Origin of the sequence: Microbacterium aurugineum, assembly GCF_023101205.1 — a bacterium.
GTDB lineage: Bacteria > Actinomycetota > Actinomycetes > Actinomycetales > Microbacteriaceae > Microbacterium > Microbacterium aurugineum.
On record NZ_CP078078.1, the window covers coordinates 2292903 to 2349863 of the forward strand.

At 69.3% G+C, this 56961-nt stretch carries 55 protein-coding genes, 1 tRNA gene and 1 riboswitch (2 of these 57 running past the window's edge); of the genes, 23 read left to right on the forward strand and 33 right to left on the reverse strand.

The features are described 5' to 3' along the window. Both KV397_RS11105 and KV397_RS11110 read right to left on the reverse strand, forming a co-directional pair. Positions 1 to 248 carry the beginning of an IclR family transcriptional regulator gene (locus KV397_RS11105; RefSeq protein WP_131491861.1) on the reverse strand. Its footprint begins 541 nt before the window's first position, so only the first 248 of its 789 coding nucleotides appear in the window; the start codon lies at positions 246 to 248; the stop codon falls past the left edge of the window. A 2-nt stretch (positions 249 to 250) separates the two neighbouring features. After that, positions 251 to 1303 (reverse strand): 4-hydroxy-3-methylbut-2-enyl diphosphate reductase, encoded by a 1053-nt coding sequence (locus tag KV397_RS11110; protein WP_315972142.1) that lies wholly within the window; start codon positions 1301 to 1303, stop codon positions 251 to 253. 91 nt (positions 1304 to 1394) lie between these two features. Here KV397_RS11110 and xseA point away from each other — a divergent pair, with 91 nt between their 5' ends. Genes xseA through KV397_RS11135 form a run of 5 tightly spaced genes read left to right on the forward strand, consistent with a single transcriptional unit; the run spans position 1395 to position 5690 of the window. Then, the gene (xseA, locus tag KV397_RS11115; RefSeq protein WP_131491860.1) at positions 1395 to 2672 is read left to right on the forward strand and encodes an exodeoxyribonuclease VII large subunit; all 1278 of its coding nucleotides are present in this window, start codon (positions 1395 to 1397) and stop codon (positions 2670 to 2672) included. A 36-nt stretch (positions 2673 to 2708) separates the two neighbouring features. Then, positions 2709 to 2951: an exodeoxyribonuclease VII small subunit gene (locus KV397_RS11120; protein ID WP_047523214.1), complete on the forward strand. Its 243-nt coding sequence runs from the start codon at positions 2709 to 2711 to the stop codon at positions 2949 to 2951. After that, positions 2948 to 3601 carry a DUF4245 domain-containing protein gene (locus KV397_RS11125; protein ID WP_261811282.1) on the forward strand — a complete coding sequence of 218 codons (654 nt, stop codon included), beginning with the start codon at positions 2948 to 2950 and terminating at the stop codon, positions 3599 to 3601. The genes KV397_RS11120 and KV397_RS11125 overlap by 4 nt, the downstream gene beginning before the upstream one ends. Further along, positions 3598 to 4272, forward strand: coding sequence for a carbonic anhydrase (locus KV397_RS11130; protein WP_047523212.1), 675 nt, complete (start codon positions 3598 to 3600; stop codon positions 4270 to 4272). Before KV397_RS11125 ends, KV397_RS11130 begins: the two co-directional genes overlap by 4 nt. Beyond that, entirely contained in the window at positions 4269 to 5690 is a 1422-nt protein-coding gene (locus KV397_RS11135; protein ID WP_047523211.1) for a class II fumarate hydratase, read from the forward strand. The genes KV397_RS11130 and KV397_RS11135 overlap by 4 nt, the downstream gene beginning before the upstream one ends. 198 nt (positions 5691 to 5888) lie before the next feature. On the opposite strand, the gene KV397_RS11140 is transcribed toward KV397_RS11135, so the two are convergent. From KV397_RS11140 to KV397_RS11155, 4 genes are all read right to left on the reverse strand, one after another. Then, a complete protein-coding gene (locus tag KV397_RS11140; RefSeq protein ID WP_261811283.1) occupies positions 5889 to 6719 on the reverse strand; it encodes an endonuclease domain-containing protein in 831 nt (276 codons plus the stop codon). Positions 6720 to 7005: 286 nt separating this feature from the next. Then, complete coding sequence (locus KV397_RS11145; protein ID WP_131493506.1) at positions 7006 to 8388, reverse strand: PhoH family protein; 1383 nt, start codon at positions 8386 to 8388, stop codon at positions 7006 to 7008. 158 nt (positions 8389 to 8546) lie between these two features. Further along, a complete protein-coding gene (locus tag KV397_RS11150; protein ID WP_261811284.1) occupies positions 8547 to 9677 on the reverse strand; it encodes an aminotransferase class V-fold PLP-dependent enzyme in 1131 nt (376 codons plus the stop codon). A 39-nt stretch (positions 9678 to 9716) separates the two neighbouring features. Continuing rightward, complete coding sequence (locus KV397_RS11155) at positions 9717 to 10496, reverse strand: isoprenyl transferase (RefSeq protein ID WP_131493514.1); 780 nt, start codon at positions 10494 to 10496, stop codon at positions 9717 to 9719. A 97-nt stretch (positions 10497 to 10593) separates the two neighbouring features. On the opposite strand from KV397_RS11155, the gene trhA reads away from it, so the two are divergent. Next, positions 10594 to 11325, forward strand: coding sequence for a PAQR family membrane homeostasis protein TrhA (gene trhA, locus KV397_RS11160; RefSeq protein ID WP_052193639.1), 732 nt, complete (start codon positions 10594 to 10596; stop codon positions 11323 to 11325). A 41-nt stretch (positions 11326 to 11366) separates the two neighbouring features. Here trhA and KV397_RS11165 read toward each other — a convergent pair whose 3' ends face one another. Further along, on the reverse strand, positions 11367 to 11672 hold the full coding sequence (locus KV397_RS11165) for a hypothetical protein (RefSeq protein WP_131493500.1): 306 nt from the start codon (positions 11670 to 11672) through the stop codon (positions 11367 to 11369). Positions 11673 to 11740: 68 nt separating this feature from the next. On the opposite strand from KV397_RS11165, the gene KV397_RS11170 reads away from it, so the two are divergent. Both KV397_RS11170 and greA read left to right on the forward strand, forming a co-directional pair. Beyond that, positions 11741 to 12127 (forward strand): DUF4307 domain-containing protein, encoded by a 387-nt coding sequence (locus KV397_RS11170; RefSeq protein ID WP_047523207.1) that lies wholly within the window; start codon positions 11741 to 11743, stop codon positions 12125 to 12127. A gap of 97 nt (positions 12128 to 12224) precedes the next feature. Further along, a complete protein-coding gene (greA, locus tag KV397_RS11175; protein WP_047523206.1) occupies positions 12225 to 12713 on the forward strand; it encodes a transcription elongation factor GreA in 489 nt (162 codons plus the stop codon). A gap of 87 nt (positions 12714 to 12800) precedes the next feature. Here the strand turns inward: greA and ilvA are convergent, their stop codons facing one another. Together ilvA and KV397_RS11185 are read right to left on the reverse strand one after the other, a co-directional pair. Further along, positions 12801 to 14030: a threonine ammonia-lyase gene (ilvA, locus tag KV397_RS11180; RefSeq protein ID WP_047523205.1), complete on the reverse strand. Its 1230-nt coding sequence runs from the start codon at positions 14028 to 14030 to the stop codon at positions 12801 to 12803. Further along, entirely contained in the window at positions 14027 to 15223 is a 1197-nt protein-coding gene (locus KV397_RS11185; RefSeq protein WP_131493498.1) for an AI-2E family transporter, read from the reverse strand. Before KV397_RS11185 ends, ilvA begins: the two co-directional genes overlap by 4 nt. Positions 15224 to 15312: 89 nt before the next feature. Between KV397_RS11185 and KV397_RS11190 the strand changes: the two genes are divergently transcribed. After that, positions 15313 to 16569 (forward strand): winged helix-turn-helix domain-containing protein, encoded by a 1257-nt coding sequence (locus tag KV397_RS11190; RefSeq protein ID WP_131493496.1) that lies wholly within the window; start codon positions 15313 to 15315, stop codon positions 16567 to 16569. Beyond that, a complete protein-coding gene (locus tag KV397_RS11195) occupies positions 16566 to 17480 on the forward strand; it encodes a hypothetical protein (protein ID WP_131493494.1) in 915 nt (304 codons plus the stop codon). Before KV397_RS11190 ends, KV397_RS11195 begins: the two co-directional genes overlap by 4 nt. Before the next feature lie 30 nt (positions 17481 to 17510). On the opposite strand, the gene KV397_RS11200 is transcribed toward KV397_RS11195, so the two are convergent. The 3 genes from KV397_RS11200 to KV397_RS11210 all read right to left on the reverse strand — a co-directional run bounded on the left by KV397_RS11200 (position 17511) and on the right by KV397_RS11210 (position 20725). Then, positions 17511 to 18077: a LemA family protein gene (locus KV397_RS11200; protein ID WP_029262976.1), complete on the reverse strand. Its 567-nt coding sequence runs from the start codon at positions 18075 to 18077 to the stop codon at positions 17511 to 17513. A 90-nt stretch (positions 18078 to 18167) separates the two neighbouring features. Continuing rightward, a complete protein-coding gene (locus KV397_RS11205) occupies positions 18168 to 19481 on the reverse strand; it encodes a D-arabinono-1,4-lactone oxidase (RefSeq protein ID WP_131493493.1) in 1314 nt (437 codons plus the stop codon). Next, complete coding sequence (locus KV397_RS11210; protein ID WP_261811285.1) at positions 19478 to 20725, reverse strand: type III PLP-dependent enzyme domain-containing protein; 1248 nt, start codon at positions 20723 to 20725, stop codon at positions 19478 to 19480. Before KV397_RS11210 ends, KV397_RS11205 begins: the two co-directional genes overlap by 4 nt. An 86-nt stretch (positions 20726 to 20811) precedes the next feature. Here KV397_RS11210 and KV397_RS11215 point away from each other — a divergent pair. Beyond that, a tRNA-Leu gene (locus tag KV397_RS11215) sits at positions 20812 to 20884 on the forward strand. Positions 20885 to 20890: 6 nt separating this feature from the next. Here the strand turns inward: KV397_RS11215 and KV397_RS11220 are convergent. The 10 genes from KV397_RS11220 to KV397_RS11265 all read right to left on the reverse strand — a co-directional run bounded on the left by KV397_RS11220 (position 20891) and on the right by KV397_RS11265 (position 30425). Beyond that, a complete protein-coding gene (locus KV397_RS11220; RefSeq protein WP_131493489.1) occupies positions 20891 to 21556 on the reverse strand; it encodes a DedA family protein in 666 nt (221 codons plus the stop codon). 321 nt (positions 21557 to 21877) lie between these two features. Beyond that, entirely contained in the window at positions 21878 to 23389 is a 1512-nt protein-coding gene (locus KV397_RS11225; RefSeq protein ID WP_261811286.1) for an NAD(P)/FAD-dependent oxidoreductase, read from the reverse strand. A gap of 25 nt (positions 23390 to 23414) precedes the next feature. Continuing rightward, positions 23415 to 24722 (reverse strand): S8 family serine peptidase, encoded by a 1308-nt coding sequence (locus KV397_RS11230; RefSeq protein ID WP_261811287.1) that lies wholly within the window; start codon positions 24720 to 24722, stop codon positions 23415 to 23417. Next, positions 24719 to 25261: a DUF501 domain-containing protein gene (locus tag KV397_RS11235; RefSeq protein WP_131493483.1), complete on the reverse strand. Its 543-nt coding sequence runs from the start codon at positions 25259 to 25261 to the stop codon at positions 24719 to 24721. Before KV397_RS11235 ends, KV397_RS11230 begins: the two co-directional genes overlap by 4 nt. A gap of 47 nt (positions 25262 to 25308) precedes the next feature. Then, entirely contained in the window at positions 25309 to 25863 is a 555-nt protein-coding gene (locus tag KV397_RS11240) for an FtsB family cell division protein (RefSeq protein WP_261811288.1), read from the reverse strand. Between the two features lie 80 nt (positions 25864 to 25943). Next, positions 25944 to 27224, reverse strand: a complete 1281-nt coding sequence (eno, locus tag KV397_RS11245; RefSeq protein ID WP_232762254.1) for a phosphopyruvate hydratase — start codon at positions 27222 to 27224, stop codon at positions 25944 to 25946. Positions 27225 to 27336: 112 nt separating this feature from the next. Next, positions 27337 to 27996: an O-methyltransferase gene (locus KV397_RS11250; protein WP_131493478.1), complete on the reverse strand. Its 660-nt coding sequence runs from the start codon at positions 27994 to 27996 to the stop codon at positions 27337 to 27339. Between the two features lie 31 nt (positions 27997 to 28027). Further along, positions 28028 to 28975 (reverse strand): CPBP family intramembrane glutamic endopeptidase, encoded by a 948-nt coding sequence (locus KV397_RS11255; protein ID WP_131493476.1) that lies wholly within the window; start codon positions 28973 to 28975, stop codon positions 28028 to 28030. Next, positions 28972 to 30030: a DUF1648 domain-containing protein gene (locus KV397_RS11260; RefSeq protein WP_261811289.1), complete on the reverse strand. Its 1059-nt coding sequence runs from the start codon at positions 30028 to 30030 to the stop codon at positions 28972 to 28974. Before KV397_RS11260 ends, KV397_RS11255 begins: the two co-directional genes overlap by 4 nt. Further along, complete coding sequence (locus tag KV397_RS11265) at positions 30027 to 30425, reverse strand: GntR family transcriptional regulator (RefSeq protein WP_047523193.1); 399 nt, start codon at positions 30423 to 30425, stop codon at positions 30027 to 30029. Before KV397_RS11265 ends, KV397_RS11260 begins: the two co-directional genes overlap by 4 nt. A 107-nt stretch (positions 30426 to 30532) precedes the next feature. Here KV397_RS11265 and KV397_RS11270 point away from each other — a divergent pair, with 107 nt between their 5' ends. Both KV397_RS11270 and KV397_RS11275 read left to right on the forward strand, forming a co-directional pair. After that, positions 30533 to 31003, forward strand: a complete 471-nt coding sequence (locus KV397_RS11270; protein WP_261811290.1) for a PaaI family thioesterase — start codon at positions 30533 to 30535, stop codon at positions 31001 to 31003. Between the two features lie 43 nt (positions 31004 to 31046). Beyond that, positions 31047 to 32270, forward strand: coding sequence for an APC family permease (locus KV397_RS11275; protein WP_261811291.1), 1224 nt, complete (start codon positions 31047 to 31049; stop codon positions 32268 to 32270). A gap of 8 nt (positions 32271 to 32278) precedes the next feature. On the opposite strand, the gene KV397_RS11280 is transcribed toward KV397_RS11275, so the two are convergent. Then, the gene (locus tag KV397_RS11280; protein ID WP_261811292.1) at positions 32279 to 33073 is read right to left on the reverse strand and encodes an AraC family transcriptional regulator; all 795 of its coding nucleotides are present in this window, start codon (positions 33071 to 33073) and stop codon (positions 32279 to 32281) included. 87 nt (positions 33074 to 33160) lie between these two features. Here KV397_RS11280 and KV397_RS11285 point away from each other — a divergent pair, with 87 nt between their 5' ends. Further along, the gene (locus KV397_RS11285) at positions 33161 to 33700 is read left to right on the forward strand and encodes a VOC family protein (protein ID WP_131493468.1); all 540 of its coding nucleotides are present in this window, start codon (positions 33161 to 33163) and stop codon (positions 33698 to 33700) included. Here the strand turns inward: KV397_RS11285 and KV397_RS11290 are convergent. The 4 genes from KV397_RS11290 to nhaA form a co-directional block, all read right to left on the reverse strand. Beyond that, positions 33672 to 34475: an SGNH/GDSL hydrolase family protein gene (locus KV397_RS11290; protein WP_261811293.1), complete on the reverse strand. Its 804-nt coding sequence runs from the start codon at positions 34473 to 34475 to the stop codon at positions 33672 to 33674. The genes KV397_RS11285 and KV397_RS11290 overlap by 29 nt on opposite strands. Before the next feature lie 72 nt (positions 34476 to 34547). Then, entirely contained in the window at positions 34548 to 35798 is a 1251-nt protein-coding gene (gene hisS / locus KV397_RS11295; RefSeq protein WP_261812671.1) for a histidine--tRNA ligase, read from the reverse strand. Positions 35799 to 35871: 73 nt separating this feature from the next. Beyond that, a complete protein-coding gene (locus KV397_RS11300) occupies positions 35872 to 36540 on the reverse strand; it encodes a MazG family protein (RefSeq protein ID WP_261811294.1) in 669 nt (222 codons plus the stop codon). A gap of 37 nt (positions 36541 to 36577) precedes the next feature. Further along, positions 36578 to 37747, reverse strand: a complete 1170-nt coding sequence (gene nhaA, locus KV397_RS11305; protein WP_261811295.1) for a Na+/H+ antiporter NhaA — start codon at positions 37745 to 37747, stop codon at positions 36578 to 36580. Positions 37748 to 37879: 132 nt separating this feature from the next. Here nhaA and KV397_RS11310 point away from each other — a divergent pair, with 132 nt between their 5' ends. After that, on the forward strand, positions 37880 to 40573 hold the full coding sequence (locus KV397_RS11310) for a phosphoenolpyruvate carboxylase (protein WP_261811296.1): 2694 nt from the start codon (positions 37880 to 37882) through the stop codon (positions 40571 to 40573). A gap of 132 nt (positions 40574 to 40705) precedes the next feature. Then, positions 40706 to 42076, forward strand: a complete 1371-nt coding sequence (gene gdhA / locus KV397_RS11315) for an NADP-specific glutamate dehydrogenase (protein WP_261811297.1) — start codon at positions 40706 to 40708, stop codon at positions 42074 to 42076. 100 nt (positions 42077 to 42176) lie between these two features. Here gdhA and KV397_RS11320 read toward each other — a convergent pair whose 3' ends face one another. Continuing rightward, a complete protein-coding gene (locus tag KV397_RS11320; protein ID WP_047523184.1) occupies positions 42177 to 42803 on the reverse strand; it encodes a gamma carbonic anhydrase family protein in 627 nt (208 codons plus the stop codon). Positions 42804 to 42838: 35 nt separating this feature from the next. Continuing rightward, complete coding sequence (mfd, locus tag KV397_RS11325; protein ID WP_261811298.1) at positions 42839 to 46414, reverse strand: transcription-repair coupling factor; 3576 nt, start codon at positions 46412 to 46414, stop codon at positions 42839 to 42841. A 76-nt stretch (positions 46415 to 46490) separates the two neighbouring features. Here mfd and KV397_RS11330 point away from each other — a divergent pair, with 76 nt between their 5' ends. From KV397_RS11330 to KV397_RS11360, 7 genes are all read left to right on the forward strand, one after another. Beyond that, positions 46491 to 47054: a GNAT family N-acetyltransferase gene (locus tag KV397_RS11330; protein WP_131493457.1), complete on the forward strand. Its 564-nt coding sequence runs from the start codon at positions 46491 to 46493 to the stop codon at positions 47052 to 47054. Positions 47055 to 47103: 49 nt separating this feature from the next. Further along, positions 47104 to 47967 (forward strand): Fpg/Nei family DNA glycosylase, encoded by an 864-nt coding sequence (locus KV397_RS11335; protein WP_261811299.1) that lies wholly within the window; start codon positions 47104 to 47106, stop codon positions 47965 to 47967. Positions 47968 to 48069: 102 nt separating this feature from the next. Beyond that, positions 48070 to 48214, forward strand: a riboswitch (FMN riboswitch). A gap of 62 nt (positions 48215 to 48276) precedes the next feature. After that, a complete protein-coding gene (gene ribD / locus KV397_RS11340; protein WP_261811300.1) occupies positions 48277 to 49320 on the forward strand; it encodes a bifunctional diaminohydroxyphosphoribosylaminopyrimidine deaminase/5-amino-6-(5-phosphoribosylamino)uracil reductase RibD in 1044 nt (347 codons plus the stop codon). Next, a complete protein-coding gene (locus KV397_RS11345) occupies positions 49320 to 49949 on the forward strand; it encodes a riboflavin synthase (RefSeq protein ID WP_131493452.1) in 630 nt (209 codons plus the stop codon). The genes ribD and KV397_RS11345 overlap by 1 nt, the downstream gene beginning before the upstream one ends. Next, positions 49946 to 51214, forward strand: coding sequence for a GTP cyclohydrolase II (gene ribA, locus KV397_RS11350; RefSeq protein WP_153243784.1), 1269 nt, complete (start codon positions 49946 to 49948; stop codon positions 51212 to 51214). The genes KV397_RS11345 and ribA overlap by 4 nt, the downstream gene beginning before the upstream one ends. Continuing rightward, positions 51211 to 51684, forward strand: a complete 474-nt coding sequence (gene ribH, locus KV397_RS11355; protein WP_134353270.1) for a 6,7-dimethyl-8-ribityllumazine synthase — start codon at positions 51211 to 51213, stop codon at positions 51682 to 51684. The genes ribA and ribH overlap by 4 nt, the downstream gene beginning before the upstream one ends. Before the next feature lie 175 nt (positions 51685 to 51859). Beyond that, positions 51860 to 52213 (forward strand): hypothetical protein, encoded by a 354-nt coding sequence (locus KV397_RS11360; RefSeq protein ID WP_047523176.1) that lies wholly within the window; start codon positions 51860 to 51862, stop codon positions 52211 to 52213. On the opposite strand, the gene KV397_RS11365 is transcribed toward KV397_RS11360, so the two are convergent. The 4 genes in view from KV397_RS11365 to KV397_RS11380 are tightly spaced (at most 39 nt apart) and all read right to left on the reverse strand, a layout consistent with a single transcriptional unit that may run on beyond the window. After that, on the reverse strand, positions 52200 to 53624 hold the full coding sequence (locus KV397_RS11365) for an FGGY family carbohydrate kinase (protein ID WP_248569613.1): 1425 nt from the start codon (positions 53622 to 53624) through the stop codon (positions 52200 to 52202). The two genes, KV397_RS11360 and KV397_RS11365, sit on opposite strands and share 14 nt — an antisense overlap. Further along, a complete protein-coding gene (locus tag KV397_RS11370) occupies positions 53621 to 55105 on the reverse strand; it encodes an FAD-binding oxidoreductase (protein ID WP_131493446.1) in 1485 nt (494 codons plus the stop codon). Before KV397_RS11370 ends, KV397_RS11365 begins: the two co-directional genes overlap by 4 nt. 39 nt (positions 55106 to 55144) lie before the next feature. Next, entirely contained in the window at positions 55145 to 55921 is a 777-nt protein-coding gene (locus KV397_RS11375) for an SDR family oxidoreductase (RefSeq protein WP_131493444.1), read from the reverse strand. A gap of 26 nt (positions 55922 to 55947) precedes the next feature. Continuing rightward, positions 55948 to 56961 carry the 3' portion of an NAD-dependent succinate-semialdehyde dehydrogenase gene (locus tag KV397_RS11380; protein WP_131493442.1) on the reverse strand. 459 nt of this gene lie beyond the right edge of the window, so only the last 1014 of its 1473 coding nucleotides appear in the window; the start codon falls outside the window, past its right edge; its stop codon occupies positions 55948 to 55950.

The following is a 56961-nucleotide window of genomic DNA, read 5'->3' on the forward strand; positions in this document are numbered from 1 at the left end:
CGCGAATCGACCTGCTGCTGGAAGGCGGGGAATCGCGCACCGAGCACGAGCCCGTCCGGTTCGGCGTTCAGATAGCCCTCATGGACCAGGGTGCGCACGAGGTTGTAGGTCGTGCCCGGCGTCAGCCCCGTGATCGCCGCGAGCATCTTGGCAGGCAGCGGACGGGGAGAGTTCGCGACGATGTCGATCAACCGCAGAGCGCGCTGCACCGACCCGATGAGGGTGGGCTCCGCCTCCGCGGCGCTCAACGCTACGCGCCTCCTCCAGCTGCGCGACCGCCGAGCGCCCGCTCGTCGCGTTTCCCCGCGGCATCCTGACGCAGCTCCTTGGGGAGGGAGAACATCAGATCCTCTTCGGCCGTCTTCACCTCTTCGACGTCACGGTAGCCGGCGTCGCCGATCGCGTCGAGGACTTCGCGCACGAGCACCTCGGGGACGGACGCCCCGCTGGTCACCCCGATGGTCTCGACACCGTCGAGCCACTCCTGCTGGATCTCCTCGGCGTAGTCCACCCGGTACGCGGCCTTGGCACCGTATTCGAGGGCCACCTCGACCAGGCGCACGCTGTTGGACGAGTTGGACGACCCGACGACGATCACCAGGTCGGCGCCCGCAGCGACCTTCTTGATGGCCACCTGGCGGTTCTGCGTGGCGTAGCAGATGTCATCGGACGGCGGATTGTGCAGTTCGGGGAAGCGCGTGCGCAGACGGTTGACCGTCTCCATGGTCTCGTCGACCGAGAGAGTGGTCTGCGAGAGCCAGACGACCTTGTTCGGATCCTTCACGACAACCGTGTCGGCCTCTTCGGGAGAGTTCACGACCGTGACGTGCTCGGGAGCCTCTCCCGCCGTACCTTCGACCTCTTCGTGCCCGTCGTGGCCGATGAGCAGGATCTCGAAATCGTCCCGCGCGAAGCGCACGGCCTCCCGGTGCACCTTGGTGACCAGGGGGCAGGTGGCGTCGATCGCGTGCAGGCCGCGGTCGGATGCTGCGTTCACGACCGCCGGGGAGACACCGTGGGCGCTGAACACGACGTGTGCGCCCTCGGGGACCTCGTCGACCTCTTCGACGAAGATCGCACCCTTCTCCTCGAGTTCCGTCACCACGTGGATGTTGTGCACGATCTGCTTGCGCACGTACACAGGCGCTCCGTAGCGCTCCAGCGCCTTCTCGACGGCCACCACGGCGCGGTCGACACCGGCGCAATAGCCGCGCGGTGCGGCGAGCAGGACCCGCTTGCGTCCGACCACCGGGTTATCCTGAAGCCGCCCGGCCGCCGCCCGCGCTCGAGGGAGACGGGGAATGGGAAGATGAACGGCAGTCGAAGTCACCCCTGAATTCTACCGCCGCACAGCTGTGCGGGGCCGGGGAGACTCCAGACGGGAGCGGGAGCGGATGACAGTCTTCGAAGCGACGACGGGACAGGGAGAGACTCCGCCCGCCGACTCCGTCGCCCCGCGCGACTCCACGGCCGACGCCCCCACCTCGGTCACCCGCCTCAACTCGACCATCCGCGACTTCATCGCGCGCTGGAACACGGTCTGGGTCGAAGGGGAGATCACCTCCTGGAATGTGCGTGCCGGCAACGTCTTCGCACGCCTGAAGGACACCCGATCCGACGCCCAGATCTCGATCCGCGTGTGGTCGAGCGTTCGCGGGCGCATCCCTTCCGACCTCGGCATCGGCGATCACGTCGTGGCTGCGGTGAAAGCCGACTACTTCGTCAAGGCAGGAGACTTCAGCTTCACGGTCTCGGCGATGAAGCACGTGGGCCTGGGCGATCAGCTCGAACGCCTCGAGAAGCTCCGTGTCCAGCTGCGCCAGGAGGGCCTGTTCGACCCCGCCCGCAAGCAGCGCCTGCCCTTCCTCCCCCACGTCATCGGGCTGATCACGGGTGAGCGGTCGGACGCCGAGAAGGACGTGCACCGCAACGCCGAGCTCCGCTGGCCCCAGGTCCGGTTCCGGACCGAGTACGCCGCGGTCCAGGGCGACCGATGCGTGCCGGACACCCTCGCCGCGCTCGCACGGCTCGACGCCGACCCGGACGTCGACGTGATCATCATCGCCCGGGGCGGCGGCGACCCGCAGACCCTCCTCGGCTTCAGCGACGAGCGACTCATCCGCGCCGTCGCCGCTGCGTCCACCCCGGTCGTCAGCGCGATCGGACACGAGAACGACCATCCCCTGCTCGACGACGTCGCCGACCTGCGCGCATCGACGCCGACCGATGCGGCGAAACGCGTCGTGCCGGACGTGGGTGAACAACGTGCCCTCATCGCCCAGCTGCGCTCGCGCGCGACGACGCGCCTCACCCAGCGCCTCTCGCACGACATCGCGCAGCTGGAGCAGCTCCGCTCGCGCCCTGTCCTGCGCTCCCCCGATCCGATCATCGACGCCCGCTCCCAAGAGCTGTGGCTGCTGCTCTCGCGCGGGCGCGACACCGTGACCCGGGAGATCGATTCCGCCGGTCGGCGGACCGGGGAGCTGCGTGCCTCCCTCCGCGCGCTCTCCCCCGCGGCCACGCTCGCGCGCGGCTACGCGATCGCGCACCTGGACGGCGGCGTGATTCTGCGCGACGCCGCCGATGCCCCGGCAGGCAGCGCCCTCACGATCACCGTCGATCGCGGCTCCGTCGCTGCGCGTTCGGAGGGCGAGATCCCGGAGTCCCCCTGAGCCGGAGCGCCACGCCGCACGACGTAGGATGGAGGAGTGAGCGCCCTCAACGACACCCCCGTGGACACGCTGTCGTTCGAGGCAGCCCGTGACGAGCTCGTCAAGGTCGTCGCCGAACTCGAACAGGGGTCGCCGACCCTCGAGCACTCGCTCGCGCTCTGGGAGCGTGGCGAGGCGCTGGCCGCCCGGTGCGAGGAATGGCTCCTGGGCGCGAAGCGCCGTCTGGAAGAAGCCAGGGCCGCATCATCCACCACCGAGACCTCGGGCGCGGAGTCATGAGCAAGCAGACCAAGCAGCCGCCCATCATCGCGGAGCTGGGTCGTCCGGAGACGCCGGACGAGACCGCAGCGCGCAAGGCCGCCTCCAGCAAGGCGTATCGCTCGAGTCAGACGTTCCGGAACCTCATCGCAGCTCTCCTCGTGACGGTCGCCGTGGTCGCCGTGATCATCTTCGCCGTCCCCCGCGGGGAGCCGGTCGAGCCCGAGCCGATCGACGTCGCCGGCATCGCCGCGGGTGTGGAATCCACGATGGACAGCCCCGTGCTGGTTCCCGAGCTGGGCGACTTCTGGCGGGCGAACAGCGCGAAGCTGCTCGGCGGCGCCACCGTCGTCTGGGAGGTCACGCTGGCCCCGTCCGCCGATGACGAACGCGGGTTCATCAAGGTCGCTCAGGCCTTCGACGCCGATGCGTCCTGGGCTCCGCAGCGCCTGAACGGCATCGCCCCCACGGACACGGTCCGCATCGGCGGCCTCGAGTGGGACGTCTACGAGCCGGGCAACGCCGATTCGAACGCCAACGTCACCTACGCGATCGGCACCCAGGCCGGCGACGACTACATCCTGCTCTACGGCTCGCGCTCGCCCGATTCCACGGCAGAGCTCGCGGAGTCGCTGATCCCACAGATCCGTTCACTCTCGGAGGCCTCATGACGCACCCCTTGACTCCTTCCGCAGCCTGGCAGCAGATGCTGGACGGCAACCGTCGATTCGTCGCGGACGAGCCCCGGCACCCGAACCAGGACGTGGTACGGCGCAAGGATCTCGCCGCGGCGCAGCACCCCGTGGCGACCCTCTTCGGCTGCTCGGATTCCCGCCTTGCGGCCGAGATCATCTTCGACCTCGGTCTCGGTGACCTGTTCGTCGTGCGCAACGCCGGTCAGGTCATGGGCGAGTCGATCGTCGCGAGCCTCGAGTACGCGGTCGCCGTGCTCGAGGTTCCGCTGATCGTGGTCCTCGCGCACGATTCGTGCGGAGCGGTCCGCGCCGCGATCGACGGGACGGCGATCGATGCCGCTCCCCTCCCGCCGCACATCTGGAAGCTCGTCGCGCCGATCGTGCCCGCCGCGCGGAAGGTCCTCGCAGAGAGCGGCGGCGGCACGGTCGCCGACATCGACTCGGAGCTCGTCGGACGCGAGCATCTCCGCAACACCGTGAACGACCTGCTGCAGTCCTCCGAGATCATCAGCAACGCCGTCGCCGAAGGTCGTCTCGGCCTCGTCGGCGCGAACTACCGTCTGGCCGAGGGCACCGCGACGCCGGTGATCACGGTCGGCATCGACACCGAGGGGAACAGCCCCGTGACCAAGGAGGGTTCGGAATGACCGACAACGACCAGCGCAGCGGCGAGAGCTCGCAGGGCTACCGGATCGAGCACGACACCATGGGTGAGGTGCGGGTGCCCGTCAACGCGCTCTACGGGGCGCAGACGCAGCGGGCCGTGGAGAACTTCCCGATCTCGGGCAAGGGTCTGGAGTCGACGCAGATCGCCGCGCTCGCCCGGATCAAGAAGGCCGCCGCCCTTGCCAACAAGGAGCTGGGCACGCTCGACGGTGCCATCGCCGACGCGATCGCCCAGGCTGCCGACCAGGTGGCTTCGGGTGCCCACGACGGTGAGTTCCCGGTCGACACCTACCAGACCGGTTCCGGCACCTCGTCGAACATGAACATGAACGAGGTGCTGGCGACTCTCGCGACCCGCATCCTCGGTGCGACCGTGCACCCCAACGACCACGTGAACGCTTCCCAGTCGTCGAACGACGTGTTCCCGACCTCGGTGCACATCGCCGTGACCCAGGCGCTCATCGACACGCTCATCCCCGCGCTCGACCACCTCGCCGTCGCACTGGAGGCGAAGGCGGAGCTGTGGAAGGACGCCGTCAAGTCCGGCCGCACGCACCTCATGGATGCGACGCCTGTGACCCTCGGCCAGGAGTTCGGCGGCTACGCCCGCCAGGTGCGCCTCGGCATCGAGCGCGTGCAGTCCGCCCTCCCCCGCGTCGCCGAGGTTCCCCTGGGCGGCACGGCTGTCGGCACCGGCATCAACACCCCGCTCGGCTTCCCGCAGAAGGTCATCGCGCTGCTCGCGTCCGAGACGGAGTTGCCGATCACCGAGGCGAAGGACCACTTCGAGGCACAGGCCAACCGCGATGGTCTGGTCGAGGCGTCCGGCGCACTGCGCACGATCGCCGTCTCGCTGACGAAGATCAACAACGACCTCCGCTGGATGGGCTCCGGCCCCAACACGGGTCTCGGCGAACTGCACATCCCCGACCTGCAGCCCGGCTCCTCGATCATGCCCGGCAAGGTCAACCCCGTGGTCCCCGAGGCCGTCCTCATGGTGTGCGCCCGAGTGATCGGCAACGACGCGACCGTGGCCTGGGCCGGGGCCTCCGGGTCTTTCGAGCTCAACGTCGCGATCCCGGTCATGGGCACGGCGGTGCTCGAGTCCATCCGCCTGCTCTCGAACGCCTCCCGGGTGCTCGCCGACAAGACCATCGACGGTCTGCAGGCGAACGTCGAGCGTGCCGCCGCCTTCGCCGGCATGAGCCCGTCGATCGTGACCCCCCTCAACAAGCTCATCGGCTACGAGGCGGCGGCGAAGATCGCCAAGCACTCGGTCGCGAAGGGCATCACGGTGCGCGACGCCGTGATCGATCTCGGCTACGTCGAGCGAGGCGACCTCACCCTCGAGCAGCTCGACGAGAAGCTCGACCTCCTCTCGATGACCCACCCGGGCTGATCCGAGCGTTTTCCGGATGCCGCGAGGACACGTTCCTCGCGGCATCCGTGGTTTGCGGACACCGTTTCGGGCTTCTGCTCCGGGGCTCCGGCCCTCCGTCCCTGGTTCCGGTACGGGTGCATGAGCCGCCGTCACATGCATGAGCATCCGGCGCTGCTGGCCATGCATCTGCTCGCACCTCATGCAGGTGAGCGGAATTCACGCCCGCGCTCGCGCCAAGGCAGCCAGAACCGCGGCCGCGACCACGTCCCACGAGTGCAGGATCATCGCATAGTCGAAACGGAGCGTCTCGAAGCCGAGGTCGGAGGCCCTCGCGTCTCTTAAGAGATCTCGATGACGGTGCGCGGATCCGGCGTGGTTCTCGCGGCCGTCCGCTTCGAGGATGACCCGGCCCTCGATCACGAAGTCCACCCGCCCCACGCCGGTGATGGCGACCTGGACATGCACCTCGATGCCCATCAGGTGGAGCCGCAGCCGCACCAGGGACTCCAGACCGCTCTCGGCATCGGGGCGCGCGAAATCGACGAGCCAACGCGCTGTCAGTGGGAGCCGGGCGCGGATGCTCGCTCGCGCGGCAGCACTCAACATCCTCTTGTTCCACGCCGACTCGTACGCGGCGAAGAAGAACTCTGCTCCGTAGCAGGTGAAGGCGTGCACCAGCGCCACGTCGATCGGAGCGACGCCGAGATCCATACGACCGGGGGTGAAGTGTGCGATGCAACCGCATGACGGCGGGTGATGTCGCCGACCGCCGACCCCCATCCAGACATGCACCTGAGTCGGCTCCTCCAGCGTCCACACCTCTCTCGCACGCAGCGCACTCCCGCAGGTGAGGGCACCGCCGTGAGCCGCCGCCGTGATCGCCTGGTCGGACGCCTCTCCCGACGCGAACACTCCCGGTCGCACGCGGCTTATGCGGCCTGATCTGCACTCCGCGGAGAGCCGTGAACGCGAACACCCGAATCCCTGGAGCGTGGTTCCGCGCGCGACTTCCCCGAGGTGCTTGAGGATGAACACAACGTCGATCATCGTGTCATCCTCACTCCGGCGGACGACGCCTCTCGTCCACCATCCCGAGGGCGGTGGGACGCGGCGCGAGGTCGGCGACTGTGCAGGAGAGGACTCCGCGGAAGCACGAGCTCTTCGAGAGCTCAGATGCCGGAGGACCGCACACCCGCATGACCTCACTCAGGCGAACAGTCATGCATCCGGAAATCCGTCATGCAACCGTCCCGCCCCCGCCCGCGCACGGTCCCCGGACACACGACAGCGGATGCCGCGGGGCAGTCCGCGCGGCATCCGCTGTCGCCCGTCGTCAGCTGAGCTCTCCACCCTCCAGGAGCTCGGTGACGAGGGCTGCGATCGCTGAACGCTCGGAGCGTGTCAGGGTCACATGCCCGAAGAGGTCATGTCCCTTCAGCGTCTCGATCACGCTGGCGATGCCGTCGTGCCGGCCGACACGGAGGTTGTCGCGCTGGCCCACATCGTGGGTGAGGATGACTCGCGAGTTCTGGCCCATCCGACTCAGCACCGTGAGGAGGACGTTGCGTTCGAGCGACTGCGCTTCATCGACGATCACGAATGCGTCGTGAAGGGAACGACCGCGGATGTGGGTGAGCGGCAGCACCTCCAGCAATCCGCGTTCGATGACCTCTTCGATGACGTTGCCGGAGACGACCGAGCCGAGCGTGTCGAACACCGCCTGCCCCCACGGCCCCATCTTCTCGCCCTGGTCCCCGGGGAGGTAGCCGAGCTCTTGCCCGCCCACAGCGAACAGTGGCCGGAACACGATGATCTTCTTCTGCTGCTGCCTCTCCAGCACCGCTTCGAGACCCGCGCACAGCGCGAGTGCCGATTTGCCGGTACCGGCCCGACCGCCGAGGGAGACGATGCCGACTTCCTGGTCGAGGAGCAGGTCGATCGCGATCCGCTGTTCGGCCGAGCGACCGTGCATCCCGAAGATGTCGCGATCGCCGCGCACCAGTCGGTATTCGCCGTCCCCGGTGACGCGTCCGAGCGCGGAGCCGCGTTCGGAGTGGATGATCAGGCCCGTGTTGACCGGAAGGCCCCGCGCCTCCTCGCTGATGCCGACCTCGCTCTCGTACAGGTCGCTGATGTCGTCGCCGGAGAGGTCGAGCGTCGAGATGCCGGTCCAGCCGGAGTCCACGGCCTGCTCGGCGAGGTACTCCTCGGCGCGCAGCCCCAGCGACGCCGCCTTCACGCGCATCGGGAGGTCCTTGGAGACGATCGTGACGTCCTGCCCGTCCTGCGCGAGGTGCATGGCGACGGACAGGATCCGCGTGTCGTTGTCGCTGAGCCGGATGCCTGCCGGGAGGACCGAGGAGTCGGTGTTCGCGAGCTCCACGCGAAGCGTGCCCCCTTCACCGACCTCGACCGGGAAGTCCAGTCGCCCGTGCTCGATGCGCAGGTCGTCGAGGTGTCGCAGCGCCTGGCGTGCGAAGTAGCCGATCTCCGGGTCGTGACGCTTGCCCTCGAGCTCTGTGATCACGACGACTGGAAGGACGACCGAGTGCTCGGCGAACCGGAAGAACGCCTGCGGATCACTCAGCAGGACCGAGGTGTCGAGGACATACGTCCGCAGATCCTGATCAGGCTCCGCGGATGATGCGCGTCTCGTCGTCTTACGGGTGGACTGCTGCGCGGTGCTGGTGGCCTGCTGCGCTGTACGTGTGGTCACGACCCACTCCCGACCCGGGGAATCCCGGCTATTCGAACGAGTCGACCAGGGGGTCACGAGTCGTCAACCTGAGGCCGACCCGACCGGGCGCCTTGCCCGATGCCTAGAACGTACGACCGCGAGGCGCGTACCCGACACCGACACGCCAGTGGATTTCGTTACGTGCTGGTGAACGTCTCGTTGCCGAATGCGTGCAACGCCTCATCGAGGAGCTCGAAAGTGGCCGCATCGGTTCCCGCGTGCGGCGCGAGACGCACCGAGGAGCCGCGTGCCGTCACCACGAGACCCGCGTTCGCGAGAGCAGCGGCGAGACGCGCCGGTTCGTCCGGCTCGAGGGCGACGATGCCCGCCCGCTCTCCCCGCTCCCGCGGCGAGCTCACCTCGATGCCGTGACGATCGGCGATCTCGATCACGGTGTCGACGTGCTCGGCGAGACGCGCCTCGATCGCGGCCACGCCGGCATCCCGCACATCGCGGACACCGATCGCGAGTCGGCCGGCGGCGAGCGTGTCCGGTTGGCTGACCGTGTACGCCCGCGCCGATGCCGCCGGCGCCGGAAGCTCGTCGACGAACAATCCGGTCGCGGTGGTCCCGGTGATCCCGGAGAGCACGGGCGTGATCCGCTCCCGTGCTCGCGGCGCGAACCACGCGAAGGCACTGCCCCGCCCGGCGCGCAGCCACTTGTAGCCGTGGCCCACCACGACATCGGCCGGGCCGTAGTCGACGTCCATGATGCCGAAGGACTGGACGGCATCGACGATGAGCAGGCGATCGGGGCCGATGAGCTCACGAAGTGCCGCGAGATCGACCCGATAGCCCGTACGGAAGTCGACGTGGCTCACGGCGAGCGCGACCACGTCGTCGTCCAGCGCCTCGGCGACAGCGTCGGTGGTCACGCGTCCGTCTGCGGGGGTGATCCATCGCGGCGTCACGGCGCGGTCCGACGCCGATGCGGCCCGCTCCACGGTGAGACTGACACTGGGGAACTCCGCCGTACTCGCGATGACGGCGCCCTTGAGCCCGTACAGGGCGTGCATGAGCCCGTGGGTCGACGAGGGCTGGAGCGTGACGTCGTCCGCCTCGCCGCCGAGGAGTTCTGCGACGAGCTCCTGTGCCTGGCCGATCCGTTCGGCGACGAGCGACAGCGAAGACGGGCGTCCGCTGCCGAGAAGGTCGGCGTCGGCGAAGACCTCTTCGCGCACGGAGGGCGACAGCGGGCCGAAGGCGGCCCAGTTCAGATAGCCGGACTCATTGTCGAAGGTGTCGACGTAGTCCTGGAAAGTGGTCACTGCGTCATTGTGGCACGGCGCCGTGCATCGCGCGGACGGTCACCGGCCGTATCTGCGGTCGCGGTCGGCATAGTCGCGGATGGCGCGGAGGAAGTCCACCTGCCGGAGATCGGGCCCCAGCGCTTCCACGAAGTAGAACTCGCTGTGCGCGCTCTGCCAGAGCAGGAAGTCGCTGAGCCGCTGCTCGCCGCTCGTCCGGATCACCAGATCGGGATCGGGCTGTCCTCCGGTGTAGAGGTGCTCGCCGATCATCTCCGGGGTGAGCTGGGCGGCGAGGTCTTCCAGCGTTCCGCCCGAGGCCTCGTGCTTGGTGATGATGCTCCGCACCGCGTCGACGATCTCGTTGCGTGAGCCGTACCCGACCGCGAGGTTCACGTGGAGTCCGCTGTGACCCTTCGTCCGCTCCTCCGCGTCTGCGAGCACGCGCGCGAGCTCCGGCGGCAGGAGGTCGGATCGTCCGACGTGCTTGACGCGCCAGTTCCCCTCCTGCGACAGAGCTTCCGCCAGCTCGGCGATGATCTCGATGAGGTCGGCGAGCTCGGCGGAGTCCCGCTTTCGCAGGTTGTCGCTGGAGAGCAGATACAGCGAGACGACTCGTACGCCGAGCTCGTCGCACCAGCCGAGGAACTCGTGCATCTTCGCCGCGCCCGCCCGATATCCCTCGGCAGGTGTGGCGTACCCGAGCTGACGCGCCCAGCGCCGGTTGCCGTCGATCATCATCGCGACGTGATGCGGCACCGACGCAGGATCGAGATCGCGACGCAGCCGACTGGTGTAGAGCCGATACAGCGGTCCCCGCACCGGATTCTCGCGTGATATCACCCCGCTACACTATCGTGCCGGCCTCTCGGCCACCGTGTGCGGATGCTGAGGATATGTGCCCTGCAGGGAATGCCACGCCGCTTAGAGTGAGCACGTGAGCACACCCGAGCAGTCCGGTCCCGATGTCCCCCAGCTGCCGCTTCTCGAAGCCGCCGCCGTGGATGCTGCGGTCGATATCAAGCCGACCTGGCGCGGCTGGATCCACGCCGCCACTTTCCCGGTGGCCATCGCCGCCGGCATCGTCCTGATCATCGTGGCCGACGGCGCCCCGGCGAAATGGGCGTCCGCCGTGTTCATGCTCACGTCGTTGCTGCTGTTCGGCAATTCCGCCCTCTACCACCGGTTCGACTGGTCCCCCCGGGTGAAGGTCGTCCTGAAGCGGATCGACCATGCCAACATCCTGCTGCTGATCGCCGGGACCTACACCCCCCTGGCGACACTGGCGCTGCCCCCGGACAAGGGCCTGCTGCTGCTCTGCGTGGTCTGGGGCGGAACTCTGGTAGGCATCCTCTTCCGCGTGTTCTGGATCAACGCCCCACGCTGGCTCTACGTCGCCCTCTACCTGCTGCTCGGCTGGGCAGCGGTGATGTACATCGTCGACCTCATGAACGCGAACTTCGCGATGATGGTGCTGGTGATCGTCGGCGGCCTCCTCTACACGGGCGGCGCCGTCGTCTACGCGCTGAAGAGGCCCAATCCGTGGCCCGGCCATTTCGGCTTCCACGAGATCTTCCATGTGTGCACGGTGCTCGCGTTCCTCTGCCACTGGACCGCGTGTCTGCTCATCACCCTCGCCCCGCTGTCGCCCTCGCTGGGCGCGCCGTAGCCTCTGCGTGGTACGGCTCCCCATCCGCCACGCAGGGTCTCTCAGCGTGTCGGGGGGTTGTCGTCCCCGTCGCGGGTGCTCGCCCCATCGGGTGAGGGCGAGTCCGGAGCGGACGTGCCGCCCTCCCCTGCGGCCGCGGCTCGCGCGGCTTCCTCAGCGTCGAGCTCTTCCCGCACCTCGTCGCGGTAACGGACCCGGCGGATGCGACGATTCATGTCCCAGATCAGCAGAATCACCGCGATCACGACGACGACGATGGCGGCGAAGCCGATGAAGCCCGGCGTGACGGCCTCCGGTGCCACGGTCATGGATGGCGTCGGCATCGGGGTCTCGGTCAGAGCGAGCATGAATCGGCCTTTCGTGCGCAGGTCGCATAACCTGGTAACACCAGCCTAACGACCGGGAAGACCCACCAGTGACGACCGCACAGCAGCTCGACGAACGCTATGGCCGAACGCGACGGCGTCGGCTGCCGTGGATCATCGGTGGCGCTGTCGCGCTCGTGGTCATCGGTGCCTTCAGCTGGATGACCGTATCGCAGTCGATCGCCTCGGTGGACGCCGACGACCTCGGCTTCACCCTCGTCGATGAGTACTCCGTCGATGTGAGCTTCCAGGTCACCGGCGTGCAGGGCAAGGACGTGGTGTGCGCCCTCGAAGCACTCGACGAGGAGTTCGGTGTGGTGGGCTGGAAGATCGTCGAGATCGCCGCCGGAGACAGCCACTCCCAGGCCGTCTCGGTCACCATCCCGACCGTCGCGCAGGCCACGACAGGTTTGGTGAACACCTGCTGGGTCGCTTAGACTCGTGCCAGACAGACGACGCCCCGGCACCGTGCCGGGGCGTCTTGGCATATCCCCCGCAGCACGTCGGTGGGATCCCGAAAGAAGGAGCTTCGCCATGTCCACCGATGCTCAGGTCCCCTTTCTCACGCAGGAGGCGTATGACCGGCTCGTCGCCGAGCTGGAGCACCTGTCGACCGTCGGTCGCGATGAGATCGCCAAGCGCATCGAGGCGGCCCGCGAAGAAGGCGACCTCAAGGAGAACGGCGGATACCACGCCGCCAAAGACGAGCAGGGCAAGCAGGAAGCCCGCATCCGCACCCTCGAGGGCCTGTTGAAGACCGCCAAGGTCGGCGAAGCTCCGGCCAGCCGCGGGATCGTCGAGCCCGGCACCGTCGTCACGGCGCTCGTGGCCGGCGGCGAAGAGGTCTTCCTCCTCGGCAGCCGCGAGATCGCTTCCGGCGGCGACCTCGACGTCTACAGCGAGGCCAGCCCGCTGGGCCAGGCGATCCTCGGCCTCAAGGTCGGCGAGAAGTCGTCGTACGAGGCCCCGAACGGACGCAGCATCGACGTCGAGATCGTGAACGTCGAGACCTACACGGGCTGACGCACCGTCGACGAGCGCCCCGCATCCTCTCGGACGCGGGGGCGCTTCTGCGTGGAGGGGGGCCGCGGAGGATCCGGGCGCTCGTGCTCAATCCGGGACGAGGATGGGCGCGAACCCGGCGCGACGCAGCGTGTCGAGCGTGTGCTCCGAATGCTCGGGTCCCCGTGTCTCGACGCTGAGCTCCAGGATCACATCGCTGATCTGGAGTCCGTGACCGTGCCGCGTGTGCATGGCTTCGATGACGTTCGCCCCGGCTTCGGCGATGAGCTCCGACACACGAGCGAGCTGCCCCGGCCGGTCGGGGAGCGGAATCCGGATCGTCAGGTACCGGCCGGAGGCCGCGAGGCCGTGAGAGACCACGCGCTGCAACAGGAGCGGGTCGATGTTGCCGCCGGAGAGCACCGCCATCGTCGTTCCCGTTCCGGAGACCTTGCCGGCCAGGATCGCCGCCACACCCGCGGCACCGGCGGGTTCGACCACGACCTTCGCCTGCTCCAGCAGGATGAGGATGGCCCGCGCGAGATCATCGTCGGAGACGGTGACCACCTCATCGACGAGGTCTTTGATGATCTCGAAGGGGACGGCTCCCGGACGGGCGACGAGGATGCCGTCGGCGATGGTCGGACGAGTGACGATGTCGACCGGCTCCCCCGCCGCGAGCGAGGGCGGCACGGCGGCGGCGTTCTCCGCCTGGACCCCGATGATGCGTACCGTCCGCCCGAGTTCGGCGGCTCGGGCCTTCACGGCCGCGGCGACACCCGCGATGAGCCCGCCTCCCCCGATGCCGAGGACGACCGTGTCGACGTCCGGCGCATCCTCCAGCAGTTCGAGGCCGAGCGTTCCCTGTCCGATCACGACGTCGCGGTGGTCGAACGGGTGGATCAGCACGGCCCCGGTGCGCTCGGAGAATTCCGCCGCCAGACGCAGCGAGGTCGCGACGGTCTCCCCCTCCAGCACGACCTCTGCGCCGTACCCGCGGGTGGCGAGGAGCTTGGGCACGGGAACGCCGAGCGGCATGAAGATCGTGGCCGGGATGCCGAGGGCCTGGGCGGCGAGGGCGACACCCTGGGCATGGTTGCCCGCGGAGGCGGCGACGACACCGCGGGAGCGCTCCTCAGCGCTCAGCCGCGACAGCCGGTACGCGGCACCGCGGATCTTGAAGGAACCCGTGCGCTGAAGATTCTCCATCTTGAGCAGGACCGTGCTGCCGTGGATGTCCGACAGCGCTCGCGACGGCAGCGTCGGCGTGTGCGAGATCACCTCAGCCAGACTCTGAGCTGCGTGCTCGAACTCGGTCAGGCTGGGGACTTCGCTCATCGATTCCTCCGTCTCCGCTCGCGCGGTACTGTGCTCCAGATAAGGTCTCCGCTCGGGCCCGCGCCGGTGCGCCAGGATCCCGTGCTGATGGTCACCGCCGCGACGTTGACGAAAGCCGCCAACGGTACGGCGAAGAGGGCTCCGGGGATTCCCGCGATCATCGCGCCGCCCGCGACCACGAGGACGACGGCGAGGGGGTGCACCTTGACCGCCGAGCCCATCATGATCGGCTGCAGGATGTGCCCCTCGATCTGCTGGACGGCCAGCACGACCACGAGCATCCACAGCGCGATCCAGGGACCGTTGTAGACGAGCGCGAGGAAGACGGCCACGGCGCCGGTCACGACGGCACCGACGATCGGGATGAAGGAGCCGAGGAACACCAGGACGGCGACGGGAAGGGCGAGCGGCACCTGGAGCAGGAAGGCTCCGAGCCCGATGCCGATCGCATCGATGGTCGCCACGAACAACTGGGTGCGGGCGTAGTTCACGATCGTGGCCCAGCCGTTACGCGCGGCCCCATCGACCGCCGGCCGTGCTTTGCGCGGGAAGATCTTGACCGTCCACCGCCAGATGCCCGCACCGTCGGCGAGCAGGCAGATGAGGATGAACAGCGACAGCAGTGCGCCGGTGGCGACGTGCCCGACGGTCGTGCCGATGGCGAGAGCGCCCGTCCAGAGGGCCTGGGTCTGCTCGGTGAGGAAGTCGAGCCCCTGCTGCAGGTAGTCGGCGATCTGCGTGTCGGAGAGCTTCAGCGGCCCTTCGTGAAGCCAGACCTGGAACTGATCGAACGCCTCGGTCGATCGCGCCTGGACGTCAGGGAGCTGAGCGCGCACCTGCCAGACCACCAGCCACATCAGCCCCGTGACGACGGCGGCTGTGCCGATGAGGGAGAGCGTGATCGCCAACCAGCGCGGGACGCCGTGACGCAGCATCCACGAGAACGCCGGCCAGAGCAGAGCGGTGATGAGGATACCGACCATGAGCGGGATGACCAGGAGCTTGAGCAACATGACCAGCCAGATGAAGACGCCGATCGCCGCCGCGATGAGCAGCAGACGCCAGGCGTAGCTCGCCGTGATCCGCAGTGGCAGCGGTACCGCCTCGTCGGCCTCGGTCGTCACGGTGCGGTCCGTGGAGACCGGGCGCGGACGGAAGAGATCTCGCAGCCGGGGTCGCTGATCCTCACTCATCGCCCAAGTCTACGGTCATGCCGTATGCCGTTGGACGCATCCTTCACCGCCGGGATCGCGATGTCGGACGCCGGCGATACGCTGACGACGTGACCGAATCCCTCAGCGCCACCCAGGCGCGCCGCATCGCGCTGGCCGCTCAGGGCTTCACGCGAGCGCGACCCGCGTCGGTCGCTGCGCGCCACGTGCATCGGGTGATGGATCGTCTCGGCGTGCTGCAGATCGACTCCGTGAACGTGTTCGCGCGCTCCCACTACCTGCCGCTGTTCTCGCGTCTCGGCGACTACGACCCCGCCCTCCTGGACCGGGTCTTCCTTTCCCGCACCACGCACTACGTCGAGTACCTGGCGCACGAGGCGACGTTCATCCCGATCGCGGACTGGCCGCTCTGGCGTTTTCGTATGGAAGACTTCCGTCGGCGCTGGGCGGACGAGGATTCCTGGCTGAGCCGCAACGCCCGCACCGTGGCGTGGGTGCAAGACGAACTGCGCTCCCGAGGTCCGCTGCGCCCGGCCGACCTCCGCGCGGACGCGCCCCGCGAACGAGGCACCTGGTGGGACTGGGACGAGGTCAAGCTGGCGCTCGAGCACCTCTGGCGCACGGGAGACGTCGCCGTCAGTGGGCGCAAGGGCTTCGAGCGGACGTACGCCCTTGCCGAGCAGGTCATCCCCGACCCGATCCGTTCGCAGGAGGTCTCGCGCGCCGACGCGATCCTCGAGCTGACGCGCCGTGCCGCCCGCTCGAGCGGCGTCGCGACGCAGTCCGACCTCGCCGACTACTACCGGATCCGCGATCGCGCCACGATCGCGCGATCGATCGCCGCGTTGGTCGACGAGGGTGAGCTGATCCCGGTGCAGGTCCGCGGATGGGAACGAGGCGGACGCCCGCTCCCCGCCTGGCGACACCGTGACGCCGTGCTCCCTCGCAGAGTCGACGCGGCAGCCCTGCTGACGCCGTTCGATCCGGTGGTCTGGTTCCGCGAGCGCGCTCTTCGCATCTTCGACCTCGATTACCGGATCGAGATCTACGTGCCCGCCGAGAAGCGTCGGTTCGGCTACTACTCGCTCCCGGTCCTCGTGGGCGACCGCATCGTCGCGCGCGTCGATCTCAAGGCCGATCGCGCCACCTCCACCCTTCAGGTGCAGTCCGCCTGGTGGGAACCCCACGCCCGCCCGGAAGATGCCGATGCGATCGCCGCCGAACTGATGCTCGCCGCGCACTGGCAGGGTCTCGAGCACGTGTCGGTGTCGGGCTGGGGCGACGCCACCGCCGAGGTGCACGGCGCATTGGTCCGGGCCGGTGGCTCCGTCGGGCGGCACGCACATGTCAGGGAGGGCGCGACGTGAGTCGGGCTCGGTGGTGGGTGATCGGCGGAGCCGCAGGAGTCGTGCTCGTGGGTGCCGCCGTCTGGATCTGGGAGTCGACCTCAGGTTCCCCGACGCCGGAGGATGCCGCCATCAGCTATCTCCGGGCGCTCGAATCCGGTGATCCCGATGCCGTCGAGGCGACGGGAGTCGACGTCTCCACCGATGCTCTCACCGCGTTCGCCGCCGCGACCGGTGTCATCGAAGACGCCGTGGTGACATCTGCGAGCGACGACCGACGCGCACGCGGCGGTGAAGAAGCGACCGTGGGGATCTCGTTCGTGCTCGACGGTGAGGAACACACGGCAGAGCTGTCTCTGACGCCTGTCGGCGGACGCTGGACCGTCGACGCGTCCGGCCTGGGCACGGTGACGCCCACAACCACGATCGGCTCCTTCGTCGCGGTCGGCGAGCAGACCCTGCCGACCGCAGAGAAGGCCTCCCTGCTCCCTGCCGCCTACTCGGTCGCCCCCGCGCCGGTCGCACTGCTCGACGGCCGCAGCGCGCTGGTGGTGCTCCCCGGCGAAGAGTCGGAGCTCGCCGTGGAGGCAACGCTCCGACCGGAGGCGACGGTCGCGGCGCAGAAGCAACTCGACGACTACCTCGCGGCGTGCACAACGTCGTCGGACGCGGCACCCGAGGGGTGCGGAATCCGGATCCCGTGGGGCACCGAGTTCCGCGCGGTGTCGGAGTTCCGCTACCGCGTCGACGAGCTGCCGACCGTGACGCTCGACGGCACCGGGTTCCGCGCCCACGGCGGGGCACTCGTCGCCACGCTGGTCGGCACCGGTCAGGACGGCGCGGCGCGCACCACGACGTACCGCACGGATTCCTGGGGCGTGCGCGGAGACGTAACCTTCACCGACGAGGGCCTGGTGCTGTCCGTCTGGTGAGTGCGCTCTCCGTCGGAACTGCGCGCTCCGTCAGAACTGCACGCGAGGCGGCTCGGAGATCGCGCTGCTGTCGGCGACCTCGAAGAACTCGCGCTCGGTGAAGCCCAGCCCCTTCGCGAACAGGTTGTTCGGAAAAACCTTGATCTTGGTGTTGAGCTCGCGCACACCGCCGTTGTAGAACCGGCGCGCGGCTTGGATCTTGTCCTCGGTGTCGACGAGTGCCTGCTGCACCTGGAGGAAGTTGGTGCTGGCCTGCAGCTGCGGGTATGCCTCGGCGACCGCGAACAGACTGCGCAGGGCCTGTTGCAGGTGCCCCTCGGCGATGCCCGCCTCGCCGGGCCCACCGGCCGAGAGCGTCTCGGCGCGCGCACGGGTGACGTTCTCGAAGACCGCCTTCTCATGGGAGGCGTAGCCCTTGACGGTCTCGATCAGGTTCGGGATGAGGTCGGCTCGTCGCTTCAACTGCACCGTGATCCCGCTCCACGCCTCATCGACGCGCACCTTGAGCTGCACCAACGAGTTGTACGTGGCCCACAGATAGATGCCGGCGAGCAGGATCACTCCGACAACGATCAGTACCGGCACGAGCCATTCCATCAGAGGCCCACCCTTCCTCGTGTTTCTCCCATCCTAGACGCGCACCCTGCACGTGGACTGGGCGCCGACGCACTCTCCACGGACGTCGGATCAGCTCCCGAGGACTCGCTCCAGGTAACGGTTCCCGAACCGGCGCTCCGGGTCGAGGCGGTCACGCAACGCGACGAAGTCCTCGAAGCGCGGGTAGCGTTCGCGCAGCGTCTCTTCGGTCAGCGTGTGGAGTTTGCCCCAGTGCGGGCGACCGCCGAACTCGAGCATGATCTCCTCCACCGCGCCGAAGTACTCGGTCGGGTCGGCCCGCCAGTACCGGTGCACGGCGATGTACGCCGTCGCGCGCCCGTGCGCCGTCGACAGCCAGCGGTCGTCGCTGGCGGCGAAGCGCACCTCGATCGGGAACTCGATCCGCCACCCGCGTCGGGCGATGAGAGCACGCACCGCCTCGAACGCCGGCACCACGTTCTCCGCGGGGAGCGCATACTCCATCTCGCGGAATCGCACGGTGCGACTCTGGATCAGCACTCGGTGCGAGAGCTCGGTGTACTCGCGATTCCCCGTGAGCCTGACCGCGAGCCGGCTGAACGGCGGGGTGATCGCGGGAACCGCTTGTCCCGCGGCACACACCATCCGATACACACCGTTGGACAGGAGCGTCTCGTCGATCCACCTCCCCACGACAGGGAGCGGCTGGCGCACGGTCGACTCAGGCAGGCGGGTCTGACGCTTGGTCAGGGCGACCTCGGTGTGGGGGAACCAGTAGAACTCGAAATGATCGGACGCCGCCACCCGCTCCTCGAGCGTCTCGAGCACGTCGTCGAGCGGAGCCGGTTCATCGATCGCATGCATCACGAAGGCCGGCACGCACTGGAGCGTGACTTCGACGATGATCCCGAGCGCGCCGAGGCCGAGCGCGACGGCCGGGAGCAGCTCACTCTCGCGCTCGTCATCGATGCGGAGGAACTCGCCGTCCGCCGTGACCATCGTGACTCCGACGACCTGGGTCGCGAGCCCGCCGAACCCGGCGCCGGTGCCGTGGGTCCCGGTCGAGATGGCACCCGCGATCGACTGTCGGTCGATGTCCCCCAAGTTCTCCATCGCGAGCCCGAAGGGTGCGAGCAAGCGCGGGATCCGATGCAGCCGGGTTCCTGCGAGAAGCGTCACCCGGCCGGTTGCGGCATCCGCGGAGACGAGTCCCTGCAGATCGTCGAGCTCGAGCAGGACTCCCGGCGCCACGGCGATGCCCGTGAAACTGTGTCCGGCGCCCACCGCCTTGATGCTGAGCCCCTGCTTCACCGCAGCCAGAACCGCCCGCTGCACGCCCTCCGGGCTGCGCGGACGCTCCACACGCACGGGCCGCACCGAGGCCGAGCGGCCCCAGTTCTGCCAGGATCCGCCGATTCTCGTCACAGGAACGCCTTTCCCTCGCCGCGATAGGTCGGCAACTCGTCGATGATCTCCTCACCCGACACCAGGTGGTATCCGTCGATGCGCTCCGCCGGCTCGCCGCTCTTGGCGTGACGGAACCAGACCCGATCCCCCACTCCGAGTGACCTGGCGGCAGGACCCTGCAGCGGTGTCTGCACCTCACCCGCCGCTTCGCGGGAGAGCGTGTGGAGTCCCTGTGGCCAGACGGCTCGCGGCTGGCGCGAGGCGACGGCAGGCCCGGAGGCGATCCATCCGCCGCCGAGCACGGTGGCGATGTCCGGGGCCGGGCGTCGGACGACGTCGAACGCGAATCCGGAAGCCGGCGCGGGACGGAAGGAGCGGTAGCCGTCGAACAGGTGCCCTCCGAGCAGGCCGCTGCCGGCGCTCGCCTCGGTGAGGGACTCATCGCTCCCAGTGAACTCGAGCGAACCCGTCCCCCCGCCGTTGAGGATCTCCAGAGACGCGATCGCTCCGACCGCGGCCACGATGTCCGCCCGACGCTCCCGCAGTTCGTTGCGGGAGCGCGCCTGCACCATCCGGATAAGGGGCGCGTCGGGGCCGGCGTCGTCGCCCTGCCCGGCGATCTGCGCGTCGTACATCTGCAGTCCGACCAGCCGGAAGCCCGGGCGCGCGACGACCTTTCGGGCGAAAGCGGCCACCTCTCCCGCCGAGAACAGAGCCGAGCGACGCACACCGATGTGTCCGAGGAGCGAGGAGCGCCACGAGGCGTCGACGTCGATCGCCACTCGGATCTCCGGACGGGATCCCGGTCCGGCGACACTGTCGATCACATCGAGGTGGACGAGGTCATCGACCATCAGCGTGATGCGCTGCGCCGCCTGCTCGTCGGCGAAGAGCTTCTCCAGCCCCGCGCGGTCCACGGTCGGGTAGCCGAGCATGATGTCGTCATGCGTCTCAGCGAGCCAGAGCGCCTCCTCGAGCGTGAACGCGAGGATGCCCCGGAACCCGGGGAGTTTCAGCACCGCATCGAGCACTGCACGCACACGCACCGACTTCGACGCCACGCGGATCGGAAGTCCACCGGCGCGGACCAGGAGATCCATGGCGTTGTAGCGGAGCGCTTCCCGGTCGATCACCGCGACGGGCGCCGGCAGCTGGCCCGTCACGGCGGAGAGGCGCGGCCAATAGCGGGCCGGATCCTCCCATTCGGGGGCGACCGCGAGCGCGCCGGGGGCCGGGCTCAGTTCGTCGATGAGGTCGAGCACTCCCCCACCCTACGGCCTCCTCGTACTCCGGATCACCCCCGACGGCACCGGGTCGCATCCTCTGACCGGGCTAGGCTGACGAGCAGGCCCCCGTAGCCCAATGGCAGAGGCAGGCGACTTAAAATCGCTTCAGTCTGGGTTCGAGTCCCAGCGGGGGCACCGCTTTCAGTCCTGTGCGCGTGCGAGCTTCTTCCGCTCACCCGCCGCCTCACGTATCCGACGCACGACCAGCACGACGAGGGCGATCGCGATCGCCGTGTAGACGGCGTAGTCGAGATAGCCGAGATATTGCTCCAGCTGCTCGTGCTGTGTGCCCAGGGCCGCGCCGACCCCCAGGAGCAGCGTGTTCCAGAGCCCGCTGCCGATGATCGTGAAGAGGCTGAAGGTCACCAGGTTCATGCGAGCAGCACCGGCGGGGATCGAGATGAGGCTGCGCACGCCGGGCACCATGCGCCCGACCAGCACCGTCCACGCGCCGCTGCGCACGAACCACTCGGATCCGCGCTCCAGGTCCGAGCGGCTCACCAGACGCGTCGCCGCGAGCAGACGCACCGCCCGGTGCATCCCGATCGCTGCGCCGAGGCCGTAGAGCAGGAGCGCACCGATCCACGATGCCAGCGTGCTCCAGAAGATGAGCCAGCCCAGGTTCAGCTGTCCGCTCTGGCTCAGGTACCCCGCGAACGGAAGGATCACCTCGCTCGGGATCGGCGGGATCAGCACTTCGAGGAAGACCAGAAGGCCGACGCCGAAGTCGCCGAGAGCGATGAGCACATCGGCCGCGAACCCGGTGAGGCCGGTGAAGCCGTGATCGGTGTCGATGGACAGAAGCATCAGTGGGCGAGCCTTCCCATGGTGGTCCCTTCGTGGAGCAGACCACCGGGCATCCCCACGTCGGAGAAGACGGCAGGGGTTTCTCGGCGGCCCGCGATGCGGGTGCCAAGGTCTCCTCCACCCTCGCGGGCCAGCGGGCCGGAGCACATTCTCGTGCTCGTAATGACGACGACGCTGCAGACGGGAGTACTCCCCTTCGCGGTGACGACACTATCGGAGCACGCCTGAGCAACGCCTCGGAAACGCACAGGTGCCGAGAAAACGAGGAACGGCCCCGGCGCTGAGCGCACGGGGCCGTTCCGCAGACGCGAGAGCGCCCGACTACTTCGCCGAAGCCTCGACGGGTTCAGCGGCCTTCTTCGCGGGAGCCTTCTTGGCGGGAGCCTTCTTGGTCGCCGGCTTCTTCGCCTCCGGCTCACCGTCGGCGTCGGAAACCTTGGCCGCAGACTTCTTGACGGGAGGCTCGGACTTCGCGGCCGGAGCCGTGTCCGCAGCCGGCGCCGCGGGAGCAGCCGGACGCGGGCGGGCGGCGAACTCCTCGAACACGTAACGCGGGTTCTGCACGGTCTCGAGGTTCACCAGGTCGCGGCCCAGCCACAGGTTGTTCCACCAGCCCCAGATCACGCGGAACTTGCGCTCCCACGTCGGCATCGCGAGGCCGTGGTAGCCACGGTGCGCGACCCAGGCCACGAAGCCCTTGAGGGCGATCTTGCCGGACTGGAAGACACCGTTGTAGAGGCCGAGGCCCGCGACGGCGCCCAGGTTCTTGTGGAAGTACTCCTTGGGGTTCTCTCCGCGCAGGACGGCGACGAGGTTCTTGGCGAGGAGCTTCGCCTGACGGACCGCGTGCTGAGCGTTCGGCACGCAGAAGCCGCCGACTCCCCCGCCGGAGAGGTCGGGCACAGCGGACACGTCACCCGCGGCCCAGGCACCCTCGACGAAGGCCTCGGGGGTACCGACGCGCAGATCGGCGCGGGTCTGGATGCGACCGCGCTCCTCGACGGGAAGGTCTCCGCCCCGCACCACCGTCGGGTTGGCCATGACACCGGCGGTCCACACGATGACGTCGGTCGGGATGACCTCGCCCGTGGAGAGCTCGACGTTGCCGTCGATCGCCCCGGTGACCTGGGTGTCGAGGTGCACGTTGGCACCACGCTTGGCGAGGTCCTTCAGCACCCACTCGCTGGTCTTCAGCGAGACCTCGGGCATGATGCGCCCCATGGCCTCGATGAGGTGGAAGTGCGTGTCCTCGAAGCTCAGCTGCGGGTACTTGCCGACGAGCGAGGAGGCGAGCGAGCGCAGCTCCGCGAACACCTCGATGCCGGCGAAACCGCCACCGACGACGACGACGGACAGCAGGCGGTCGCGCTCCGGGCCGGCCGGCAGCGACGCCGCCTTGTCGAAGTTCGACATCACCTTGTCGCGGATCGCGACGGCTTCCTCGATCGTCTTCAGCCCGATCGCGTTGTCGGCGATCCCGGGAATCGGGAACGTGCGCGATACCGCTCCGGCGGTGACGACGATCTGGTCGTACGCGAACTCGTACGGCTCGCCCACGGGCGGCGTGATCGTCGCGACCTTCTGCGCGTGGTTGATGTTCGTCACCTTCGCGGTGAGGACGTGCGTGCGCTTGAGGTGACGACGGTGGGCGACCACCGAGTGCCGCGCTTCGATCGAACCGGCGGCGACCTCGGGGAGGAACGGCTGGTAGGTCATGTACGGCAGCGGGTCGACCATCGTGACGTCGGCCTCACCCTTGCGCAGGTGCTTCTCGAGCTTCCACGCAGTGTAGAAACCTGCGTACCCTCCGCCGACGATCAGAATCTTGGGCACAGTGCTGTTCTGAGGCACAGAAGAACTACTCCTCGGAGTCGGGGATTTGGCGTACGGGAACGCGCGCCGATCGGATGCGCCGGGCAGCTGCGGTGACGCCAAGCGCTATCAGGATACCAGGGACCGTGAGCGCAATGAGCGGCAGGGTACCGTAACGCAACGAATCAGCGCTGGGAAGCAACGGTGAACCCGCCTCGCTGGGCGCGTCCGCGGCCGGGAGAGGCGGCACGGCGACCGGTGTGACGGACGCCTCGGGTTCCGGTTTCGCCTCCGCGCGGCGGAACCACCGGATCCATTCGGCGAGATCGCCCATCGGGTTCTCGGTCACCGGCGCGATGTCCGCGGAGATCGCCGCCGCCGCATCCACGAGCCCGTAGCCGTAGAGCGGATCCCGCGGCTTGACGGCATCCGGAACCGGGATGGCGGTCTGGATGATGCGGTTGATCACGTCGATCGCCTTGATGTCGGGGTGCGCCGAACGGATCAGCGCTGCGACGCCGGCGACGATGGGGGCCGCGCCGCTCGTTCCGCGCCAGGGCTGGACCGTCCCGTCGGCCGAGACGCCGATCAAGCCCTCGCTGGGCGCCGAGATGCCAATCGTGATGCCCTGCGTGGAGGCCTCGACACTCGCCGTACCCGTCTGGTCCACCCCGCCGACCGTGAGCACACCGGGGATCGTGGCCGGGGCGCCGATGATGTTCGTCCCGCTCCCCCTGTTCCCCGCAGCGACGACCACGACGACGTCGTGCTCGAAGGCGTAGAGGAACGCATCGTCCCAGCTCTCGTCCCAATCCAGCGTGTTCGTCGTGAAGGAGAGGTTGATGATGTCGGCGCCGTTGTCGACGGCCCAGCGCATGCCCTTCGCGACCTGCTCCGTGAACGGGACGGCCGCCGCCGCACCGAAGCCCACCGAGATCGACAGCAGGTTCGCCTCGGGCGCCACACCGATCATGCCGGTGCCGTCCGCCGCGCCGCGCCCCGCCGCGAGCGACGCCACCCAGGAGCCGTGGTTGCCGTCGACCGCGCCCAGCGGTGTGCGTCCGTCCGGAGTTCCCGCGCCGGAAACGTCGGTCCCGCCCACCACGGCATCGCCGAACACCTGCGGCACCTTGCCGATGCCCGTGTCGATCACGGCGATCGTCACGCCCTCGCCCCGTGTGGTCTGCCAGGCCTCGCGGATCCGCGCTCCGTCGAGCCAGTACTCCGACGCACGCGTCGGGTCGGCCGGATCATCCGGGATCGGCGGCGGGGTCGCGGAGGCTCCGAGGAGCAGGACGGAGGCCGCGACCACCACGATGGCGGCAGCGCTGCGGAACGTCCGACGCACGGTCATTCCGGGAGAGCCGCCTCTTCACGTGTGGCGGCGCCGGGGTCCTCACACCGGCAGACCGTCGGGGACCACGACGAGCGCGACAGCGCGGCGTCGCCGATGGGGTTCACTCCAGGGCCCGCCGCGAGAGCGTGTCCGGCGAGCGCATGGAGGCACTTCACGCGCGTCGGCATGCCTCCGGCGGAGATGCCGTCGATCTCGGGGACCTCTCCGAACCGCGTGCGGTCGCCGAGGTAGGCCTGATGGGCGGCGAGGTAGGCCGCGGCCACCTCCTCGTCGTCGACGAGCAGGGCGGCGAGCTCCGGCATCACCTGCGTGGCTTCGAGCGTCGACATGGCCGCGGTCGCTGCCGGGTGGGTCAGGTAATAGAAGGTCGGGAACGGAGTGCCGTCCGGAAGACGGGGGGTCGTGGCGACCACCGTCGGGTTGCCGCAGGCGCACCGGGCGGCGATGCCCACCACACCCCGAGCGGGACGGCCGAGCTGGGCCGATACGACGGCGAGTTCGGCGGGAGTGGGGGCGGGGAACGGCGGCGTGGTCACCTCTCCAGCGTACGGGAGCCGCCCGAGAAGATGCTCGACGCGACCCCTCAGCGAGCCACCGCCGCCGTGTCGCTCAGGCCCGTCGAGACGAGCGTGCGCAACAGGTGCGGCATCCAGTCCGCGGGCTTCTCCTGGATGGTGTCGCTGACCGGCGCCTGCTCACGAGGCAGCGCGGAGGGATCGAGATCGTTGTCGATCAGGTACACGACCTCCCCCGGCTTCACGTAGTACAACCGTTCCCGAGCCTGGGTGGTGATGTAGGCGGGGTCGTTCCAGCGGTCCCGCTCTGCGATGAGCGCCGAGATCTCGTCCTCGCTCACCTGCACGGAGGCCTCGAGCGCCGCGATCTTCTGGCGCTGATCGATGAAGGTGCCGAGCGTGGGCACGAGGACCCACGCGCCGAGCACCACCAGCGAGAGCATGATGACGGAGAAGGCGGACAGACGGATACCCGCCGCCCATTCGCGGACGTCGACACGCGGAGCGGAGCCACGCGTCGACCTCGATGCGGACGCGGACTTCGGCTTCGTGGCCGACTTCCCCGTCGTCCGCGGAGTCTTCGGCGCGGGAGACGCCGAAGGAGGAGCCGGTCGTCGTACCACGGCTCCTCCTTCGTCGTGCTGCCCGGCGGGTCGTTCCTACATCCTCCGCCGGACGAGATATCTCGCTGTCTCGGCTGCGCTCAGGCCTGGTAGCGCGGGAACGCCGAACGACCGGCGAAGACCGCGGCATCTCCCAGCTCTTCTTCGATGCGCAGAAGCTGATTGTACTTCGCCACGCGCTCGCTGCGGGCAGGCGCACCCGCCTTGATCTGACCGGCGTTCGTCGCGACGACGAGGTCGGCGATCGTGGTGTCCTCGGTCTCGCCCGAGCGGTGCGAGAGCATCGCCGTGTAGCCCGAGCGCTGAGCGAGGCTGACCGCGTCGAACGTCTCGGTCAGCGTCCCGATCTGGTTCACCTTGACGAGCAGGGAGTTCGCGACGCCGCGCGTGATGCCGTCGGCCAGACGTGCCGGGTTCGTGACGAACAGGTCGTCGCCGACCAGCTGCACCTTGGAGCCCAGGACGTCGGTGAGGTGCTTCCAGTTGTCCCAGTCGTCCTCGGCCAGCGCGTCCTCGATCGTGACGATCGGGAAGTCGTTGACGAGTCCGACGTAGTACTCGGTGAGCGCGGCGGCGTCCCAGTCCTTGTTGTCGAGACGGTAGACACCGTCCTTGAAGAACTCGGTGGCGGCGACGTCGAGGCCGAGCGCGATGTCGGTACCGGGGGTGAAGCCGGCCTTCTCGATCGCCTTCACCAGGAAGTCCAGGCCCTCGCGGTTGCTGGGCAGGTCGGGGGCGAAGCCGCCCTCGTCGCCGAGGCCGGTCGCGTAACCCGCGGCCTTCAGCTCCGCGCGCAGCACGTGGTAGGTCTCGACGCCCCAGCGGAGAGCTTCGGAGTAGGTCTCCGCACCGATCGGGGCGAGGAAGAACTCCTGCATGTCGATGCCGTTGTCGGCGTGCTCGCCGCCGTTGATGACGTTGAACAGCGGAACGGGCAGCACGTGGGCGTTCGGGCCGCCGAGGTAGCGGAACAGCGGCAGATCGGCCGAGTCGGCGGCAGCCTTGGCGACCGCGAGGCTCACGCCGAGGATGGCGTTGGCGCCGACGCGCTTCTTGTTCTCGGTGCCGTCGACCTCGTTGAGGATCTCATCGACGATGCGCTGCTCGCTCGCCTCGACACCTTCGATCGCCGGGCCGAGCTCATCGATGATGGCCTCGACGGCCTTGAGCACGCCCTTGCCGCCGTAGCGGTCCTTGTCGCCGTCGCGGAGCTCGTACGCCTCGAACGCGCCGGTGGATGCGCCGGACGGGACAGCCGCCCGCTGCACGATGCCGTCGTCGAGGAGGACCTCCACCTCGACGGTCGGGTTTCCGCGCGAGTCGAGAATCTCGCGTGCGCCTACAGCCTCGATCAGTGCCACTGATGTGCTCCTTGCTCAGGGGGAAAACGTGGTGTGGAGCGTCGTCGATCCGCGCCCAGTCTAGCCCGCGCTCCTCACCGGCCCAGGGACTCTTTCCTCCCGGTACGCGCGGTCAGACCACGACCGCGATCGCGAAGCCGTCCCAGCCCTTGACCCCGACGGTCTGCAGCGCCGTGGCGTCGAAGCGCGGATCCTCCCCGAGCATCCGGAGTCCGTCACGGGTGCCGACCACCTTCGGGTCGACGGCGTCCTCACGCACGATCTCCCCCTCGCGCCCGATGTTGTCCAGCACGATCACGGTTCCCGCGTGCCCGAGCTTCGCCGCCCAGTCGAGGTAGATCGTGTTGGACTCCTTGTCGGCGTCGATGAACACCAGATCGAAACCGCCGACCAGGCTCGGGAGCACGTCCGCTCCCCTGCCCACCCGGATGTCGACGCGATCGCCGACGCCCGCCGCGTCGATGCTCGCCCGGGCGACGGCGGCGTTGTCGGGCTCCGCCTCGACCGTCACCACCCGCCCCTCGGGCCCGACGGCGCGAGCGAGCCAGATCGTGGAGTAGCCGCCGAGCGTGCCGATCTCGAGCACCCGTCGCGCGCCGCTGATCCGGACGAGGAGGTTCAGCAGCTTGCCCGCCACGGGCGCGACCTCGATCTCGGGCAGACCCGCCGCCCGCTGGGCCGTGAGCGCCGCCTCGAGGTGGGCATCGGAGCCGATCAGTGTGTCGGCGAGGAACGAATCGGTCTGCGACCAGGCCGCGGGAGTGGATTCCATGCCCTCAGCCAACCCCCGACGCCTCGGCCCGTCAAGGCTGCGGCGGGGAGAGCCGGGGTGCCGGAGCGGCGAGTTCCGGCTGCGTGCGGAACTGCCCGGTCAGCGCGAGCACGACCGCGACGAGGAGGAGCACGATCCACCCGGCGAGCCCGAGCGGCCCGGCGAGAGCCATGTCCGGCTGCGAGGCGGCGAAGATCAGCACGAGTCCGGCGGCGGCATTGAGCGATCCGTGCGCGATCACGGCGGGCCACACCGACCCCGAGCGCAGACGCAGCCACCCGAACAGGACACCCCAGGCGACGCATCCGCCGATCATGAGCACCACGCCCAGGATGTCGGTGCGCCCGAAGTTGTACCCGAGCAGGATGATCGGGCTGTGCCAGGCGCCCCAGATCACACCGCTCAGGATCAGGGCGGGCCAGGTCCCGAGCGGGCGCAGCGCCGGCAGCAGCCAGCCCCGCCAGCCGAGCTCCTCGCCGAACGCGAAGAAGCTGTTGATCAACGCACCGACCGGGATCGCGGCGATCTGCGCGAACACGAGGATTCCGACCGGGGGCAACGGCGTGCCGGCCGGGACGGCCTTCTCGAGTTCGGCGGCGAAGGCGGGGAAGGTCGGGTCGAACTGCACGAAGCCGAACGCCGCCGCCACGAGGAGGCTCGCTCCGACCAGGAGGGGCGGAACCAGCCATCCGACGACGATGAGCCATACGACGCGCTTCGCGGGACGCAGCGGCCAGAGTCCGAGGAACCGGGCGCGCCCACCCCGACCGGGAACCCCCATCGCGAAGGTCACGATGACCGCGGCGACCGCCGGAGTGCACATCATCAGCGGGAGCAGCACGACGGTCAGCGGTTCGGCGAGTCCGTCACCGAGCCACAGCGGCAGCGCCACCAGCCACGCCAGGGCGAAGGCCACGACGACGAAGAGAAGGACGGCGGCCCAGGGCACGCGCCGCAGTTGTGGAGTGGAGTCGATCATGACGTCGCCTTTCCGGTGTCGGTGGGCATCGTGCCCGATGTTCGCGTGCGGTCGACATACGCCTGCAGCAGTGCGGCCGCCTCCTCTGCGCCGTCGATCGTCACGAGGAAGGGACGTCGACCGCGGCGCGAGACCTCGATCGCCGGCCCCCGGCGCAGGACGATACCCGAACGGCCGTCGACGGCGACGCGCCATCCCCATCCACCGAACTCACCGAACGGCGAGATGTCGACGGCGCGCGCCGACTCGACCTCGTCGAGCGGGACACGGACCCGCGGCCACCCCAGGAGCGCCCGCGCAGCGAAGCCCTCCGGCGTGATCATGACGCGGAAGGAGGCCGTGGCCGCCAGCGAGAGGCCCACGACGAGCACCACGAGAGCGACGATCCCTCCTCCCTCGGTTCCGGTCCCGAGCAGGTACGCGGCGAGCGCGACGAGTCCGAGCAGCACGACGAGGAGGAAGGCGACCACACCGCGGGGCATGCTCGTCGTGGCGATCCACACGACGCGTTCCCCCTTCTCGATGTGCACGGCGTACCGCGGCTCGAGCGTGCGGCCCCGGGGAGCGCGGACGCGAGGCTGCACGGCCCAGGCCGCTCCGGCGACGACGAGGAGCGCGACGAAGGAAACGGCGACGACACCGCCGATGCCGGGGATTTCGGAGGACTCGGACAGATCGCGCTGGATCGCGAGCGACCCGACGCTCGTGACCGCGGCGAAGGCCGCCATCCCGGCGGCGAGCGCACCCATCAGCCGCGCTGCGCCGCCCCAGTGCGACCCGACCGCGACGAGTGTCGTGACGACCATCAGTGCGGGGATCCCGAGGCCCACCCCGAGCAGAAGCCAGAGATACGTGGCCGCGGGTCCGAACCCGTCGGCGCCGTCGACACCCCAGTGGGTCGCGACCTGCTCCGGAAGCGACGGCAACCAGGAGAGCAGCACCACCAGCGCCACCGTCGTGATCACGATCGGCACGAGCGCGGCGACGACGACGAACATCCGTCGGGCGCGCTTCAGGAGCGGCGGTGGCGTGCGGGTGAGGTCGTAGGTGGTCATGGCGAGTCCTCCTCGCGACGGTCGGAGTGGTCGAGGTCGGAGCGGACCTCTCGATGGGAGCGCACGATGCCCGCGAGCGTATCGGCCGAGACACCGAGCGCAGCGGCGCGGCGCACCAGGTCGTCGATGTCATGGGCGAGTTCGGCGAGCGGTGCCGCCGACGCCGCGATGACCGCCCCTCGGCCCCGGCGCAGGTCGACGAGCCCTTCGTCGCGCAGCCGCTGGTAGGCGTGGAGCACGGTGTGCTGATTGATCGACAGCGCTTCGGCGACATCGCGCGCCGCGGGGAGCCGGTCCCCGGGGGCCAGGACGCCGGCGAGGATGTCGGAGCGGACGGAGGTCGCCACCTGGTCGTACAGCGCACGAGGGCTGTCGACATCGACACGGATGAGCATGCGGCCCCCTCTCCTCGAATCTCTAGTTATTCTATGCGAACTAGAACAACTGTCACAATCCTCCACACGTCTTTGTCGCTCTCGGAGCGGTACTCCACACTGACCTCATGCGCATCACTCCCCGCCGTCTCGCGATCGGTATGAGCCTGTGGATCCCCAATCTCTTCAGCGGAATCCGCATCCGCCGCTTCAGTGAGGACTGGACGCACGCCACCGTGGAACTGCACGTCAACGTCTTCACCCGCAACTACGTCAAGACCGCGTTCGGCGGCTCGATGTCGGCGATGACCGACCCGTACTTCTTCATGCTGGTGATGCACCAGCTCGGCCGCGACCATGTCGTGTGGGACACGCGCGGCGAGATCGAGTTCCTCAAGCCGGGACGAGGCGTGCTCACGGCCGAGTTCGAGGTGTCGAAGGAGAAGGCCGAGGAGATCCGCGAGCGTGCGCGAGGCGGAGCCAAGGTGCTCGAGTGGTTCGAGACGGTCATCACCGACCGCGAGGGCGACATCGTCGCGAAGGTGCGCCGCGAGGTCTACATCCGCGAGAAGAAGCGGGTCACCGCCGCACGGAGCTGACCGCCGTCACCCGCCGTTCACCGTCGCATGCCACGATGACGGGATGCCCCTCGCTCGTCGCCTGACGCTCACGGACGCCGTCGCCATCGGCCTGGGTTCCATGATCGGTGCCGGCGTGTTCGCGGTGTGGGCACCGGCGATCGGCGTCGCGGGAAGCGGAGTCTTCGTCGCACTCGCCATCGCCGCCGTCGTCGCGTACTGCAATGCCACATCATCGGCGCAGCTCGCCGCTGCCCATCCTGTCGCCGGCGGGACCTACGCCTATGCACGCGCGGAGATCGGCCCCTGGTGGGGCTTCGTCGCCGGCTGGAGCTTCGTGATCGGCAAGATCGCCAGCTGCGCCGCCATGGCGATGACGTTCGCCGCCTATGCCGCCCCCGAAGGATGGACCGTTCCGGTGGCGGTCACCGCGGTCGCCGCGCTCGCGATCGTGAACTGCCTCGGCGTCACGCGCACCGCGATGCTCACGCGCGTGCTGGTCGTCTGCTCGCTCCTCGGGATCGCGGTCGCGGTCGGGTTCGGGTTCGGCGCCGGCGCGATCACCAGCGCGGCTCCGCTGCCCGACGCCACGGCGTACGGCGTGTTGCAGGGGGCTGGCCTGCTGTTCTTCGCCTTCGCCGGTTACGCCCGCATCGCGACGATGGGTGAAGAGGTGGTCGACCCCGCGCGCACCATCCCCCGTGCCATCGTGGTCGCGCTGGGCGGTGCCGTCGTCGTCTACCTGCTCGTGGCAGTCGTGGTGGTCCTCGTGCTCGGCGCCGACGCGGCGGAGTCGACCGCTCCCCTCGTCGACGTGCTCGTGGCGACCGGATGGCCCGCGCTCACGCCGATCGTGCGCGTGGCCGCCGCGGCCGCCTCACTCGGAGCCCTCCTCGCGCTGCTGACCGGTATCGGACGCACCACGCTGGCCATGGCACGGGAGAGCGACGTGCCGAGGTTCCTGGCGAAGATCGATCAGCGCCATCAGGTGCCGCAGCGCGCAGAGATCGTGATCGCGATCGCCGTGATCGCGATCGTCCTCGTCGCTGATCTCCGCGACGCCATCGGGTTCTCGTCGTTCGGAGTGCTCCTGTACTACCTCATCGCGAATGCGGCCGCCTTCCGACAGGCCGGAAGCGCTCGCCGCTACCCCCGCGCGCTGCAGGTGCTCGGGGCACTCGGCTGCCTCCTGCTGGTGAACACGCTTCCCGTGCTCGCCTCGCTCATCGGAGCAGCAGTGGTCCTCCTCGGCGTCGCCTATCGGCTGGTGCGTCTGCGCGTCTCCTGATCCTGATCTCAGAGGCTCGACTCGGCGCGGTACACCCGCGGCGCAATGCCCAGAACCGACTGGAAGTCGCGGGTGAGATGGGCATGGTCGGAGTACCCGAGGTCGGCCGCGATCGAGGCGAGGTCGACGCCCGGCTGATCCCGGACGCGCTGCGCCGCCTCCTGCAGACGCCGTCGCCGGATCATCGCGGCCGGCGAGATGCCCACATGACGATGCGTCATCCGCTGCAGGGTCCGCACGGAGACCCCCAGGCGCGTCGCCGCCTCCTCCGGCGTGAGCACCGCCGCGTCGTCCATCAGCACGTCCGTCAACGCGTTCGCCTGCCGGTCGGGCTCGCTCACCGCCCCGACCCGATCCGCGAGCCACCGTGCGAAGACCTCCACCGCTCGTTCCCGGCGCCCGTCGCCCGAGTCCATCGCGGCCACCACGTCGTGGCGGAGCGCGGCCACCGCGCTCTCGGGTGCGGTCAGTGCGCGCTCGCCGTCGATCAACGCAGCCGGGTCGTCGATCAGCGCGGCCACCGCGGCGGGGCGCAGCAGGGCACCGACCGCCCAGCCTCGCCCTCGCAGGTCGCGGTGGGAGACGCGGGTCGTGACACCGGACAGCATCACGGCATCGGCATCCACGACGAGGTTGAGTGCGGGGTAGGCCACCATCTCTTGCCGCGATGAGCGCCCGGCGGCGATGTCCCACTCCGGGATCCAGAACCACACGACCAGCTCCGCGACCTCCGCCGGCGCGGGCAGCCGATGGAATTCCGGGAGCCGCGCCGGATAGAGCACGCCACGAGTCGGATTCACCATGGGGCCAGGGTAGGCGCTGCCACCGACGTGCGGAGGTTGTCGCGGATCTTCAAGCCATGGTCCGCCCGCGGGACGTACCGTGGCGACATGAGCGACGACACCTCCACGACAGCCACCCCGACCACCGGCGCCACCGGCACCCACACCACCGACGGCCGCCCGCACGGGGCCACCTCCCTCACCCCGTTCCTGGCGATCCGAGGCGCGAAGCAGGCGATCGACTTCTATCGCGACGTGTTCGGCGCGCGGGTCGTCGACGTCACCGAGTTCGGCGGCGTCGTCGTGCACGCCGACCTCGACTTCGGGCTGGGCCGTCTCCAGCTGGGCGAACCGAATCCGGAGTACCACCTCGTCCGCGCACCTGAGGGCGATGACGACTGCTACTCGATGGGTCTCTACGTCTCCGACGTCGACACCGTCGTCGAGAAGGCCGTGGTCGCCGGAGCCACCGTGCGCGAAGCACCGGCCCTCTTCGTCTCCGGCGATCGGTTCGCCAGCATCCGCGATCCGTTCGGCGTGCGCTGGTCCGTCATGACGCGCGTAGAGGACATCTCCGAGGAAGAGAGCAGCCGACGGGTCGCGGAATGGGCGGCATCGTTCAGCGAGGCTCCCGCCGACGCGAGCTGAGCGACCGCTCCGCCGCCCGGCACACGGCGGGTGTCAGGGCCTCGGCCGTACGTCGGTAACCCAGGGCACTCGGGTGGAACCGGTCCAGGCTGAACATCGTCTCCGGCTCGTCGAAGAACATCGGCCCCACCGCGCGACGCAGATCGACCGCCTCCGCGCCTGCCTGTCGCGCCGTCTCGTCCTGGATCTCGGCGAGGCGGCGCGACAGGCTCGACGCGATCCGACGGAGGGGCTGCGGCACCGGGCGCAACGCCCCGAGGTCGGGGCACGTGCCCACGACGACCTCGACCCCGAGCGCGCTCAGCCTGCGGATCGTCTCCTGCAGGTGCTGCGCCGACAGCGCCACGGGCAGCCGGTGCGTCACATCGTTGCCGCCCACCACGATCACCGCGACATGCGGACGGTACCCGGTGGGGAGGGCATCGAGCTGAGCAGTCAGGTCGGGTGACTCCGAGCCGACGACCGCCGCCGTACGCAGCCGCACCGGACGGTGCATCCGGCGTCCGATCGCCTTCGCCAGACGCCCGCCGAGCGTCTCCTTGCGATGCTCGGCCCCGAGACCGGCGGCGATGGAGTCGCCGAGCATCAGCAGATCGAGCGGTTCCCCGTCGAGCGCGCCACGCCAGACGCGATCCGCATCGAGCGACTCCTCCCCCAGCGGCTTGCCGATGCGCTTCCGTGCGAGCGCAGCCTGCTGCACGAGCACCAGACGGACGGATGCCGCCACCGTCACGGCGATCAGCGCCGCGAGCATCACGAGACGGAACCGGCTCATGACCCGATTCGACCCGATCACCGTGAACACGGCGTGAACGGCCCGACGCCGCTCTCGTGCCCCGGGCAGGCATCAGGAGAGCGGCTTGACCTCCAGGTCGCCCGCGCCTGCCGTGACCATCGCGAAAGCCGTGTAGCCGTCGGCCGCCGACCGCTCGAGCAGCGCCTTCACGTTCTTCGTCCGTCGCTCCAGCCGCACGCGGGTGCCCTCGGCGATCAGCGCGGCCTTCTGCCGGACCAGCTCCTGCACCGGGACGTCCGCATCGTGGATCAGGACCACGGCCTGCGCCACGGTGCCCTTCTCCTCGGCGATCAGGTCGACGAGACGCTCGAACCCGAGCGAGAACCCGACCGCCGGAACCTGCTGGCCGAGGAACCGCCCGATCATGCCGTCGTAGCGCCCGCCGCCGCCGAGCGAGTATCCGACGGAGGGGTGCGCGAGCTCGAAGATCGTGCCCGTGTAGTAGCCCATGCCACGCACGAGGAACGGGTCGAACACGAGCGGGATGTCGGACTGCCCCCGCCCCGCTGCGACCGCCTCGCCGATGCCGACCAGGTGCTCGACGAGCTCGACGGGTGCGCCCTCGGGCAGCGCCTTGCGGATCTGCCGCTCCCCGAACGGGTGGTACTCCATCGTCTGCGGGCGCTGCAGGAAAGCTTCGAAGGCGTCGGCGGCGGCCGCGGAAGCGCTGCGCTCGCGCAGCTCCGCGGCGACCCCCTCCGGGCCGATCTTGTCGAGCTTGTCGATCGTGATGAGCACCCCGGGGCGCTCCTCGGCCGTGAAGCCGAAGCTGTCCAGGATCCAGTCCAGCACCCGGCGGTCGTTGATCCGCACGGTCGCGCCGTCCAGTCCGAGCGCGTCCACGGCGTCGAGGGAGGCGACCATCAGCTCCGCCTCGGCCCGCGAGGAGTCGTCACCCATGATGTCGATGTCGCACTGGACGAACTGCCGATAGCGCCCCTTCTGCGGCCGCTCCGCGCGCCACACCGGGCCGATCTGGATCGACCGGAAGACGGTGGGGAGCTGGCCGCGGTTGCTCGCGTAGAAGCGTGCGAGCGGCACGGTCAGGTCGTAGCGGAGACCGAGGTCCGAGAGCGCGGCGGGGTCGTCTGCAGCGGCCCGGATCGCGTCGGCATCGAGGCCGCGGCGGAGGATGTTGTACGAGAGCTTCTCGTTGTCGCCGCCGATCCCGGCATGGAGGCGATCGTAGTCCTCGACGACGGGCGTCTCGATCTCGTCGAAGCCGTGCGCGAGGTAGCGCTCGCGGATGACGGAGAGGACCCGCTCACGGCGGGCCTTGTCGGCGGGGAGGATGTCGCGCATACCGCGCGGCGGGTTCACAGTAGCCACGGGTCCATCTTCCCAGGTCGGCCCGAGGGTCCGTGCGCCCGGACGATCAGGAGGCCGCTTCGGCCGCTCTCACGTCGTCCTCGAGCACGCGCAGGCGCTCGCGGAGTGCGCGCTCCGCATCCCACCCTGCGACGCGGGCCGTAGCCACCAGCGCGAGCAGTGCGTCACCGAGTTCGGCTTCCGATGCCGGAACGTCAGCCTTGTCGCCGGGTTCGACCGCCACCTCCACCTGAGCGGCGCGGCCGACCAGTTTCTGGGCGAGGGCGAGTGCCGGCATCCCCCGCGGCACGCCGTCGAGCACGCTGCGGCGGGTGCGCTTCTCCGCGGCCTTCGCCGCGTTCCAGTGCACGAGCACCTGCTCCGGGGTCTCGGCGACCTCACCGGCGAAGACATGCGGATGCCGGCGCACCATCTTCTCGGTGAGCGTCCGTGCCACGTCGTCGATGTCGAACGGATCCTCGGGGTCCTGCGCGGCTATCGCCGCGTGGAACAGCACCTGCCAGAGCAGATCGCCCAGCTCCTCGCGCAGATCGTCCCGGGTGCCAGTCTCGACCGCGTCGATCACCTCGTGCGATTCCTCGATCAGATACGGCACCAGGTCCTGGTGCGTGATGCGCTGCGACCAGACGCAACGCGCGCGCACCTCCCGCATGGTCTCGGCAGCGGCGCGGAGCGGATCGTCCACCCCGGCACCGGGCTCAGGATGAGAGCTCATGCGTCCTCCTTCGAACAGAGCGGAACCGGCTCCGCGCTCAGGACGAGGCGGATGCGGTGCGACGGTACCAGCGCGCACGCAACGACACGATGAGCGCAGAAAGCAGAAGGGCGATCAACGACCCGACGAGCACGCCGAGGATCGCCTGGTCCCGGATACCGCGATCGTCGGCGAACGCGAGATTCGCCAACAGCAGCGACACGGTGAACCCGATCCCGCCGAGCGCCCCGGCCGCGAGGATGTCGGCGAACGGCAGCGCCGGATCCGAGCCCTTCGGACGGATGTGCATCGCAAGCCAGCCGAACAGCGAGATCCCGATGATCTTGCCGACCGGCAACGCGACCACGATCCCCCAGAAGGCCGGAGAGAGCTGCGTGGGCGAGAGGGCGGGGATCACCACGAACGCCGCGACGAAGGCGAAGATCGGAAGGATCACCCCGTTCACGGACGGCTCGAGCGCGTGACGCGTGCGGGCGGCCGGAACCGGAGCCATGACGAGCCCCAGCAGCACACCGGCGATCGTGGCGTGGATGCCCGACGAAGCCACGAGGCCCCACGTCACGACACCGACCACGACCATCGCGACGGCGATCAGCGGGTGCCCCTTCGCATGCAGGAAGCGGCTGAGGGCCCAGAACACGGCGACCCCCACGACCGCGAGGCCGAGCAGCAGCCACTGCACGTCGCCGGCGAAGAGGACCGCGATGAAGATGATGCCGATGATGTCATCGAGGATCGCGAGGGCGAGCAGGAAGACGCGCACACGAGACGGCAGACCCTTCCCGAACATCGCCAGCACACCGAGGGCGAAAGCGATGTCGGTCGCGGTCGGAATGGGCCACCCCGAAGACGTCGAGCTGTCTCCCCCGGCGATCAGCAGGTACACCGCGATCGGGACCAGGACACCGCCGGTCGCCGCGATCGCGGGCTGCACGGCCTTGCGCAGGGAATCGAGCTCGCCGTGGGTGAGTTCGTGGCGCAGCTCGATGGCGACCACGAGGAAGAAGACCGCGAGGAGTCCGTCCGACACCCAGTGCTCGATCGACAGGTCGAGGTCGGTCCCCGGCACCGCGATGTGGAAGTCGAGGAATGTGGCCAACGGATCGTGCGTGGGCAGGTTCGCGAGCAACAAGCCGAGACCGGCCGCGAGGAGGAGGAGGACGGCGGGGAACTGCTGCCCGCGGAGGGGGTTCGCTGAGATGCGCATCCGTCCCATCGTATGGTCCCGGATCACCCCGCGGTCCCCGTGCCTTCCGCGATCCGCGCTCCGCGGTCAGGCGTCCGTCCGGCGCCCGTCATGCGTGCAGAACACCCTCGGCGTGCGGGATACTCTCGAAGTGTGACCCCCGCACACTCCTTCTCCGAACCCACGAACACCGAGGCGATCCGCGTGATCGGCCGTTTCGAAGCCGGCCGCGGCATCCCCGATGCCATGCGCACCGACGTCAGGATGCTCGGGCAGCTGCTCGGGCAGGTACTGCGCGAAGCCGGCGGCGACGGACTCTTCGAAGACGTCGAACGCCTCCGGCTCGCCACGATCCAGGCCTACGACCAGGAGACCCCCGACGCATTCGAACGCGCCGCGGCGATCGCCGAGTCGTTCACGGTCGCCCGCGCCGACGAGGTCGCGCGCGCGTTCACCTGCTACTTCCACCTGGTGAACCTCGCCGAGGAGCACCAACGCGTGCGCGTGCTGCGCGAGCGCGCAGGGCAGCCAGGACGCGAGGATGCCGCCGACACCGTCGCGACCGCATACGCGCGACTGCGGACCGAGGTCGGCGACGACGAGGCGCGCCGCCGCCTCGAAGGCCTCCGCTTCCACCCGGTCTTCACCGCGCATCCGACCGAGGCCCGCCGCCGCGCGGTCTCGTCGAGCATCCGTCGCCTGTCCGAACTCCTCACGCAGCACGACGCAGCGAGCGAGGGCGGCTCGGAGGAGCACCGTGCTCGCCGACGTATGCTGGAGGAGATCGACACGCTCTGGCGCACGGCTCCCCTGCGGTCGCAGAAGCCGTCCCCGACCGACGAGGTCCGCACCGTGATGGGCGTGTTCGACGAGACGCTGTTCACGACCGTGCCGCACGTCTATCGCCGCATCGATGACGCCCTGCGCGGCGAGGAATCCGGCGCCAGCGCCCCGGTCGTGCCCGCGTTCGTGCGGATCGGCTCGTGGGTGGGCGGCGATCGGGACGGCAACCCGTTCGTCACCGCCTCCGTGACCCGCGAAGCCTCGCAGATCGCCGCCGACCATGTGCTGCGCGGCCTCGAGCGCGCGCTCGAGCGGATCGGTCGTGCACTCACGCTCTCGGCGGACGACACCCCGCCGAGCGCCGACGTCACGGCACTGTGGGACCGCTTCGCGGCCGGAGACCCCGAGCTGGCCGCGGAACTCGCGACCCGCTCGCCGGACGAGCCCCACCGTCGCGTGCTGCTGGTGATGGCGCGCCGCATCGCCGCCACCCGTCAGGGCGATGGTGCACGGGCCTACGCCCGCCCCGAAGAGCTTCTCGCCGATCTGCGGGCCGTGCAGTCGTCGCTCGCGGATGCCGGCGCGAAGCGTCACGCATTCGGCGGCGTGCAGCACCTGATCTGGCAGGTGGAGACCTACGGTTTCCACCTGACCGAGCTCGAGGTGCGTCAGCACTCGCAGGTGCACGCCAAGGCGCTGGCCGAGCTGGACGCCGGCGAGGCTCTCAGCGCCCAGACCGAGGAGGTGCTGGAGGTCTTCCGCGCGATCGCGGACATCCAGCGCGATCGCGGTGTGCGGGCCGCGGGGCGCTACGTCGTCTCGTTCACCCAGGCCGCCTCTGATCTCGCCAACGTGCATCGCCTCGCGCGGTACGCCCTGGGCGACGACGCCCCGGTGCTCGACGTGGTCCCGCTGTTCGAGACGTTCGCCGATCTGCAGGCCGCGCCGGGCATCCTCGCCGAAGCCGTGACGTTCCCGGAGTTCCGCGAACGCATGGCCGCCACGGGCAACCGCCTCGAAGTCATGCTCGGCTACTCGGACTCGTCCAAGGACGTCGGTCCGGTCGCCGCGAACCTGGCCCTGTACGAGGCGCAGGAGAAGATCGCCCGCTGGGCGCAGGAGTCCGGCATCGTCCTGACGCTCTTCCACGGTCGCGGCGGCGCCCTCGGCCGCGGTGGAGGGCCTGCGAACTCCGCCATCCTCGCGCAGCCGCCGCACTCGGTGGACGGTCGGTTCAAGCTCACCGAGCAGGGCGAGGTCATCTTCGCGCGCTACGGCGAGCCCGCCATCGCGATGCGGCACATCGACCAGGTCGCCGCCGCGACGTTGCTGGCGTCCTCCCCCACGGAGGAAGCGCGCACCAGCCGCGCCGCCGAGCGCTACGCCGAGATCGCCGCGATCATGGACGCCGCCTCGCGGGAGCGCTTCTTCTCACTCGTGAAGGCGGACGGCTTCGCCCCGTGGTTCGCCACCGTGACGCCGCTCGAGGAGATCGGCCTGCTCGCACTCGGGTCCCGCCCCGCACGCCGAGGACTCTCGGTCGAGTCGCTGGAAGATCTGCGGGCGATCCCGTGGGTGTTCGCGTGGACGCAGGCGCGCATCAACCTCGCGGGCTGGTTCGGGCTCGGCACCGCACTGGACGCCGTCGGCGATGAGGAGCTCCTTGCCGAGGCGTACCGCGAGTGGCCGCTGCTGCACACGATGATCGACAACGTGGCGATGAGCCTGGCCAAGACGGATGAGCGCATCGCCCGGGAGTATCTCGCCCTCGGCGACCGGGACGACCTCGCTCAGCTCGTCCTCGATGAGCTGGCGACCACGCGGCGCTGGGTGATCCGGCTCACCGGCGGCGACAGCCTCCTGGAGAACAAGCCGGTCCTGCAACGCGCCGTGCAGCTGCGCAGCCCCTACGTGGATGCGCTCTCGCTCCTGCAGTTGCGTGCACTGCGCGCGCTGCGCTCCGCGGACGAGGAGCCGACGGGCTCGGGAGCCGACGCCGAACAGCAGCGGCTGCTCCTGCTCTCGGTGAGTGGAGTCGCCGCCGGCCTGCAGAACACCGGGTGACCGGCGCCCCGCCTGCCGCGTGCGTCGCCCACGATGGACCGCCGCTAGAGTGAAATCTCGCGCCGGATCCGGCGAAGCCTCACGCGACACGATCGCCTGCACCACCATCCCCCACCAGAAAGCCCCTTCCGCGTGACCGCTACGACTCCCGTCGACTTCCACCCGCTCGCCCCCGCCGTGCAGCCCGTCTTCGACACGGTGCTCGCCCGCAGCCCGCATGAGCCGGAGTTCCAGCAGGCCGTCCACGAAGTGCTGCACTCGATCGCGCCGGTCCTGGAGCAGCACCCGGAATACGTCGAGGGCGGCATCCTGGAACGGCTCGTCGAGCCCGAGCGTCAGATCCTGTTCCGCGTGCCGTGGGTCGACGACTCCGGAAAGCTGCAGGTCAACCGGGGCTACCGCGTGCAGTTCTCCTCGGTGCTCGGCCCGTACAAGGGTGGGCTGCGCTTCCACCCCTCGGTCGACCTGTCGATCATCAAGTTCCTCGGGTTCGAGCAGATCTTCAAGAACGCGCTCACCGGTCAGGGCATCGGCGGCGGCAAGGGCGGATCCGACTTCGACCCGCACGGCAAGTCCGACGCCGAGGTCATGCGCTTCTGTCAGTCGTTCATGAACGAGCTCTACCGTCACCTCGGAGAGCACACCGACGTCCCCGCCGGCGACATCGGGGTGGGCGGCCGCGAGATCGGCTACCTGTTCGGCCAGTACCGCAAGATCACCAACCGCCACGAGTCGGGCATGTTCACCGGCAAGGGCACCGGGTGGGGCGGCGCGGAGGTGCGCACAGAGGCGACCGGATACGGCGCGGTGTTCTTCGCCCAGGAGATGCTCGCTGTGCACGACGACTCCCTCGCCGGCAAGCGCGTGGGCATCTCGGGCTCCGGCAACGTCGCGATCTACGCGATCCAGAAGGCCACGCAGCTCGGCGCGACCCCGGTGACCGCCTCCGACTCCTCCGGCTACGTCGTCGACGACGCCGGCATCGACGTCGACCTGCTCCGTCAGCTCAAGGAGGTCGAGCGCGCCCGCATCGTCGAGTACGCCAACCGTCGCCCGAGCGCACGCTTCATCGAGGGCAGCAGCGTCTGGGAGGTCCCGGTCGACATCGCGGTGCCCTCGGCCACGCAGAACGAGGTCAGCCTGTCCGACGCCGAAGCGCTGATCGCCAACGGCGTGCGCGTGGTGTCGGAGGGCGCGAACATGCCGTGTGTGCCGGATGCCGTCGACGCGTTCCAGAAGGCGGGCGTGCTGTTCGCCCCCGGAAAGGCCGCCAACGCGGGCGGTGTCGCGACCTCGGCCCTCGAGATGAGCCAGAACGCGTCGCGCCAGCGCTGGAGCTTCGGGGACAGCGAGAACAAGCTGCGCGAGATCATGGCGGACATCCACGATGCCGCGTTCGACGCCGCGGAGCGTCACGGTGTCGCGGGTGACTACGTGGCCGGTGCCAACATCGCGGGATTCGAGCGCGTCGCCGCAGCGATGCTCGCCCAGGGCGTCATCTGATCCCTCGCACCCTCCGTTCCGGTCGCGATAAGTCACCGTTTCGGCTGATTTCGGCTGACATATCGCGACGGGAAGGGCTCGTGAGGGACCGCGCCGGCGGTCAGGAGCGGTGGGGGCGGCGGTGTGCGTCGTCGAGATGCACGTCCTGCGCATGCCGCGCGAGGGAGCTGCCGTAGCGCTCGGTGAGCTGCACCATCAGGTCGGGGGTGTCCCGGTCGACGCCGAAGACGTGCCCGGGGAAGTCGAGGTCGGGCTGGGCGGCCGCGATGTCGTCCTCACGGTCCGGCGAGAAGAGCTGCACCGGATCACCGACCGCCACCCAGCCGATCGGGACCACCGTGCCTTCGGGCAGGACGGCGCGACGGAGGACGATCGCGTTGACGCGTACCTCGCAGCGCGCCCCCACCAGGGAACCGTTGAACAGACGCGACCCCGAGGCGAGGAACGTCTCCTCACCCACGGTCGCGCCCGCGATGCTCGACAGTGTGCCGATCAGGGTGTGCGCGCCGATGTGCACCGCGTTCGCGGCGGTCGCCCGGATGAGCGCATTCTCCATCACGATCACGTGCTCGCCGAGAGTGATCGCTCCTCCTTCGGCCGTGATCACGGCGCCGTGCAGCACCTGGCAGCCCGGCCCGATCTCCACGTCGCCCGAGACGACGGCGGTGGGGGCGATGACGGCGGTGTCATGGATGCGGGGCCGAGCCCCGAGGTGCTCGTACAACATGCGGCCAGACTAGTACCGCCGCCGGTCGCCGCGCGCTACTCGGCCGCGACCGGCTCGGGGAAGATCGCGGTGAACAGCTGTCCGACCCACTCGAGCAGCTGTGCATCGGGCAGCGGCTCGAGACCGACGCCGACCGCTGCGGGAACCATGGGCATCGGCACGACCAGCGCCTCTCCCCCGGCCACGAGCTTCGCCTTCGGATACAGTCGCTGCAACCGCACCTTGATCGAGTCTTCGAGGCGTGCGGGCGCGATGCGCAGGTTCGACCCCATCACGACCACATCCGTGAGCCCGGCGCGGGCGGCACGGCGCCGCAGACGCGAGACCGCGACCAGGCCCTCCACCTCTTCCGGCGGTGTGCCGTAGCGGTCGACGAGCTCCTCGATCACGAGGTCGATGGCCTCGTCCTTCGCCGTCGCCGCCGAGGCCGCCGAGAGCTTCTGATAGGCCTCGAGTCGCAGACGCTCGCTGTCGATGTAGTACTCGGGGATGCGCGCATCGAGCGGCAACTCCAGTCGCAGCTCCTGTCCGGTCTCGACCTCGTCGCCGCGGAAGGTCGCCACGGCCTCGCCGATCATGCGCAGGTACAGGTCGAATCCGACGCCGGCGATGTGTCCGGCCTGCTCGGCACCGAGGAGGTTGCCCGCCCCACGCAGTTCGAGGTCTTTCAGCGCGACCTGCATGCCGGAGCCGAGGTCGTTGTTGACCGCGATCGTCTGCAGACGGTCTGCCGCGGTCTCGGAGAGCGGCTTGGTCTCGTCGTAGAGGAAGTACGCGTACGCGCGCTCGCGCCCTCGTCCGACACGACCTCGAAGCTGGTGCAGCTGGCTGAGCCCGTACTTGTCGGCGCGGTCGATGATGATCGTGTTCGCGTTGGCGATGTCGAGGCCGGTCTCGATGATGGTCGTCGAGACGAGGACGTCGAACTTGCGCTCCCAGAAGTCGTCGACGACCTGTTCGAGCTGGTGCTCGCCCATCTGTCCGTGGGCGACGGCGATGCGGGCCTCCGGCACGAGTTCGGCGAGCTCGCTCGCCACGCGCTGGATGGACTGCACGCGGTTGTGCACGAAGAAGATCTGCCCCTCGCGCAGGATCTCACGTCGGATCGCGGCGGCCATCTGCTTGTCGCTGCGGGGACCGACGAACGAGAGGATCGGATGACGGTCCTCGGGCGGAGTCGCCAGCGTCGACATCTCCCGGATGCCCGTGACCGCCATCTCGAGCGTGCGCGGGATGGGAGTGGCACTCATGGCGAGGATGTCGACGTTGGTCTTCATCTTCTTGAGCGCGTCCTTGTGCTCGACCCCGAACCGCTGCTCCTCGTCGATGATCATGAGGCCGAGATCCTTGAACATCACCTGATCGGTGAGGATGCGGTGGGTGCCGATCACCATGTCGACCGAGCCCTCCAACAGCCCCTGGAGGGTGAGCCGGGCTTCCTTGTCGGTCTGGAAGCGCGACAACGGCCGCACCTTGACCGGGAATCCGGCGAAGCGCTCGGTGAAGGTCTCGAGGTGCTGCTTCACGAGAAGGGTGGTGGGCACGAGCATCGCGACCTGCTTGCCGTCCTGGATCGCCTTGAAGGCGGCACGGACGGCGACCTCGGTCTTGCCGAATCCGACGTCCCCCGAGAGCAGCCGGTCCATCGGGATCGGCCGCTCCATGTCGGCCTTGATCTCGTCGATGGTCTGCAGCTGGTCCTGGGTCTCGGCGAACGGGAACGCCTCCTCCAGCTCGCGCTGCCACGGCGTGTCCGGACCGAAGGCGTGTCCCTTGGCGCTCATGCGCGCGGAGTAGAGCTTCACGAGCTCGACGGCGATGTCGCGGACCGCCTTGCGCGCCTTGCCCTTGGCCTGCGACCAGTCGCTTCCGCCCATCTTCGAGAGCGTGGGCGCTTCGCCGCCGACGTACTTCGAGAGCAGGTCGAGCTGGTCGGTCGGCACGAAGAGCTTGTCGCCCGGGTAGCCGCGTTTGGACGGTGCGTACTCGAGCACGAGGTAGTCGCGGACCGACTTGGCGGCATTGCGTCCCCCGGTCGACACCTCCCGCTGCGTCATCTCGACGAACCGGCCGATGCCGTGCGTGGCGTGCACGACGAAGTCGCCCTGCTTGAGCTGGAGCGGATCGACGACGTTCTTGCGGCGGGAGGCGAGCTTCTTGACGACGCGCTGGTCGCCGCCGATCGTGCGGCCGTAGAACTCGTTGTCGGTGAGGACCGCGAGCTTCGCCTCCTCGATCTGGAAGCCCGCTTCGACCGAACCTGTGACGAGTGTCGCGACACCGGGCTCCGGCGCCTCGTCGAGCGTCTCGAGCACGCGGGCGGCCAGGCCCCGGTCTGCGAGGACGTCGCGTGCACGATCGACCAGTCCGTGACCGGCGGCGATCACGACCACGCGCCATCCGTCGGTCACCTTCGCCTCGACGAAGGAGATGGCCCCGTCGACGTTGCCGTGGAAGGAGGGGATGACGGCGGCGCCGAGGTTGGTCGCCTCCACCTCGCCCTCGCCGAGGCCGGCGCCGAACGGGCTGAGCCGCCACCACACGCCGCCGCGGTCGCGCACGACCTCCCGGAGCTCGGCGATCGTCAGGAAATCCCCGGCCCCCAGATCGATGGGCGCGGAAGCGCCGGAGGTGGCCGCGCTCCAGGCGGCGTCGAGGAACTCGCGGTTCGTGTCGCCCAGGGTGATGGCACGTGCGCTCGCGCGCTCGGGATCGATGACCGCCGTCGCGCTCCCGGCCGGCAGGTACTCGGCCAACGACTTCAAGGGTCCGGCGACGGCGGGGAGCAGCGACTCCATCCCCTCGACCGGGATCCCCTCGGCCATCTTCTCGAGCATGCCGGAGATCGCGGGGAAACCGCCGATCAGCGCGCGGGCGCGTTCGCGGACGTCGGCTGTGAGCAGCAGTTCACGGGTCGGAGGAAGGTCGACGCTCGGGACATCGCCCGGAAGCGAACGCTGGTCGGCCACCGAGAAGGCCCGGATCTGATCGATCTCGTCGCCGAAGAACTCCACGCGGTAGGGATGCTCGGACGTGGGCGGGAACACGTCGAGGATGCCCCCGCGCACCGCGAACTCTCCGCGCCGCGACACCATGTCGACGCGCGAGTACGCCCGCTCGACGAGCTGCTCCACCACGCGGTCGAGTTCGTGGCCCCGACTGCCGACCAGGAGCTCGAGCGGCGCGATCTCGCCGAGGTTCCCTGCGATCGGCTGCAGCGCGGCGCGGACGGACGCGACCACGATCAACGGGTGGTCGCCCGACCACTCCGCGATCCGACGCAGCGTCTGCAGCCGCTGACCGACGGTGTCGGGGCTCGGGCTGAGGCGCTCGTGCGGCAGCGTCTCCCACGCGGGGAAGGTGAGGATGTCGGCATCGGGCATGTAGGCGTGCATCGCCAGCGCCAGACTCTCCGCCCGGCGACCGGTGGGCACGACCGCGAGAAGAGCGGCCGGATGTCCCGCCGCGGTCCGTCGAGCCAGCAAACCGGCCAGAGTCGGCGCGTCGAGCCCGTCGACCAGGCCGAGGTCGGCGTCGGTGCGCGCCCAGCTGAGGGCGTCACGGTACAGAGACGCCTCTTCCAAGGCGCGCAGAATCCCCGGAACAGTCACCGGACAAGACTAGTCGCGCCCACGGACACTCCCGCCGCCGTCCGACGACGAGCGCTCACCTGCGTAGGCTGTCGGGATGGAATCCGTCGTGCTGACCACCGAACGTCTCGTCCTTCATGCTCCGACGGATGCCGACGTCGATGCCATCACCGACGCGTGCCAGGACCCCGAACTCCCCCGCTGGACCACGGTGCCGAGCCCGTACTCGCGCGAGGATGCGGAGGGCTTCGTGCGCCTGGTGACCGAGCACTGGAACGCGGGAACAGAGGCCGTGTGGGGCGTCTACGCGGACGGCGGGCTCGTGGGCATGATCGGTCTCCACAACAGGACCGACCACTTCACGGGCGCGACGGCCGAACTCGGCTACTGGGTCGAGGCCTCCGCGCGCGGCAAGGGCTACCTCGTCGAAGCGGCCCATGCCGTGATCGACTGGGGGTTCACCGATCTCGGCCTCGCCCGCATCCGGTGGCAGGCCGTGGTGGGGAACGTCCCTTCCGCACGGGCCGCGCGCGCTCTCGGCTTCCGCTACGAAGGTCTGCAGCGCCAGGCGCTGACCAGCCAGCGCGGCCGTGACGACGGGTGGATCGCGGGGCTGCTGCCCGACGACGACCGCACCCCGGTGGACTGGCCGGTGCTCTGAGGGCCGCCCGCCGGGTGACAGTGTCGGCGGCCGGTGACAGGATGAACGCATGCCGGAGATGCCGGAAGTCCAGGGCCTGACCACCTTCCTCGACGAGCGCGCCGTGGGGCGGACGATCACGCGGGCGACCGTCGCCGCCATCGCCGCGCTCAAGACCTACGACCCACCGATCACTGCGCTGCAGGGACGCACGATCACGGCCTGCGCTCGGCTCGGCAAATTCGTGGTGCTCTCGTGCGGCGACGACCTGCACCTCGTGTTCCACCTCGCGAAGGCGGGGTGGCTCCGGTGGTACGACGCGCTGCCGACCACGCTCCTCAAGCCGGGCAAGTCCCCCATCGCGCTGCGCATCGCACTCGACGACGGCAGCGGCTTCGATCTCACGGAGGCCGGGACGAAGAAGTCGCTCGCCGTCTCCGTGGTCCGCGACCCGCAGGAGGTCCCCGGCATCGCGCGGCTCGGGCCCGACCCTCTCGACCCCGCGTTCACCAGAGAGGCGTTCGCGGCGTTGCTGGATGAGCGTCGGATGCAGATCAAGGGGCTGCTGCGCGACCAAGCGGTGATCGCGGGCATCGGCAACGCGTACTCCGACGAGATCCTGCACGCCGCGCGCATGTCGCCGTATGCGATCGCCGGAAAGCTGGACGATGCCGAGATCGACCGCTTGTTCGCCGCCCTGCGCGAGACGCTGACGGAAGCGATCGCCGAAGCCTCCGGCAAGCCGCCGGCCGATCTGAAAGACGCCAAGCGCCGCGGGATGCAGGTGCACGCCCGCCGCGGAGAGGCCTGCCCGGTATGCGGCGACACGGTGCGCAGCGTCTTCTTCGCCGACCGTTCGCTCGAGTACTGCCCCACCTGCCAGACCGGCGGCAAAGTGCTCGCCGACCGGCGGCTCTCGCGGCTGCTCAAGTGACGGCGGTGGCGAGCGGCGGGCGCAAGGTCCCTGTCGTGGAATGACAAGGTCCCTGTCGTGGAATGAAATGCGTGCAGGCGCGTTGAGTACACTCAGAGCAACAACGTGCTCCGGGGTCGGTGAGAATCCGAACCGGCGGTGACAGTCCGCGAGCGTCTCGAGAGATCGGGATGCCGATCCGGTGGAACTCCGGGACCGACGGTGATGCGAGGGAGACTTCGCTAGTCCGGAAGGGAGGCAGCACGAGACGCATCCGTGCGTCCGTTCCGCCATCCCTCCGACCCCCGGAGCCTCAGAGGAGGACGACGGATGGCAGTGAACGCGGCAGAGCGCGACGCGATGGTTCGCGCGCTCCACCTCGCCGCCCGCGGACCACGAGGGGCGAACCCGCAGGTGGGCGCGGTCATCCTCTCCCCCGAAGGCAGGGTGCTCGCCGAGGGGTGGCACCAGGGCGCCGGCACCCCGCACGCCGAGGTCGACGCGCTCTCGAAGCTCGACCCGCTCGAGGCCCGCGGCGCCACGGCCGTCGTCACCCTGGAACCCTGCAACCACACCGGCCGCACGGGTCCGTGCGCCGTCGCGCTGATCGAGGCCGGCATCGCCCGCGTCGTCTACGCACTCGACGACCCGGGCGCCGTCTCCGGTGGCGGGGCCGATCGGCTGCGTGCGTCCGGGGTCGACGTCGAGTCGGGAGAACAGGCCGAGGCCGCGCACGCCGTGATCGACGGGTGGCTCACCGCGCAGCGGCTCGGACGCCCGCACGTCACGGTCAAGTGGGCGCAGAGTCTGGACGGGCGCGCCGCTGCGGACGACGGTTCGAGCATGTGGATCACGGGCCCGGAGGCGCGCGCCGACGTGCACCGACGCCGTGCAGAGGCCGACGCCATCGCGGTCGGCACCGGCACCGTGCTCGCCGACGACCCCTCCCTCACCGCCCGCGACGGCGACGCCCTGCTGCCCCACCAGCCGATCCCGGTGGTCATCGGCGCGCGGGTCACTCCGGACGATGCCGCAGTGCGTCGGCATCCCCACACGCCGCTGTTCTTCGACACCCATGATCTGCACGCGATCCTGGCCGATCTGCATTCCCGTGGTGTGCAGAGCCTGTTCGTCGAAGGGGGCCCGACCCTCGCCAGCGCTTTCCTCGCGGCCGGGTTCGCCGACCGCATCCTCGCGTACGTCGCGCCCGTGCTGCTCGGCGGCCGGCGACTCGCGCTGACCGACATCGGGGTCGGTTCCCTCACCGAGGCCCGGCGCCTCACCATCGACGAGTGGGTGCCCCTCGGGGGCGACCTCCTCGCGATCGCACACCCCGTGGAAGAGACCGACCCGCAGCACGAAGGAGCCGCCTGATGTTCACCGGAATCATCGAGGAGATGGGCGAGATCACCGCGATCGCCCCGTCCGGAGACGGCTGGCGCCTGACCGTGCGCGCGCCCCGAGCCGCCGCGGATGCCGTGCACGGCGAGTCGATCGCCGTCTCGGGAGTCTGCCTGACCGTGGTCGGCTCGACAGCGGACACCTTCGACGCCGACGTGATGAAGCAGACGCTCGACGTCTCGGCCATCGGGTCGGCGACGGTCGGCACCCGGGTGAACATCGAGAAGGCCATGCCCGTCGGCGCCCGGCTCGGCGGTCACATCGTCCAGGGCCATGTCGACGGCACCGGCGACGTGCTCGAGGTGCGCCCGGGGGTCGAGTGGAGCGTGCTGCGCATCAGCCTCCCCGCCGACCTCGCGCCGCTGGTCGTCGACAAGGGGTCGATCTCGGTCGACGGCACCTCGTTGACCGTGAGCGCCGTCAGCGCCCCTGCCGCCCCCTCCCCGTGGTTCGAGATCTCGCTGATCCCGGAGACCCTGGCCGCGACGACCCTCGGCGTCCGCGCCGTCGGGGACCGCGTGAACCTGGAGACCGACATCCTCGCCCGGCACGTCGAGCGCTTGCTCGCGTTCCGCGCCGCACCGGAAGGAGGCTCACGATGAGCCTTTCCACGATCGCCGAGGCCCTGGCCGCACTGCGCGCCGGGCGACCCGTCCTCGTCGCCGACGACGAGAACCGTGAGAACGAAGGCGATGTCATCCTCTCGGCAGAGCTCGCGACCCCCGAGTGGGTGGCGTGGACCGTGCGCTGGTCGTCCGGATTCATCTGCGCCCCGATGCCCGCCGACCTCGCCGATCACCTGAACCTGCCGCCGATGGTCGCCGCCAGCGAAGACGCCCGCTCCACCGCATACACCGTGAGCGTCGACGCCGCCCAGGGCGTCACGACCGGCATCAGCGCGCATGATCGCGCACACACCCTGAACGTGCTGTCGGATCCGGAGTCGACGTCGACCAGCATCATCCGCCCCGGACACGTCCTGCCGCTCCGCGCCGTGGACGGCGGCGTGCGCGAGCGCAGCGGGCACACCGAGGCCGCTGTCGAGCTGATGAAGCTGGCCGGTCTCCGCCCCGTCGGAGCGATCGCTGAGGTCGTCGCGGAGGACGGCAGCATGATGCGCCTTCCGGGCCTGATCGAACTCGGCGCCCGCGACGGGGTGCCGGTCATCACGATCGAACAGCTCATCGACCACCTCAACGAGATCGACCCCGACGGCGCGACGCCGAGCGCGCACCGCGGTCGTCGCGTGAGCCTGCGCGCCGACGCCACGGTGCCGACGACCCACGGCAGCTTCCGATTCCTGGCGTACAAGGACCGCATCACCGGCACCGATCACATCGCCGTCGTCTCCGGTGAGCCCGGCGAGACGGCGCTCGTGCGGGTGCACTCCGAATGCCTGACGGGTGAAGCGTTCGGGTCGCTGAAGTGCGAGTGCGGTCCGCAGCTCGACTCCGCCCTGGACGCGATCGAGAAGGAGAGCGGCGTCGTCATCTACATGCGCGGGCACGAGGGGCGCGGGATCGGGCTCATCAACAAGCTGCGCGCGTACAGCCTGCAGGAAGAGGGGCTCGACACGGTCGACGCCAACCTCGCGCTGGGTCTGCCCGCCGACGCCCGTGACTACGCGGCAGCGGCCGGGATCCTCGCCGACCTGGGTGTCTCGAAGGTGCGCCTCCTGACGAACAACACCGACAAGGTCGCACAGCTGCGCGAACTCGGCCTCGACGTCGTCGAGCAGGTACCGCTGATCGTCGGCGTCGGACCCAACAACCACCAGTACCTGGAGACCAAGCGTGACCGGATGGGTCACATCATCGGCGAAGCAGAGCTCGCAGAAGCTCTCGCCAAGGGAGAGGACGAGAAATGAGCGGCGCAGGAGCACCCGAGACCGGCAACATCGACGGGCGGGGACTGAATGTCGTGATCGTGGCCGGCACCTGGCACGAGACGATCTCGAACGGCCTGATCGCCGGAGCCGAGCGTGTGCTGTCGGCAGCGCAGGCCACGCACCGACTGGTACGCGTGCCCGGATCCTTCGAGCTCGCGATCGCTGCGCAGGCGGCCTTCGCCGGTGGTGCGGATGCGGTCGTCGCGCTGGGCGTCATCATCCGCGGCGGGACCCCTCACTTCGAGTACGTGTCGGCGGCGACCACCGACGGCCTCACCCGGGTCGCGCTCGATGCCGGCAAGCCGGTCGGGTTCGGTGTGCTGACCCTCGACGACGAGCAGCAGGGACTCGACCGCGCGGGCCTCGAAGGCTCGAAGGAGGACAAGGGCGCCGAAGCTGCGGACGCTGCCCTGCGCACCGCCCTCGTGACCCGGGAGCTGCGCGGCTGAGGCGGGCGCGTGCACCTGTCGGGAGAATGACCGGACGAAGGGGCGAGACCGACGTTTCCGCCCGGCATACGTGCAGTCTCCCGACAGGTGAACACAGGCGCACGTCGATAGCCCGTGCCTGAGGTCAGCCTGCCCTTGCTAGCGCAGAAGGGCGCCGCACTCGTACGGTGAGTGCATGGAGACCCTCCGCCACATCGTGCTGTTCGTCCACCTCATCGGATTCGCCGTGCTCTTCGGCGCCTGGGCGGCGCAGGCGTTCGGGGGCAAGCGCCAGATCACGAAGATCATGGACTACGGCCTCGCCATCGCCGGTGTCGCGGGTCTCGCTCTCGCCGCACCGTGGGGTATCGAGTACGAGCTCAACTACGTCAAGATCGGCGTCAAGCTGGTCGTGCTGCTGATCATCGGTGCCCTGCTCGGCATCGGCTCCGCCCGTCAGAAGCGCGGCGCCGCCGTGCCGCCCGCCGTGTTCTGGCTGATCGGCATCCTGGCGCTCCTGAACGCGGGTCTCGCCGTCATCTGGCGCTGACCGGCTCCTCCTCGTCGGCGAACAGTCGTCGTACGCGCGGCAGCAGCTGCTCGTACCTCCGCCGCACGTCGCCGTACGCGGTCGCCGCCTCGGCATCGACCCCCACCTCCGTCCCCACCGCGACCATCGAGGTCACGGCGGCTTCCCATGTCGGGTGCATCCCCGTGCCGACCGCAGCGCAGATCGCAGCCCCGATCCCCGCCGCGTCCTGCACGAGAGGTACGCGAACGGGCACCCCGTACACCGCAGCGAGGATGCGCAGCATGAGCATTGATCCGCTTCCACCGCCCGTGACCAGCAGACGCCGTCGCCGCCGGCCCAGCGCCCGTCCTGCACGCGAATCCGCTGCCTCGGTCTCGATCGCGAGAGCCTCGAGGATCGCCCGATATATGTGGAACCGTCCCTGAGTGCCGTCGAAACCGACCAGCGCGCCCCGCCGCCAGGGCTCCTCGGCAGGTGCGAGCCAGTCGAGCGCGGCGACGAGCCCCCCGGCGCCGACAGGCACACTCTCGGCACCGCGATTCAGCTCGTCTTCAGTCGTCGCGGCACCGGCGTCCGACAGGAGATCACGGAACCAGCTGACGGTCCACATTCCCCGACGCACACCGCCGCTCTCGTAGAGGTAACGCCCCGGCTCCGACGCGAAATTCGTCCAGACATCGGGATGCGGCGGTAGCGGGCGATCCCCCGGGATCATGGTGGCGACATAAGTGCCGAGCGAGAGCAGCACGTCGCCCTCGTCGCGCAGACCGGCGCCGAGGGCCTCCACGGCCTTGTCGTTCGCGGTCGCGATGACCGGGATCCCCGCCGGGAGTCCGATGATCTCCGCAGCGGACTCCGTCAGAGTCCCCAGGACCTCACCCGGCGCGGCCAACTCGAACAGCATCGACGGCGCCATGCCCGTGCGGGCGTAGTCCTCGGCATCTTCGCTCCACTGCCAGCGCGCCGTGTCGATCGGCCAGACTCCCTGCACGTTACCGGCGGCGTCCCGCCGCTCTCCGGTGAGACGGTGCGCGAGGTAGCCCGAGGACGTCGTGACATAGACCGCATCGTCGACCTCGCGCTCGTAGGCGCGCGGGAGCCGCTCATCCATCCAGCTCATGATCGGCTGAGCGAGGGAGCCGTCAGCGCGCAGCACGGCCCGGCAGAACCGGATCGTGCACAGCCCGATGCCGTGGATCTCGGTAGTGTCTCCCCCGAACTCCGCCATCGCCCCGCGGACGGCAGCGACGATCGAGTCCCAGAGGTCGTCGTCCGGATGCTCCCAGCGGCCCGGCGCCGGCGACGCATACGGCCGCAGCCCGACGCGGGCACTCGCGTGCACGACGCCCAGACCGTCCACGATCAACACCTTGGTACTCTGGGAGCCGTTGTCGATCGCAATGACATAGCCCGTCGCTGGCGTGCTCACGTCCGCGGCCCCGTGTCACCATCGTCCAGCGGGTAGATGGTCCCCCGGTTCATGATCCCATGCGGATCCAGGCCGTCCTTCAGTGTCCGCAGCAACGAATAGGCGCTGCCGTGCTCCTCATGGGTCCACGGCGTCCGATACTTGCCGATACCGTGGTGATGCACCATGGACCCGCCCAGACGCAGGGCCTCTTCGACCACGATCGCGTTGAGCGGCTGATGGTACTCCGTGATCTCCTCGCGCGGCTCGCACGCGATGTCGTAGTCGTACACGAAGTAGAGATTCGTACCCGTCTGGTAACTGTGCGACGAGTGCGCGCCGAGCATCGTGAGATCCGCCGCGCGCGGGAACTCCGTGCGTGCGCGCCGCATCACGGAATCGAAGAGCTGCTCCACGCCCGACCAGTCGATCGACACCTCGGTCGTGTAGCCGAGGTGCGCCTTCTCGAGCATCTCGCGCTTCTCGGCGTCGATCTTGTCCTGTCCCCAGTTGAGGTTCTCGAACCACGCCTCGACCAGCGCGGGGTCGACCGGCTCATGCGGGATGTCAGCGAAGATCTCCTCGACACCTGCCGCAGTCGCGTCCGCGATGCCCCGTGGCCCCTCCGCCACCACCACCACGACAGCCCGGCCGTCCGCGAAGTGCGAGAAGTGCTGCGCGGCATCCTCTTCGGAGTATGCCCGCGCCACCGACGGACGGTAGCCGGCGACGATGATCTGCCGCAGACCGGCGACACCCGCCGGGAGCGAATCGACGAGATATCCGAGGAAACGATTGTTCTCCGGCTGGTACCGGAAGACCTTCACCGTAACCTCGGTGATCATGCAGAGGGCGCCCTCGTTGCCGATCACGATGTGGCGGATGTCGGGCCCGGCAGCCCGGCGCGGCACATTCTTGACCCGCACGACCTCGCCGCCGGGAAGCACCGCCTCGAGCCCCACCACCATGTCCTCGATCCCGCCGTACAGCGTGGAGAACTGGCCGATCGACCGCGTGGCGACCAGCCCGCCCATCTGCGCGAGCGGCTTGGACTGCGGCGAGTGCCCGGTGGTGAGACCCTGTGCCCGCAGCGTGTCCTCGAGCACCTGCAGCGGTACGCCACATTGCGCGGTGACCATCATGTCGACGGGATCGATCTCGAGAATGGCGTCCATCCGCGAGCCGTCGAGGACGATCGAATCCTCCACGATCGTCTCCAGGCCGCCCTCTGTCGCGGTGCGTCCCGTCCGCGGGACGATGTTGATGAGGTTCTCCTGCGCGAACGCAAGGATCGCCGCCACGTCCGCGGTCGAGCGCGCGTAGGCGATCGCCGTGGGAATCGGCCCGTCGAAGATCCCGTGCGCCGACGTGTACTTCTTGAATCGGTCGACGCTCGCCTCGCGTAGCGCCTGAGCGTCGGTCTCGACCTGGTCCGAGCCGAGGATATCCTGCAGCCGGGTGACGATCTCCTCACGAGAGAGCGCCGATCGTGAAGCAACCATGGAATGTGTCCTGTTCGTTGTGGGGGTCGGGTGCCGCGGTCAGCGGACCAGGTAGCCGCCGTCGACGGACAGCACGTGCCCGTTGACGAAGTCGGAAGCGCGGCTGGCGAGGAAGACGGTCGCGCCCATCAGGTCGGCGACGTCCCCCCACCTCCCCGCGGGTGTGTGATCGACGATGCGCTGGTTTGCCGCGGGGTCGGAGCGGGACTCCTCGGTGATCGGTGTGTTGAAGTAGCCGGGAGCGATCGCATTGACCTGGATGCCGTGGCTTCCGAGCTCGTCGGCGTAGGCCTTGGTCAGACCGGCGATGCCGTGCTTGGTCGCCGCGTAGGCCGGAGAGCCCAGACCGCCGAGGAAGGCGAAAAGCGAGGCGATGTTGATGATCTTGCCCGAGCCCTGCGGGATCATGAGCTTCGCCGTCTCGTGCGACATCTCGAAAGCGGCCGTGAGGTTGACGGCGACCATCGGATCCCACAGTTCGCGTCCGAACTCGGTGACGTCGGCGATACGGCTGATTCCGGCGGAGTTGACCAGGATATCGACACCGCCGAGCGCGTCGACGCAGGCATCGAGAACTCGTGCCGGCGCGCCCTCCTCGGTGATGTCGACGCGCTGCTCACGATAGCCGGCAGCGGTCCGCGCGAGGAGCGCAGCGGTCTCGCCGCCGTCGTCGAACAGCGTCGGGACGAAGACGTCGGCTCCCGCCTCGGCGAGCGCGAGCGTGAACGCCTGGCCGAGGCCGGTGTTGCCTCCCGTGACGATCGCACGCTTGCCCCGCAGGGAGAAGTGATCGAGGGAGAAATCAGTGATGTGCACAGGGGCTCCTTCAGGAAGTGCGTCGTTCAGGCGAAGGGGTCGGAGATGCCGATATAGGTCGTCTCGAGGTACTCATCGATCCCTTCGAAACCGCCCTCGCGCCCGATACCCGACTGCTTGACACCGCCGAACGGCGCAGCCGGATTCGAGACGAGTCCGGTGTTGAGGCCGAACATGCCGGTTTCGAGCCGTTCGGCGAGGCGGAGCGCTCGGTTCAGGTCGCGTGTGTAGGCGAAGCACACCAGTCCGTACTCGCTCGCGTTCGCCAGCCGCACCGCCTCGTTCTCGTCGCGGAAGGTCGTGATCGGTGCGACCGGTCCGAAGATCTCCTCCCGCAGGATGCGTGCGTCCTGCGGGACGTCGACGAGCACGGTCGCCGGGTAGAAAAACCCGCGGCCCGACGGGACGCTGCCGCCCAGTGCGACTCGCGCGCCGTCCTCGACCGCGCCGGAGACGAGCTCGGCGACCTTTTCACGGGTCGACTCGTCGACGAGGGGACCGAGCATCGCATCCGGATCCGTTCCTCGCGCGTTCACGTAGCCGGCCATGCGATCGACGAGGCGCGAGGTGAACGCGTCGGCCACACTCTCATGTACGAGGAATCGATTCGCCGCGACGCATGCCTCGCCGCCGTTGCGCAGTTTCGCGAGCAGTGCACCCTCGACGGCAGCGTCGACATCGGCATCCTCGAACACGAGGAACGGCGCGTTGCCGCCGAGCTCCATCGACACCCGCAGCACCTGGTGCGCGGCATCGGCGATCAAGCGACGACCGACGTCGGTCGACCCCGTGAACGACAGCTTACGCAGGCGCGGATCGGTGATGAGCGGCCCGGTGACCGCGCCGGCACGGCTGGTCGAGATGACGTTGACGACCCCATCGGGCACTCCGGCCTCGCGCAGCACTTCGGCGAACAGCAGGGCGGTGAGAGGCGTGAGCGCCGCAGGCTTGAGCACCGAGGTGCACCCGGCGGCGAGCGCGGGAGCGATCTTGCGCGTTGCCATCGCGAGCGGGAAGTTCCAGGGCGTGATGAGCAGGCT

Coding starts and splice junctions, on each gene's coding strand:
- xseA (WP_131491860.1), top strand. CDS start 1,395: ATGACAGTCTTCGAAGCGACGACGGGACAGGGAGAGACTCCGCCCGCC.
- KV397_RS11125 (WP_261811282.1), top strand. CDS start 2,948: ATGAGCAAGCAGACCAAGCAGCCGCCCATCATCGCGGAGCTGGGTCGT.
- KV397_RS11130 (WP_047523212.1), top strand. CDS start 3,598: ATGACGCACCCCTTGACTCCTTCCGCAGCCTGGCAGCAGATGCTGGAC.
- KV397_RS11135 (WP_047523211.1), top strand. CDS start 4,269: ATGACCGACAACGACCAGCGCAGCGGCGAGAGCTCGCAGGGCTACCGG.
- KV397_RS11140 (WP_261811283.1), bottom strand. CDS start 6,719: ATGATCGACGTTGTGTTCATCCTCAAGCACCTCGGGGAAGTCGCGCGC.
- KV397_RS11165 (WP_131493500.1), bottom strand. CDS start 11,672: ATGCTCGCTCTGACCGAGACCCCGATGCCGACGCCATCCATGACCGTG.
- greA (WP_047523206.1), top strand. CDS start 12,225: ATGTCCACCGATGCTCAGGTCCCCTTTCTCACGCAGGAGGCGTATGAC.
- ilvA (WP_047523205.1), bottom strand. CDS start 14,030: ATGAGCGAAGTCCCCAGCCTGACCGAGTTCGAGCACGCAGCTCAGAGT.
- KV397_RS11185 (WP_131493498.1), bottom strand. CDS start 15,223: ATGAGTGAGGATCAGCGACCCCGGCTGCGAGATCTCTTCCGTCCGCGC.
- KV397_RS11200 (WP_029262976.1), bottom strand. CDS start 18,077: ATGGAATGGCTCGTGCCGGTACTGATCGTTGTCGGAGTGATCCTGCTC.
- KV397_RS11220 (WP_131493489.1), bottom strand. CDS start 21,556: ATGCTTCTGTCCATCGACACCGATCACGGCTTCACCGGCCTCACCGGG.
- KV397_RS11230 (WP_261811287.1), bottom strand. CDS start 24,722: ATGACCGTGCGTCGGACGTTCCGCAGCGCTGCCGCCATCGTGGTGGTC.
- KV397_RS11250 (WP_131493478.1), bottom strand. CDS start 27,996: ATGGAATCCACTCCCGCGGCCTGGTCGCAGACCGATTCGTTCCTCGCC.
- KV397_RS11255 (WP_131493476.1), bottom strand. CDS start 28,975: ATGATCGACTCCACTCCACAACTGCGGCGCGTGCCCTGGGCCGCCGTC.
- KV397_RS11260 (WP_261811289.1), bottom strand. CDS start 30,030: ATGACCACCTACGACCTCACCCGCACGCCACCGCCGCTCCTGAAGCGC.
- KV397_RS11265 (WP_047523193.1), bottom strand. CDS start 30,425: ATGCTCATCCGTGTCGATGTCGACAGCCCTCGTGCGCTGTACGACCAG.
- KV397_RS11270 (WP_261811290.1), top strand. CDS start 30,533: ATGCGCATCACTCCCCGCCGTCTCGCGATCGGTATGAGCCTGTGGATC.
- KV397_RS11275 (WP_261811291.1), top strand. CDS start 31,047: ATGCCCCTCGCTCGTCGCCTGACGCTCACGGACGCCGTCGCCATCGGC.
- KV397_RS11280 (WP_261811292.1), bottom strand. CDS start 33,073: ATGGTGAATCCGACTCGTGGCGTGCTCTATCCGGCGCGGCTCCCGGAA.
- KV397_RS11285 (WP_131493468.1), top strand. CDS start 33,161: ATGAGCGACGACACCTCCACGACAGCCACCCCGACCACCGGCGCCACC.
- KV397_RS11290 (WP_261811293.1), bottom strand. CDS start 34,475: ATGAGCCGGTTCCGTCTCGTGATGCTCGCGGCGCTGATCGCCGTGACG.
- hisS (WP_261812671.1), bottom strand. CDS start 35,798: ATGCGCGACATCCTCCCCGCCGACAAGGCCCGCCGTGAGCGGGTCCTC.
- KV397_RS11300 (WP_261811294.1), bottom strand. CDS start 36,540: ATGAGCTCTCATCCTGAGCCCGGTGCCGGGGTGGACGATCCGCTCCGC.
- nhaA (WP_261811295.1), bottom strand. CDS start 37,747: ATGCGCATCTCAGCGAACCCCCTCCGCGGGCAGCAGTTCCCCGCCGTC.
- KV397_RS11320 (WP_047523184.1), bottom strand. CDS start 42,803: ATGTTGTACGAGCACCTCGGGGCTCGGCCCCGCATCCATGACACCGCC.
- KV397_RS11330 (WP_131493457.1), top strand. CDS start 46,491: ATGGAATCCGTCGTGCTGACCACCGAACGTCTCGTCCTTCATGCTCCG.
- KV397_RS11335 (WP_261811299.1), top strand. CDS start 47,104: ATGCCGGAGATGCCGGAAGTCCAGGGCCTGACCACCTTCCTCGACGAG.
- ribD (WP_261811300.1), top strand. CDS start 48,277: ATGGCAGTGAACGCGGCAGAGCGCGACGCGATGGTTCGCGCGCTCCAC.
- KV397_RS11345 (WP_131493452.1), top strand. CDS start 49,320: ATGTTCACCGGAATCATCGAGGAGATGGGCGAGATCACCGCGATCGCC.
- ribA (WP_153243784.1), top strand. CDS start 49,946: ATGAGCCTTTCCACGATCGCCGAGGCCCTGGCCGCACTGCGCGCCGGG.
- ribH (WP_134353270.1), top strand. CDS start 51,211: ATGAGCGGCGCAGGAGCACCCGAGACCGGCAACATCGACGGGCGGGGA.
- KV397_RS11360 (WP_047523176.1), top strand. CDS start 51,860: ATGGAGACCCTCCGCCACATCGTGCTGTTCGTCCACCTCATCGGATTC.
- KV397_RS11370 (WP_131493446.1), bottom strand. CDS start 55,105: ATGGTTGCTTCACGATCGGCGCTCTCTCGTGAGGAGATCGTCACCCGG.